The 56,361-nt window shown below is 69.0% G+C and carries 57 protein-coding genes and 1 pseudogene (2 of these 58 only partly in view); 39 read left to right on the top strand and 19 right to left on the bottom strand.

Going from position 1 to position 56,361, the window contains the following annotated elements:
• Together ACWDKQ_RS00660 and ACWDKQ_RS00655 are read right to left on the bottom strand one after the other, a co-directional pair.
• On the bottom strand, positions 1-870 hold the 5' portion of the coding sequence (locus ACWDKQ_RS00660; protein WP_450136646.1) for a methyltransferase domain-containing protein. The gene continues 201 nt to the left of window position 1, outside the view; only the first 870 of its 1,071 coding nucleotides appear in the window; the start codon lies at positions 868-870; its stop codon lies beyond the left edge, outside the window.
• A gap of 85 nt (positions 871-955) precedes the next feature.
• Positions 956-1,420, bottom strand: coding sequence for a hypothetical protein (locus ACWDKQ_RS00655; RefSeq protein WP_450136645.1), 465 nt, complete (start codon positions 1,418-1,420; stop codon positions 956-958).
• Between the two features lie 30 nt (positions 1,421-1,450).
• On the opposite strand from ACWDKQ_RS00655, the gene ACWDKQ_RS00650 reads away from it, so the two are divergent.
• Both ACWDKQ_RS00650 and ACWDKQ_RS00645 read left to right on the top strand, forming a co-directional pair.
• Positions 1,451-2,158 (top strand): DUF5753 domain-containing protein, encoded by a 708-nt coding sequence (locus ACWDKQ_RS00650; RefSeq protein WP_450136644.1) that lies wholly within the window; start codon positions 1,451-1,453, stop codon positions 2,156-2,158.
• Positions 2,155-2,355 carry a DUF397 domain-containing protein gene (locus ACWDKQ_RS00645; protein WP_450136643.1) on the top strand — a complete coding sequence of 67 codons (201 nt, stop codon included), beginning with the start codon at positions 2,155-2,157 and terminating at the stop codon, positions 2,353-2,355. The genes ACWDKQ_RS00650 and ACWDKQ_RS00645 overlap by 4 nt, the downstream gene beginning before the upstream one ends.
• A 57-nt stretch (positions 2,356-2,412) precedes the next feature.
• Here the strand turns inward: ACWDKQ_RS00645 and ACWDKQ_RS00640 are convergent, their stop codons facing one another.
• The gene (locus tag ACWDKQ_RS00640; protein ID WP_450136642.1) at positions 2,413-2,787 is read right to left on the bottom strand and encodes a hypothetical protein; all 375 of its coding nucleotides are present in this window, start codon (positions 2,785-2,787) and stop codon (positions 2,413-2,415) included.
• A gap of 265 nt (positions 2,788-3,052) precedes the next feature.
• Here ACWDKQ_RS00640 and ACWDKQ_RS00635 point away from each other — a divergent pair, with 265 nt between their 5' ends.
• The 8 genes and pseudogenes from ACWDKQ_RS00635 to ACWDKQ_RS00600 all read left to right on the top strand — a co-directional run bounded on the left by ACWDKQ_RS00635 (position 3,053) and on the right by ACWDKQ_RS00600 (position 12,512).
• The gene (locus tag ACWDKQ_RS00635) at positions 3,053-3,904 is read left to right on the top strand and encodes an Fpg/Nei family DNA glycosylase (RefSeq protein ID WP_450136641.1); all 852 of its coding nucleotides are present in this window, start codon (positions 3,053-3,055) and stop codon (positions 3,902-3,904) included.
• A gap of 176 nt (positions 3,905-4,080) precedes the next feature.
• The gene (locus tag ACWDKQ_RS00630) at positions 4,081-5,325 is read left to right on the top strand and encodes a GAF domain-containing sensor histidine kinase (protein ID WP_450136776.1); all 1,245 of its coding nucleotides are present in this window, start codon (positions 4,081-4,083) and stop codon (positions 5,323-5,325) included.
• Between the two features lie 9 nt (positions 5,326-5,334).
• Positions 5,335-6,240 carry a S49 family peptidase gene (locus tag ACWDKQ_RS00625; protein ID WP_450136640.1) on the top strand — a complete coding sequence of 302 codons (906 nt, stop codon included), beginning with the start codon at positions 5,335-5,337 and terminating at the stop codon, positions 6,238-6,240.
• Between the two features lie 709 nt (positions 6,241-6,949).
• A complete protein-coding gene (locus ACWDKQ_RS00620; protein WP_450136639.1) occupies positions 6,950-7,780 on the top strand; it encodes a LytR/AlgR family response regulator transcription factor in 831 nt (276 codons plus the stop codon).
• 16 nt (positions 7,781-7,796) lie between these two features.
• On the top strand, positions 7,797-8,204 hold the full coding sequence (locus ACWDKQ_RS00615; protein WP_450136638.1) for a hypothetical protein: 408 nt from the start codon (positions 7,797-7,799) through the stop codon (positions 8,202-8,204).
• Between the two features lie 49 nt (positions 8,205-8,253).
• The gene (locus ACWDKQ_RS00610) at positions 8,254-9,996 is read left to right on the top strand and encodes a sodium/solute symporter (protein ID WP_450136637.1); all 1,743 of its coding nucleotides are present in this window, start codon (positions 8,254-8,256) and stop codon (positions 9,994-9,996) included.
• 306 nt (positions 9,997-10,302) lie between these two features.
• Positions 10,303-10,647, top strand: a pseudogene (locus ACWDKQ_RS00605) (DUF485 domain-containing protein); the annotation flags it as partial.
• A gap of 341 nt (positions 10,648-10,988) precedes the next feature.
• Positions 10,989-12,512, top strand: a complete 1,524-nt coding sequence (locus ACWDKQ_RS00600) for a solute symporter family protein (RefSeq protein WP_450136775.1) — start codon at positions 10,989-10,991, stop codon at positions 12,510-12,512.
• 80 nt (positions 12,513-12,592) lie between these two features.
• Here the strand turns inward: ACWDKQ_RS00600 and ACWDKQ_RS00595 are convergent, their stop codons facing one another.
• Entirely contained in the window at positions 12,593-12,823 is a 231-nt protein-coding gene (locus ACWDKQ_RS00595) for a hypothetical protein (protein ID WP_450136636.1), read from the bottom strand.
• 303 nt (positions 12,824-13,126) lie between these two features.
• Here ACWDKQ_RS00595 and ACWDKQ_RS00590 point away from each other — a divergent pair, with 303 nt between their 5' ends.
• The 6 genes from ACWDKQ_RS00590 (at position 13,127) to ACWDKQ_RS00565 (ending at position 17,859) form a co-directional block, all read left to right on the top strand.
• On the top strand, positions 13,127-13,486 hold the full coding sequence (locus tag ACWDKQ_RS00590; RefSeq protein ID WP_450136635.1) for a rhodanese-like domain-containing protein: 360 nt from the start codon (positions 13,127-13,129) through the stop codon (positions 13,484-13,486).
• Complete coding sequence (locus ACWDKQ_RS00585) at positions 13,483-14,400, top strand: DUF4328 domain-containing protein (RefSeq protein WP_450136634.1); 918 nt, start codon at positions 13,483-13,485, stop codon at positions 14,398-14,400. Before ACWDKQ_RS00590 ends, ACWDKQ_RS00585 begins: the two co-directional genes overlap by 4 nt.
• A 146-nt stretch (positions 14,401-14,546) precedes the next feature.
• On the top strand, positions 14,547-15,398 hold the full coding sequence (locus ACWDKQ_RS00580) for a glycerophosphodiester phosphodiesterase (RefSeq protein ID WP_450136633.1): 852 nt from the start codon (positions 14,547-14,549) through the stop codon (positions 15,396-15,398).
• 21 nt (positions 15,399-15,419) lie between these two features.
• Positions 15,420-16,370, top strand: coding sequence for a DUF5926 family protein (locus tag ACWDKQ_RS00575; RefSeq protein WP_450136632.1), 951 nt, complete (start codon positions 15,420-15,422; stop codon positions 16,368-16,370).
• 410 nt (positions 16,371-16,780) lie between these two features.
• Positions 16,781-17,359, top strand: a complete 579-nt coding sequence (locus ACWDKQ_RS00570; RefSeq protein ID WP_450136631.1) for a SigE family RNA polymerase sigma factor — start codon at positions 16,781-16,783, stop codon at positions 17,357-17,359.
• On the top strand, positions 17,359-17,859 hold the full coding sequence (locus ACWDKQ_RS00565; protein WP_450136630.1) for a hypothetical protein: 501 nt from the start codon (positions 17,359-17,361) through the stop codon (positions 17,857-17,859). The genes ACWDKQ_RS00570 and ACWDKQ_RS00565 overlap by 1 nt, the downstream gene beginning before the upstream one ends.
• Before the next feature lie 59 nt (positions 17,860-17,918).
• On the opposite strand, the gene ACWDKQ_RS00560 is transcribed toward ACWDKQ_RS00565, so the two are convergent.
• From ACWDKQ_RS00560 to ACWDKQ_RS00550, 3 genes are all read right to left on the bottom strand, one after another.
• Positions 17,919-18,479: a ferritin gene (locus ACWDKQ_RS00560; protein ID WP_450136629.1), complete on the bottom strand. Its 561-nt coding sequence runs from the start codon at positions 18,477-18,479 to the stop codon at positions 17,919-17,921.
• Between the two features lie 314 nt (positions 18,480-18,793).
• Positions 18,794-19,996: an arginine deiminase gene (arcA, locus tag ACWDKQ_RS00555; RefSeq protein ID WP_450136628.1), complete on the bottom strand. Its 1,203-nt coding sequence runs from the start codon at positions 19,994-19,996 to the stop codon at positions 18,794-18,796.
• A gap of 329 nt (positions 19,997-20,325) precedes the next feature.
• Positions 20,326-21,135: a CPBP family intramembrane glutamic endopeptidase gene (locus ACWDKQ_RS00550; protein WP_450136627.1), complete on the bottom strand. Its 810-nt coding sequence runs from the start codon at positions 21,133-21,135 to the stop codon at positions 20,326-20,328.
• 202 nt (positions 21,136-21,337) lie between these two features.
• Here ACWDKQ_RS00550 and ACWDKQ_RS00545 point away from each other — a divergent pair, with 202 nt between their 5' ends.
• Positions 21,338-21,676: a hypothetical protein gene (locus tag ACWDKQ_RS00545; protein ID WP_450136626.1), complete on the top strand. Its 339-nt coding sequence runs from the start codon at positions 21,338-21,340 to the stop codon at positions 21,674-21,676.
• A 116-nt stretch (positions 21,677-21,792) separates the two neighbouring features.
• Here the strand turns inward: ACWDKQ_RS00545 and ACWDKQ_RS00540 are convergent, their stop codons facing one another.
• Positions 21,793-22,572 (bottom strand): DUF2470 domain-containing protein, encoded by a 780-nt coding sequence (locus ACWDKQ_RS00540; RefSeq protein ID WP_450136625.1) that lies wholly within the window; start codon positions 22,570-22,572, stop codon positions 21,793-21,795.
• Positions 22,573-22,885: 313 nt separating this feature from the next.
• Here ACWDKQ_RS00540 and ACWDKQ_RS00535 point away from each other — a divergent pair, with 313 nt between their 5' ends.
• The 7 genes from ACWDKQ_RS00535 to ACWDKQ_RS00505 all read left to right on the top strand — a co-directional run bounded on the left by ACWDKQ_RS00535 (position 22,886) and on the right by ACWDKQ_RS00505 (position 33,751).
• On the top strand, positions 22,886-23,752 hold the full coding sequence (locus tag ACWDKQ_RS00535) for a hypothetical protein (RefSeq protein WP_450136624.1): 867 nt from the start codon (positions 22,886-22,888) through the stop codon (positions 23,750-23,752).
• On the top strand, positions 23,749-24,954 hold the full coding sequence (locus ACWDKQ_RS00530) for a fumarylacetoacetate hydrolase family protein (RefSeq protein ID WP_450136623.1): 1,206 nt from the start codon (positions 23,749-23,751) through the stop codon (positions 24,952-24,954). Before ACWDKQ_RS00535 ends, ACWDKQ_RS00530 begins: the two co-directional genes overlap by 4 nt.
• 40 nt (positions 24,955-24,994) lie before the next feature.
• Positions 24,995-25,651, top strand: coding sequence for an IclR family transcriptional regulator (locus ACWDKQ_RS00525; RefSeq protein WP_450136774.1), 657 nt, complete (start codon positions 24,995-24,997; stop codon positions 25,649-25,651).
• A 308-nt stretch (positions 25,652-25,959) separates the two neighbouring features.
• Positions 25,960-27,462 (top strand): cytochrome ubiquinol oxidase subunit I, encoded by a 1,503-nt coding sequence (locus ACWDKQ_RS00520; RefSeq protein ID WP_450136622.1) that lies wholly within the window; start codon positions 25,960-25,962, stop codon positions 27,460-27,462.
• 15 nt (positions 27,463-27,477) lie between these two features.
• On the top strand, positions 27,478-28,491 hold the full coding sequence (cydB, locus tag ACWDKQ_RS00515) for a cytochrome d ubiquinol oxidase subunit II (protein WP_450136621.1): 1,014 nt from the start codon (positions 27,478-27,480) through the stop codon (positions 28,489-28,491).
• A gap of 40 nt (positions 28,492-28,531) precedes the next feature.
• Positions 28,532-32,188 carry a thiol reductant ABC exporter subunit CydD gene (cydD, locus tag ACWDKQ_RS00510; protein WP_450136620.1) on the top strand — a complete coding sequence of 1,219 codons (3,657 nt, stop codon included), beginning with the start codon at positions 28,532-28,534 and terminating at the stop codon, positions 32,186-32,188.
• A 405-nt stretch (positions 32,189-32,593) separates the two neighbouring features.
• A complete protein-coding gene (locus tag ACWDKQ_RS00505; RefSeq protein WP_450136619.1) occupies positions 32,594-33,751 on the top strand; it encodes a GAF domain-containing protein in 1,158 nt (385 codons plus the stop codon).
• 505 nt (positions 33,752-34,256) lie between these two features.
• On the opposite strand, the gene ACWDKQ_RS00500 is transcribed toward ACWDKQ_RS00505, so the two are convergent.
• Positions 34,257-34,898: a response regulator gene (locus ACWDKQ_RS00500; protein WP_450136773.1), complete on the bottom strand. Its 642-nt coding sequence runs from the start codon at positions 34,896-34,898 to the stop codon at positions 34,257-34,259.
• A 60-nt stretch (positions 34,899-34,958) separates the two neighbouring features.
• The gene (locus ACWDKQ_RS00495; protein WP_450136618.1) at positions 34,959-35,471 is read right to left on the bottom strand and encodes a DoxX family protein; all 513 of its coding nucleotides are present in this window, start codon (positions 35,469-35,471) and stop codon (positions 34,959-34,961) included.
• A 198-nt stretch (positions 35,472-35,669) separates the two neighbouring features.
• Between ACWDKQ_RS00495 and ACWDKQ_RS00490 the strand changes: the two genes are divergently transcribed.
• A complete protein-coding gene (locus ACWDKQ_RS00490; RefSeq protein WP_450136617.1) occupies positions 35,670-36,134 on the top strand; it encodes an Hsp20/alpha crystallin family protein in 465 nt (154 codons plus the stop codon).
• Positions 36,135-36,297: 163 nt separating this feature from the next.
• Positions 36,298-36,489, top strand: a complete 192-nt coding sequence (locus ACWDKQ_RS00485; protein ID WP_450136616.1) for a hypothetical protein — start codon at positions 36,298-36,300, stop codon at positions 36,487-36,489.
• Here ACWDKQ_RS00485 and ACWDKQ_RS00480 read toward each other — a convergent pair.
• Entirely contained in the window at positions 36,467-37,078 is a 612-nt protein-coding gene (locus ACWDKQ_RS00480) for a macro domain-containing protein (RefSeq protein WP_450136772.1), read from the bottom strand. The genes ACWDKQ_RS00485 and ACWDKQ_RS00480 overlap by 23 nt on opposite strands.
• Positions 37,079-37,295: 217 nt before the next feature.
• On the opposite strand from ACWDKQ_RS00480, the gene pheA reads away from it, so the two are divergent.
• Together pheA and ACWDKQ_RS00470 are read left to right on the top strand one after the other, a co-directional pair.
• Positions 37,296-38,219: a prephenate dehydratase gene (gene pheA / locus ACWDKQ_RS00475; protein ID WP_450136615.1), complete on the top strand. Its 924-nt coding sequence runs from the start codon at positions 37,296-37,298 to the stop codon at positions 38,217-38,219.
• Positions 38,216-38,869, top strand: coding sequence for a histidine phosphatase family protein (locus ACWDKQ_RS00470; RefSeq protein ID WP_450136614.1), 654 nt, complete (start codon positions 38,216-38,218; stop codon positions 38,867-38,869). Before pheA ends, ACWDKQ_RS00470 begins: the two co-directional genes overlap by 4 nt.
• 37 nt (positions 38,870-38,906) lie before the next feature.
• On the opposite strand, the gene ACWDKQ_RS00465 is transcribed toward ACWDKQ_RS00470, so the two are convergent.
• Together ACWDKQ_RS00465 and ACWDKQ_RS00460 are read right to left on the bottom strand one after the other, a co-directional pair.
• Positions 38,907-39,257: a metallopeptidase family protein gene (locus tag ACWDKQ_RS00465; RefSeq protein ID WP_450136613.1), complete on the bottom strand. Its 351-nt coding sequence runs from the start codon at positions 39,255-39,257 to the stop codon at positions 38,907-38,909.
• Between the two features lie 28 nt (positions 39,258-39,285).
• Positions 39,286-40,242, bottom strand: a complete 957-nt coding sequence (locus ACWDKQ_RS00460) for a septum formation family protein (RefSeq protein ID WP_450136612.1) — start codon at positions 40,240-40,242, stop codon at positions 39,286-39,288.
• A 177-nt stretch (positions 40,243-40,419) separates the two neighbouring features.
• Here ACWDKQ_RS00460 and ACWDKQ_RS00455 point away from each other — a divergent pair, with 177 nt between their 5' ends.
• From ACWDKQ_RS00455 to serS, 3 genes are all read left to right on the top strand, one after another.
• Positions 40,420-41,103: a hypothetical protein gene (locus ACWDKQ_RS00455; RefSeq protein ID WP_450136611.1), complete on the top strand. Its 684-nt coding sequence runs from the start codon at positions 40,420-40,422 to the stop codon at positions 41,101-41,103.
• 3 nt (positions 41,104-41,106) lie between these two features.
• On the top strand, positions 41,107-42,276 hold the full coding sequence (locus tag ACWDKQ_RS00450) for a glutathionylspermidine synthase family protein (RefSeq protein WP_450136610.1): 1,170 nt from the start codon (positions 41,107-41,109) through the stop codon (positions 42,274-42,276).
• A gap of 73 nt (positions 42,277-42,349) precedes the next feature.
• The gene (gene serS, locus ACWDKQ_RS00445; protein WP_450136609.1) at positions 42,350-43,612 is read left to right on the top strand and encodes a serine--tRNA ligase; all 1,263 of its coding nucleotides are present in this window, start codon (positions 42,350-42,352) and stop codon (positions 43,610-43,612) included.
• A gap of 152 nt (positions 43,613-43,764) precedes the next feature.
• Here serS and ACWDKQ_RS00440 read toward each other — a convergent pair whose 3' ends face one another.
• Positions 43,765-44,400 carry an endonuclease gene (locus tag ACWDKQ_RS00440; RefSeq protein ID WP_450136608.1) on the bottom strand — a complete coding sequence of 212 codons (636 nt, stop codon included), beginning with the start codon at positions 44,398-44,400 and terminating at the stop codon, positions 43,765-43,767.
• Positions 44,401-44,653: 253 nt separating this feature from the next.
• On the opposite strand from ACWDKQ_RS00440, the gene ACWDKQ_RS00435 reads away from it, so the two are divergent.
• Positions 44,654-44,857, top strand: coding sequence for a hypothetical protein (locus ACWDKQ_RS00435; protein WP_450136607.1), 204 nt, complete (start codon positions 44,654-44,656; stop codon positions 44,855-44,857).
• Positions 44,858-44,936: 79 nt separating this feature from the next.
• Here the strand turns inward: ACWDKQ_RS00435 and ACWDKQ_RS00430 are convergent, their stop codons facing one another.
• Entirely contained in the window at positions 44,937-45,809 is an 873-nt protein-coding gene (locus tag ACWDKQ_RS00430; RefSeq protein WP_450136606.1) for an LLM class flavin-dependent oxidoreductase, read from the bottom strand.
• A 124-nt stretch (positions 45,810-45,933) separates the two neighbouring features.
• On the opposite strand from ACWDKQ_RS00430, the gene ACWDKQ_RS00425 reads away from it, so the two are divergent.
• Entirely contained in the window at positions 45,934-46,746 is an 813-nt protein-coding gene (locus ACWDKQ_RS00425; protein WP_450136605.1) for an HAD family hydrolase, read from the top strand.
• A 32-nt stretch (positions 46,747-46,778) separates the two neighbouring features.
• Here ACWDKQ_RS00425 and ACWDKQ_RS00420 read toward each other — a convergent pair whose 3' ends face one another.
• Complete coding sequence (locus tag ACWDKQ_RS00420) at positions 46,779-47,810, bottom strand: peptidoglycan recognition protein family protein (RefSeq protein WP_450136604.1); 1,032 nt, start codon at positions 47,808-47,810, stop codon at positions 46,779-46,781.
• A gap of 387 nt (positions 47,811-48,197) precedes the next feature.
• Positions 48,198-48,779, bottom strand: a complete 582-nt coding sequence (locus ACWDKQ_RS00415) for a glycosyltransferase family 87 protein (RefSeq protein ID WP_450136603.1) — start codon at positions 48,777-48,779, stop codon at positions 48,198-48,200.
• A 211-nt stretch (positions 48,780-48,990) separates the two neighbouring features.
• Here ACWDKQ_RS00415 and glf point away from each other — a divergent pair, with 211 nt between their 5' ends.
• From glf to ACWDKQ_RS00385, 6 genes are all read left to right on the top strand, one after another.
• A complete protein-coding gene (gene glf / locus ACWDKQ_RS00410) occupies positions 48,991-50,181 on the top strand; it encodes a UDP-galactopyranose mutase (RefSeq protein ID WP_450136602.1) in 1,191 nt (396 codons plus the stop codon).
• Between the two features lies 1 nt (position 50,182).
• Positions 50,183-52,144 (top strand): glycosyltransferase, encoded by a 1,962-nt coding sequence (locus ACWDKQ_RS00405; protein WP_450136601.1) that lies wholly within the window; start codon positions 50,183-50,185, stop codon positions 52,142-52,144.
• A gap of 20 nt (positions 52,145-52,164) precedes the next feature.
• Positions 52,165-52,746, top strand: a complete 582-nt coding sequence (locus ACWDKQ_RS00400; protein WP_450136600.1) for a phosphatase PAP2 family protein — start codon at positions 52,165-52,167, stop codon at positions 52,744-52,746.
• A gap of 241 nt (positions 52,747-52,987) precedes the next feature.
• The gene (locus ACWDKQ_RS00395; protein WP_450136771.1) at positions 52,988-53,944 is read left to right on the top strand and encodes a decaprenyl-phosphate phosphoribosyltransferase; all 957 of its coding nucleotides are present in this window, start codon (positions 52,988-52,990) and stop codon (positions 53,942-53,944) included.
• Between the two features lie 131 nt (positions 53,945-54,075).
• Positions 54,076-54,633 carry a Uma2 family endonuclease gene (locus ACWDKQ_RS00390; protein ID WP_450136599.1) on the top strand — a complete coding sequence of 186 codons (558 nt, stop codon included), beginning with the start codon at positions 54,076-54,078 and terminating at the stop codon, positions 54,631-54,633.
• 132 nt (positions 54,634-54,765) lie between these two features.
• Complete coding sequence (locus ACWDKQ_RS00385) at positions 54,766-54,996, top strand: SDR family oxidoreductase (protein WP_450136598.1); 231 nt, start codon at positions 54,766-54,768, stop codon at positions 54,994-54,996.
• Positions 54,997-55,041: 45 nt separating this feature from the next.
• On the opposite strand, the gene ACWDKQ_RS00380 is transcribed toward ACWDKQ_RS00385, so the two are convergent.
• Both ACWDKQ_RS00380 and ACWDKQ_RS00375 read right to left on the bottom strand, forming a co-directional pair.
• Positions 55,042-56,310: an NAD(P)/FAD-dependent oxidoreductase gene (locus ACWDKQ_RS00380; protein ID WP_450136597.1), complete on the bottom strand. Its 1,269-nt coding sequence runs from the start codon at positions 56,308-56,310 to the stop codon at positions 55,042-55,044.
• Positions 56,307-56,361 carry the end of a GtrA family protein gene (locus tag ACWDKQ_RS00375; protein ID WP_450136596.1) on the bottom strand. The gene runs 353 nt beyond the window's last position, so only the last 55 of its 408 coding nucleotides appear in the window; its start codon lies beyond the right edge, outside the window; it ends in the stop codon at positions 56,307-56,309. Before ACWDKQ_RS00375 ends, ACWDKQ_RS00380 begins: the two co-directional genes overlap by 4 nt.

The raw sequence follows: 56,361 nt of genomic DNA, 5'->3' as shown, positions 1-56,361 counted from the left end.
GTGCATGACGACTGCGTGTGATCCGTCCGGTGTGGTGATGGTTCCGGCGGTGGGCTGCCGGGTGTCCGGATCGAACTGCACTCCGAATCGCGCGCCGTCGGGTATCCCGGCGAAGTGCGCGAGGAACCACACCACGCGATTGCTCTGCCACGGGTCAGGCGGCACGTTCGTCATCCTGGTGTGGGCGTCCGCAGTTCGCGGTGCGGACAGCGGTCGGGGCTGCTCGTGCTGGTGACGCATCACCATGAACGCCGCCCACCGATCCGTGAACCGCCCTTCAAGCCGCTCACCGGACCGGCGCAGCAGCACCAGGTTTCCCGCACCGATCCCGGTCTTGATGTCAGTCAGGAGTAGCCCGCCGTCGGTCAGCTGCTCGTACCAGGCACGCGGCACCGCTGGCACCGAGCACGTCGCGATGATCCGATCGAACGGCGCGTGTTCTCGCAGGCCCTCGGCGCCGTCCCGCGTGACGAGCGTCGGGTACAGCCCGATCGAGGCGAGTCGGTTCCGCGCCGATTCGACCAGTTCGGCGTCGAGGTCGACGGAGAACACTCGCTTGTCGCCGAGCCGGTGCGACAGCAACCCGCAGTTGTAGCCGGTGCCGGTACCGACCTCCAACACCTTGTGCCCGTCGCGCACGTCGAGGGTTTCGAGCATCCGCACCATGAGGTCGGGTTTGGTGCTGCTGGAAATGCCCTCGCGGTGCGTGCCCCGATCGGCGAGCGCGGTCACCAGCGTGATCGGCGAGTACACCCGGTCAAGGCCGCTCGGCGAAGTCACGTCAACCGGTCGCCATTCGCCGCGGTTGTCCTGCTCGTAGACCTCGGGCACCAAGCGTGCCGCGGTGTCGCGGCGACCGCCGCGTGCCACGCCGGGTCGCGTAGGTCATTGCGGGCGGCGAGGTCGTCGGCAAGCGCTTGCGCCCGCGGCTTCCACGCGCGATCGAGTTGAGCCGTCATGGTTGTCCCTTCGTCAAGAGATCAGCGAGAACGCCGGTCAGCGGTGCACCCGTGCGCGCTTCGATCCACCCATACTGCCCACCGGGGTTGATCTCCAGAAAGACCCAATCGCCCGACGGAGTGACCACGAAGTCCAGCGCTCCATAGACGAGCCCGAGCGCCCGCATGAGCGCATGAATTCCCGCGACCACTTCGGTGGGCGGGTCGATCAGTTCGTAGGTGAGAGCGTCGTAATCCGAGCGCCAGTCGACGTAGGAGGCCGCGTTTCCCGCGTGGAGCGCTGCCGCCGTGATGTGCTCGCCCATGACGATCACGCGCACCTCAAAGGCTTTCGGCACCCAGCGCTGCACCATGTGCGCGGTGACCTCGATTCCGCGTAAATCCCCAAGGTCGGCAGCGTCGAGGACCCGCGTCCACGACAGCTTGCGGGTGCCCTCCTCCGAGATCGTGTTCGACCCCAACAGCTTGGTGATCGTGCGCCCCTCGAACGGGTGCCATCAACCGAGTCGGTCGCCGCGTACTGCGCCGTGCTCGGCCTGACCACGACCGCGCGCGAACGGTTGATGAGACTCGCGCGTGAAGCGGTCTCGGAACCAGCTAACACGGTGTCGGTCGGCCCGGCTGGCGAGGCCGATCAGCTGGCCGCACTGCTCGAATTCGAGCGGATCGCAACGTCCATCACCGATGTCTCACCGATTCTGATTCCAGGGTTGCTTCAGACCGCCGACTACGCGCGGGCGATCATGAGCGCGGGCATTCCGGTCGGCGAGACAGACAAGCGGGTCATGATGCGACTGGGCCGTCGCGAACTGATCACCCGCCGCCGCGAGCCGGTGCGATTCGCTGCGTTCATGCTCGAAGCCACGTTGCGCCAGTCGATCGGCGGGCCCGCTGTGATGGCCGAGCAGCTGCAATTCCTGCTGGAGATAGCCGAACGCGACAACGTCCAGGTGCGCGTCATCCCCAGTTCCGCGGGGTGGACGCCGGCGCACGCCGGGCCGTTCGTGCTGCTGGAGTTCGCGAAGGCCGCGCCTGTGGTGCACCTTGAGCACCACAGGTCAAGCGCGTTTCTCCGCGATGAGGCGGACGTCACCGCGTTTGTTCAGGCGCGGGATGATATCGAACGGGTGGCGATGAGCCCGCGGGATTCCGCCGAGCTCATTGCCGACGTCCTCAACCGTGAGGAGACGACACCGTGACGGTATCGCAACACCCCGTCGGCTGGCGCAAGGCGAGTTACAGCAGCCAAGAGACGAACTGCGTGGAGGTTGGCCGCGCCGGTGACGGCGCCGCCGTGCGCGACACCAAGAACCGCGCCGCCGGATACTTCACCGCCAACCGCGAGCAGTGGTCGTCGTTCGTCGCCGCGATCAAGGGCGGTAAGTTCGACGCCTGACCCACAACAAAGAAGCGCCCGCCCGGTAGTTCTGGTACTGGGCGGGCGCTTCCGTTTTTACTGGCGGTTACCACCGCCAGTAGTAGCGGCCGTACGCCGTCCATTTGGTCGGGGCGTACTGGAGGACGTGGAAGGCCATGCCCTTGCCTTTGGCGATGAACGGTCGCGGCGCAGCTTCTCCCGCAACACCCCGTCGTAGTGCCCGTTGCCGTCGAGCCACCGCTCGTACTGCTTTAGGCACCGCTGATTGGAGTGGTACGGGTTCGAGCACGGGACGCGCGGAAACCAGAGCTGTTCGTGCCGGAAACGGATCACGGTGCCGGTGGCTTCCGTGATCGTGCCCTCAGCGATCAGGCACACTATCGACGTGGGCACCTGCCACGGCACGTAGTGCTGCCGGTCGCCGTCCGACGGCAGCGGGCGCAGGAGCATCCGTTCGGTCCCCGGGCCACCGCCGGCGGTTCCGGCGCGGGCACCGTCGCGGGAGTGCCGGCAGACATCGGTGACAGCTCGGCCGACTCGCCGCGGGGAACGCTCGTTCCCGCCAGGCACAGCACGATCGCGGCGAAGAACGACAGGCTCACGCAGGCGACCAGGCGCCCGTCATGCGTCGTTGGATGCATTTCTGCCCCGAATCTGCCCCAAAGGTCGGGGCGTTCGGGCAGGTCAGAACGACTTTCGCTGGCACACTGGACCGGTGCCGGAACTTCCCGAGGTGGAGGCGTTGGCCCAGCACCTCCGCGACAACGCTGTGGGCCGCACCGTGGCGCGCATCGATGTGGCGTCGATGAGCGTGTTGAAGACCGCCAGCCCGCCGTGGACGGAGCTGCACGGTCGTGCCGTCACCGGTGCGGTGCGGCACGGCAAATACCTCGACCTCGATTGCGACGGGTTGCACCTGGTGTTCCACCTGGCGCGGGCCGGTTGGTTGCGCTGGTCGGACGACCTGTCGCCGGTGCCGCCGAAGCCAGGCAAGGGGCCGATCGCGCTGCGAGTGCACCTGGGCGGTGCGGGCTTCGACCTGACCGAGGCCGGCACGCAGAAGAAGCTGGCGGCCTGGGTCGTTGATTCGCCCGCGCAGGTGCCGGGGATCGCGAAGCTGGGTCCGGATGCGCTGGGCCTGGATGCGGCCGGGTTGGCCGAGGTCCTCGCGGGGCGCACCGAGCGGATCAAGACGCTGCTCACCGACCAGTCCGCGCTGGCCGGGATTGGCAACGCCTACTCCGACGAAATCCTGCACGCCGCGAAGCTGTCGCCGTTCGCGACGGCGGGCAAGCTCGACGCCGCCACGGTCGAACGGCTGCACAGCAGCGTGCAGGAGATCTTGCGGGATGCCGTGCAGCGATCGCTGAAGCAGGACGCGGCGCGGCTGAAGGCCGAGAAGCGGTCGGGGATGCGGGTGCACGGGCGGGCCGGGTTGCCGTGCCCGGTGTGCGGCGACACGGTCCGGGAGGTGTCCTTCGCGGACCGGTCGATGCAGTATTGCCCGACCTGCCAGACCGGCGGCAAGCCGTTGGCAGATCGCCGGTTGTCGCGGCTGCTGAAGTAGTTGTCCACAGCCTGTGGACGATTGGCCCGGTTATGCACAGCCCATTGCCGCTGGTCGAGTCATCTATTTCCGCTGAATGGAACAGTGAGGTACCGCTTACCGACGGAAACGGCGCACTGAGCGTAGCCGCCTTGATTCCGCGCGTGGCGGCCGTGAAGATTGATGTTGTGCCCGAGATGTTGACTGAGCGGACGGTCCTGACCGCGCTCGCCGCACTCGCCGTGCTCGGCATGTTCGTGCTGCTGTGCCGGGCGCGCAGGGTGAGCACCTCCGTGGAGGACGCCACGCTGGCGGCGTTGCACCGGGTGACCAGTGCGGCACCCCACCTGCGTGCGGGACTGAACCAGGAGTCCGCCGACAGGACAGCGCCGCACCTGCGGGAGCTGCTGGCGTGCGTTGCCGTCGGCATCGTCGACGCCGACGGCACCCTGCTGAGCTGGGACGGCGAGGCCAACTACCACTACGCGGACCTGCGGCCCAAGATCGAGCAGGTGCTGCGCACCGGCAAGCGCGAGTTCCTCGACCACGGCGACGTGATCTGCGACCACCGGCCCTGCCCGATGCGGCATGCCGTGGTGGTGCCGCTGGAGGTCGAGGGCGAGAGCCGCGGTGCGTTGACCGTCATCGCGGGCGGCGACCGGAAGCGGCTGCTGAGCGCGGCCGCCGAGGTCGCCAACCACGTGTCGACCCAGCTGGAACTGGCCGAATTGCAGGAGTCCAGGGAGCGGCTGGCCAAGGCTGAAGTGCGCGCTCTGCGGGCGCAGATATCGCCGCACTTCATCTACAACGCGCTGAACACCATCGGCTCGCTGATCCGCACCGACCCGGAGCACGCGCGGGACCTGCTGCAGGAGTTCGCCGACTTCACCCGCTACTCGTTCCGCACCAGTGGGCTCTACACCACGCTGGCCGACGAGATCCGCAACATCGATCGCTACCTCACGTTGGAGAGCGCCCGCTTCGGCCCGGACCGGCTGAATGTGCAGCTCCGCATTGCTCCGGAGGTGCTGCCGGTGGTGGTGCCGTTCCTGGCGCTGCAACCGCTGGTGGAGAACGCCGTCCGGCACGGCCTGGCGAACAAACCCGGCGGCGGCACCGTGTCGGTGATCGCCGAGGACAACGGCAGCGAGGCGCTGATCAGCGTGGACGACGACGGCATCGGGATGGACCCGGAGTTGCTCGACGCGGAACTGGCCAACGCGCACCTGACCGGCGCACACGTCGGGCTCGGCAACATCAACAACCGGATGCGGGCGACCTTCGGCAACGACTACGGGCTGGTCGTGGAGACCGAGAAGGGCGCGGGCATGAAGGTCATCATGCGGGTGCCGAAGTTCGCGCCGGGCGTCCGGCCGGTGCCGCCGCAGGCGATCGACGAGCCGGAGGTCGGGTTGGCGGCCGGACCGCAGCTGAGCCGGTAACGTCGAGGTATGAACGAGAAGGCGCCGCAGAAGTTCACCGACATGTTGACCGGGAAGTTGTCTTCGAAGCTGCCTGGGAAGCTCGCCGAGCGCGCCGAGCGCGGCCCGGTGGTCGCCGTGGTGAAGCTGCACGGCGTCATCACGCCGTCGCCGTCGCCGATGAGCCGGTCGACGATTTCGCTGCAGACCGTGGAATCCGCGCTGACCCGCGCGTTCGGGCACGACCGGCTCAGCGCCGTGGTGTTGTCGATCAATTCGCCGGGCGGGTCGGCGACCCAGTCGGCGCTGGTGTCCGACCGGATTCGGGGTCTGGCGGAGGAGAAGCAGGTGCCGGTGCTGGCGTTCTGCGAGGACGTCGCGGCCTCCGGCGGCTACTGGCTGGCCTGCGCGGCCGACGAGATCTACGCGCACCCGACGTCGCTGGTCGGTTCCGTCGGCGTGGTCAGCGCCAGCTTTGGGCTCACCGGGTTGTTGGAGAAGCTCGGCGTGGAGCGCCGGGTCCACACCGCTGGCATGCACAAGGTGCGGCTCGACCCGTTCCGCCCCGAGAAGGAAGAGGACGTGCAGTGGTTGCGCGGACTGCAGGACGAGCTGCACGAGCAGTTCCGGGCGTGGGTACGTAAGCGTCGCGGCGACAAGCTGAACGGCTCGGACGACGGCCTGTTCTCCGGCGAGATCTGGACCGGCACGAAGGCCGAGGAGTTCGGTCTGGTCGACGGGTTGGGCACGCTGCGCGACATCGTGAAGCAGAAGTTCCCGGAAGCGCACCTGCTGACGGTGGAGCCGCGCAAGCCGCTGCTGGCCCGGCTGGGCATGGCGTCGTCGGTCGGTTTCGGCCGCAGCGGTGCGGATTCCGTGCTGGCCGCCGTGGAGGCGCTGGAGCACCGCGCCATGTGGAACCGCTTCGGGCTGTGATCCTGTTTCCGCCACTCGCCTTGCTTGGAGGTGCGGGTGGCGGAACCTCAGATGCCTTCTCGACTCCGGGAGCCCCGACGCACGTAGTCCATTGCGCCGCGTCGGGGCTGTCCTCTCGGGAAAAGCTCGGGGTCGGGTGTTCCCGCAAGGCACTGGTGAGAACCTGCGGCGGTGTCGGTTGCGGGGGTAACCATGCTGCTGCACCGCGTCGAAGGCAGGAACCCGCTCTCCGACATCGAGGCAACCCTTGCCCAACACCCTCTGCGGTGATTACGGCGAAGGGCGGTCTTTCGGGAGATGCGGGCGTTACTGCCCGAAATCTGAAGCGGGATCAACGGTCGCGAGTACTTTGCGCTATAGCATCCAAAAGTACTCACGGACCCGGGCGGAACCACCACTGGATCCTGACGAATCCCTTTCGAACGCAGGGTAATCGACGTGGTCGCACTGCGTAGACCTTGTTGCGGAAGCGCTCACACGTTCAGCCCTATTCAATAGGCTGATCAGGCTAAAATCGTTGTTGCTGAGCGGAATTCCGTTCTGTGTGCACCCTGCTGCCCTGTGCTCTCCGTTAGCAACTAGTTTGGTTGGCAGGCGTGACTGACTTCACTTGGCGACTGGCGTGGCCGGGGGCCGCTCCAACGGGTGGGAGCCGATACTCGATCATGGACAACAGTGCGCCGTGGGCGCGGCAGGATATGGCGTTGCAGTGAGTACACGAGAGAATCCAGCGGGGCTCGTCATTCTGGCCGTCGATGACGAGATGGCCGGGCTGGACGAGATGAAGTACCTGCTCGGCAACAACTCGCGGGTCGGGCGGGTGCTGACCGCGTTCGACGCGGCCGAGGCGCTGCGCCTGCTGCGCAGCGAAGACCCCGAGCTGATCAGCCGGCGCGACGATGATGAGTCCATTGTGGACGCGGTATTCGCTGACGTCTCGATGCCCGGGCTGAGCGGGATGGAACTGGCCAGGGTGCTCACCGCCTTCCGCAATCCACCGGCCCTGGTGTTCATCACCGGGCACGAGGAGAACGCGCTGGAGGCATTCGAGGTCGGCGCGCTGGACTACATCATGAAACCGGCCAACGCCGAACGCATCGACCGCGCGCTGCGCACGATCGAGAAGAACAAGGCACAGGCTGCCAAGGGCACGCGCGCGCTGGAGGCCCCGGCGGCCGACGACGACGAGGTCATCCCGGTCGAGCTCGCCGGTACCACCCGGATGATCCCCCGCAAGGACGTGCGCTGGGTCGAGGCGCAGGGCGACTATGCCCGGCTGCACACGGCCGAGGACTCGCACCTGGTGCGGATCCCGTTGGCGCAGCTGGAAGAGCGCTGGGCGGAAGTCGGTTTCCTGCGCATCCACCGGTCGTTCCTGGTGTCGCTACCGCTGGTCACCGAGCTGCGCATGTCGTCGTCGGGGTATTCGGTGGTGCTCGGTGGCGGGCCGTCCAAGGAACTGCCGGTCAGCCGCCGGCACACCCGAGAGCTCAAGGACCGGCTGGTCCGGGCGCCGCGGCAGGGCTGGGGCCAGCAGTGAACCGCGGTTCGCCGGAATGAGCCCGGACCACGGCTTCGACATCCGGGCGCGGCTGGGGGACGCCACACCCCGGCCGCGCCGCAAGCGCGTGGTGCTCGCCGACCGTCGCACCCGGCAAGTCGCGCGCATCATCATGGAGCTGGAGGAGCAGACCAGCGTCGGCGAGGTGCTGGTCCGGCACCTGGTGAAGGTGCAGCTGCGCAGCGCGCTGGTGCTGACCGGGGTGGTGACGTCCGTGCTGCTGGGGCTGCCATTGCTGTTCTGGGCGTTGCCGACGATCGGCGACCTGGAGGTGCTGGGCTTCCGCGTGACGTGGCTGTTGCTCGGCGTGCTGGTCTACCCGTTCCTGGTGCTGATCGGGTACCTGTGCACCCGGAACGCGGAGCGGCACGAGCGGGACTTCATCCACATGGTGGAGCAGTGACCCGCATGATCGACGACGAATTTCCACCTTCCCGGGGCGGCGCGCAGCGATGGTTTCGAGTTCTTGGTCCCTGCTAGGCGTCGTGCTGATCGTCGCGGCAACCCTGGGCATCGGGATCTGGGGTTCCCGGTCGGCGCGCACCACGTCCGACTTCTTCGCCGCGCGGCAACTGGTGCGCGAAGAGCGCAACGCGGTCGCGATCTCGGGTGAGTACCTTTCGGCGGCGTCTTTCCTGGGTGTAGCGGGACTGGTGCTCAAGGACGGCGTGGACGCGCTCTGGTACCCGATCGGCTTCGCGGCCGGGTACCTGGCGTTGATGCTGTTCGTCGCCGCGCCGATGCGCCGCTCCGGTGCGTACACGTTGCCGGATTTCGCCGAGGCCCGGCTGGATTCACTGCGGCTGCGGTCGCTGTGCACCGCGCTGGTGGTGCTGATCGGTTGGCTCTACCTGGTGCCGCAGCTGCAGGGCGCCGGGCTGACCCTGGCGGCGATCGTCGGAGTTCCTTACTGGGCAGGCATTTTCGCGGTCGCGGTGATCGTGCTGCTCATCGTGGCCACCGGGGCGCTGCGGGCCGTCACGCTGGTGCAGGCCTTCCAGTACTGGGTGAAGCTGTTCGCGATCACGGTGCCCGCGTTCGCGCTGTTCGCGGTGTTCCTCAACGGGGCGCCACACCGGGCGCTCGACGAACCAATGCCGCCGGCCTTCCAGCGCGACACGGCAGTGTGCATCGACACCGACGTGCGGTTGCGGGTGAGCCAGCCGGTGTGGCTGGCCGACGGCTCGGGCCCGATCTACCTGCAGCCCGGCGAGTATTCGATGGCGGCGGGCACCGAGCTGCGGTTCCCCGCAGGCGCGGCGGTTCCGGTCGTCTCGGCGGCCGAACCGGACAACGCCAGTTGGCTGCGGCCGCACGGCGACGGGCTTTCCAGGCTGCTCGAAACGTATTCGGTGCTCGTCGCGACTTTCCTGGGCACGATGGGCCTGCCGCACGTGCTGGCCCGCTTCTACACCAATCCGAGCGGGACCGGAGCACGCCGCACCACCCTCTTCGTGCTGGCCATGCTCGGCGCGTTCTACCTGTTCCCGACGATCTTCGGGCTGCTGTCCCGGCTGTACGTGCCGCAGTTGCTAGTCACCGGCGAGACCGATGCGGCGGTTCTGCTGCTGCCGCAGGCGATGCTGGGCAACTGGGTGGGTGGGCTGCTCGCGGCGATCACCGCGGCCGGGGCCTTCGCAGCCTTCCTGTCGACCTCGTCGGGGCTGGTGGTGAGCGTCGCCGGGGTGCTGTCCTCGCGCGAGGTGGTGCGCGGCAGGACGTTCGACTTCCGGCTGGTCGCTGTGGTGGCCTGCCTGGTGCCGACGCTGCTGGCGCTGCCCGCGGACAACCACGACATCGCGCGCAGCGTGGGATTGGCGTTCGCGATGGCGGCTTCGACGTTCTGCCCAGTGCTGATCCTGGGGATCTGGTGGCGCGGGCTCACCGCGGTGGGGGCGGCCAGCGGCATGGTGGCGGGCGGGAGCCTGGTGCTGATCGCGGTGGCCTTCATGCACTTCGCCGAGGACTCGGACAGCTGGTGGGCGGCGCTGGTCAGGCAGCCGGCGCTGGTCACCGTGCCGATCGCGTTCGCGGTGACCTACTTGGTCAGCCGGGCGACCCGGGCGCGGATCCCGGCTGAGGTGGGGCGGGTGATGTTGCGGCTGCACGCGCCCGACCGGCTTGGTTTCCTCGACGGCCGGCTCACCGCGGGCACCGCGAACCCGGAGCCGACCAAGGGCCGCCACCAACGCTGACCGCGATCACCCAACGTGTTCTTTGTGTTTGTTTGAGTGATCTTTGAATCAAATGTATTACCAATTTGTGCTTGAATTTTTTGGACCGGTAAGAATTCAATAGGCCGAACGGATGAAATTGGTGTTCGGGCGCAATTCGATGCGTCCTGATGTACCGAGTCAACTTCACTCGATCGTTAGCTTGCATACTCCCAACGGGCCTTCACAGCAGTGGTGGAACTACGTAGCGTTCCCGCGTTGAACTGATTCAGCAGGCTCCCGTACCGGCGGCACCCGGGGCGGAGCCTCTCTTGTGGGAGGAACGCTGTGAGCGCCACGGACCAAATCGGGTCCGGGTCCGGTATTGACGCCGAAACCTGGGCCGTTGCTCAAAGCAGCCCCGAATTCACCAACCTACGACGCAGACTGCGCAACTTCGTCTTCCCGGTCTCGGCACTGTTCCTGGCCTGGTATCTGGTCTACGTGCTGCTCGCCGACTACGCGCACGGCTTCATGAGCATCGAGCTGGTCGGCAACATCAACGTCGGTCTCGTATTGGGCCTGCTGCAGTTCGTGTCCACCTTCGCCATCACCACCTGGTACGTGCGGTACGCCAACCGGAACCTCGACCCGGTCGCCGAGGAGATCCGGGACCACCTCGAAGGTGGCGCGGGCGAAAATGCCCCGGTCGCAGAACCGGGCCTGCCCGATGCCGGCGACCCGGCCGAGGACGTCGAGGACTCCGGCGACGCCGAGAAGTCTGACGACGCCGATAAATCCGGCGACGCCGATGAATCCGGCGACGCCGATGAGGGCTCGGCCGACGACGGTAAGGACGAAGGCGCTGAAAAGGACGCGGCCGCCGCCGCCGCGGAGAAGGACGACGTCAAGAAGGACGGCGCCGTCGAAGGAGGCCAGAAGTGATCGCCGCACTTTCCCCGCTGGCCCAGAGCAAGACAGCGGACAACAGTCTGCTCAACATCGCCATCTTCGGTCTGTTCGTCGTGGTCACGATGGTCATCGTGTTCCGGGCCAGCCGGAACACCAAGACCGCCTCCGACTACTACGCGGCAGGCCGCGCGTTCACCGGCCCGCAGAACGGGATCGCGATCGCCGGGGACTACCTCTCGGCGGCGTCGTTTCTCGGCATCGCCGGGGCGATCGCGGTCTACGGCTACGACGGCTTCCTGTACTCCATCGGCTTCCTGGTTGCCTGGCTGGTGGCGCTGCTGCTGGTCGCGGAGCTGCTGCGGAACACCGGCAAGTACACGATGGGCGACGTGCTCAGCTTCCGGATGAAGGAACGTCCGGTGCGCACCGCCGCGTCGCTGTCCACCCTGGCCGTGACGTTCTTCTACCTGCTCGCACAGATGGCCGGTGCCGGTGGCCTGGTCGCGCTGCTGCTGGGCATCACCAACAAGGCCGGCCAGGCAGCGGTGATCGTCGTCGTCGGCGCGCTGATGATCCTGTACGTGCTGGTCGGCGGCATGAAGGGCACCACCTGGGTGCAGATCATCAAGGCGGCGCTGCTGATCGCGGGCGCCTTCGTGATGACCATCTGGGTGCTCGGCATGTACGGCTTCAACCTGTCCGGCCTGCTCGGCGCGGCGGCCGACGTGGGCGGCGACAAGCTGCTCAACCCCGGTGCCCAATACGGCAAGACCGAGACCAGCAAGCTGGACTTCGTCTCGCTGGGCATCGCGCTGGTGCTGGGCACCGCGGGTCTGCCGCACGTGCTGATGCGCTTCTACACCGTGCCCACCGCCAAGGAGGCCCGCCGCTCGGTGGTCTGGGCGATCTGGCTGATCGGCCTGTTCTACCTGTTCACACTGGTGCTGGGCTACGGTGCCGGAGCGCTGGTCGGCTCCGAGGTGATCAAGAAGGCGCCGGGCGGGGTGAACTCGGCCGCGCCGCTGCTGGCGCTGGAGATCGGCGGCCCGCTGCTGCTCGGCTTCATCTCCGCGGTCGCGTTCGCGACGATCCTGGCGGTCGTCGCCGGCCTGACCATCACAGCGTCCGCCTCGTTCGCGCACGACATCTACGCGAACGTGATCAAGAAGGGCGCGGCCGAAGACAAGGGCCAGGAGGTCAAGGTCGCCCGGATCACTGCCGTGGTCATCGGCATCGTGTCGATACTGGGCGGCATCGCAGCCAACGGCCAGAACGTGGCGTTCCTGGTGGCGCTGGCGTTCGCGGTCGCGGCCTCGGCGAACCTGCCGACGCTGCTGTACTCGCTGTTCTGGAAGCGGTTCAACACCAACGGTGCCCTGTGGAGCATCTACGGCGGTCTGGCGGTCACGATTGTGCTGATCGTGTTCTCGCCGGCCGTTTCCGGTGCCGAGGACGCGATGTTCCCGTCGCTGGACTTCGCGCTTTTCCCGCTGAAGAACCCGGGTCTGGTGTCGATCCCGGTGTCGTTCCTGCTTGGCTACCTCGGGACGGTGCTAAGCAAGGAGCCGTTCAACAGCGAGAAGTACGCCGAGATGGAGGTCCGGTCGCTGACCGGCGCGGGCGCAGAGAAGGCGATCTCGCACTGATCCGGTAGCTGCGACGAGGCGCCCCGTCCGGCCGAGCAATTCAGGCCCGGGCGGGGCGCCTCGGCGTTCGACGGAGCTGTTCAGGCCGCGATCAGTTCGGCGGCCGATTTGGAGTCGTTGGTGGTGAAGTGCGCTTCCCACATGTCTCCGTCGGCCGGCCTGGGGGCGATCCGGGCCAGGAGGTCCCGCACGCGCGGGTCGCTCATCGGCACGAATCCGGCGAACTGCGGCAACCCGCCGTCGTCGGGAACGGTCGCCAGATGACCCCAGTCGCTGCCGTTCGGCCAGCGGAGAATGGCTCGACGAAACATGTCTTCCTTTCCTAACGGACGGATCCCGAGAAGGGAACTGTATCGAGCCAGCACACTGTGACATGGAAGATCACGAAAACATCGTTTCCTTCGAGATCTCCGACTGAAAGTGTGAACAACCTCGAATCCGTCCGGAGTAATCGCAGGTCAAGGCGGAAAGCAGAGGGCTTCTCCCGCTCGAGTCCACTCCTGGTCGGACCGGCCGCGCGAACCGGGCGGCATAGCGTGCCGGAGCCCGCGCGAGCCGGGTTGTCCGCGCCCCCTCTTACGCGGATACCACGCCTCGCGTGGCAGCATCGGGGTGTGACAACCCCAGTTCCCGGTCATCAGGTTCCCAGCGTTGCGCCGGAGGAGCTGCTCGCCCAGTTGCCGGAGGGCAGCGTGCTGCTCGACGTGCGCGAGGCGGACGAGTGGCAGGCCGGGCACGCTCCCGAGGCCGTGCACATCCCGATGAGCGAGCTCGTGCAGCGGCTCGACGAGATCCCGGAGGCTAACCAGGTCTACGTGATCTGCCGCTCCGGCGGCCGGTCGGCGAAGGTCACCGCGTACCTCAACGCCATCGGCTGGGACGCGATCAACGTCGAGCGCGGCATGAACGGCTGGTCGGCCATCGGTCGGCCGCTGGTCTCCGATGACGCCGACAGCGAGCCGTACGTGCTGTGACGGCCCGACCTACCGGCCCCTCGCCGCGCGTGCAGTGGGTCGCCACCCCGCCGGGCGGCCCGCGGCAGATCCGCGCCCCGCGCCGACCGCGCCGCTACACCGGCCCGCCGGCCTACCCGGCCGTGCCGCGTTGGGGATTCCCGCTGCTCGCATGGCGGTGGCCGCTGGCGCTGCCGCTGCGGCCGCACGCGGATCCGATGGTGCGGGCGGAGTCCGCCGCAGGGACGGCGGTGGTGGCGCTGTGGATCACCACTGCGGTCGCGGCGCTGGCCACCTTCGCCGAGGGCTGGCGGTACGTGCTGCTGCTGATCAGCCGTAGTCAGGCGCTGCCGCGCACGGCGCTGGCGATCTCCGACGCTTTGGTCGGCGCGGCCGGCATGGTCCTCTGGGTGCTTGGCGTGCTCTCCGGCGTTCTCGTCGTCCTGTGGGGACTGCGGGCGCGCGCCGCGGCGGCCGAGCGCATCGGGGTGCACAACGCCCGGCCGGACTGGCAGGTGGTCGTCGGAGTCCTGGTCCCGGGGCTGAACCTGACTGTGCCGGGCTCGGCGCTGGCCGAGCTGGAGCATTCGGTGCTCGTCGCGGAGGGGGCGCGGAAGCGAGGCGCGCGACCGTCCCCGACGCTTCGCGTCCGGCTGTGGTGGGCAGCGTGGGCGGCGACCTTGCTGTTCGGCTGGCTCGCGTTCGCCTGGGGGTTCTTCGACAGCGTCCAGGCCATGGCCGACGGAGTGCTGCTGCACGCGCTCAACAACGTCCTGGTCACGCTCCTGGCGATCCTGACCGCGCGCCTGATTAAGTACCTGATGCGGCTGCTCGCCCCGATGGACCCGACGGAGCTCAAGCCGCTTCGCGTCCGAGCCGTCCGCGCGGCTCCGCCCGCACCCCGAGCCGCGCGCCCCGCAAGCGCGCCGCGCTGATCTTTCTGCTCTGCTGAGCGTCCGGGAGTGGTTCTGGGGGCAATAGCGCTCGCGGCAGCTGAGCGGGCGCAACGGCACCTCATCGCGGGTGCGTAGGCGTTGTGGTGTGTCACAGATGCCGGAAGTGGATCGAAGTCGCCCGCATAATGGGCGCCGTGCGGCAACCGACCCCCGACGTCGTTGCGCACCGAGGGGCCTCTGCGCATCGCGCCGAGCACACCCGCGGTGCTTACGAACTGGCCCTGGAGCAGGGCGCCGATGCACTCGAATGTGATATCCGGGTCAGCCGGGACGGCCGGCTCGTTTGCGTGCACGACCGCCGCATCGACCGGACCTCCAGCGGACGCGGCGTGGTCAGCGAGCTCACCGTCACCGCGATGTCCAAAGTGGACTTCGGCGGCTGGCACCAGGAACCGCCGGAGTCCGCGGACGAGCTGTTGCGCCGCCCGGCCGCAACGCCCGAGCACGGCGTGCTGACCCTCGACGAACTCCTCGGCCTGGTCCGGGACCACTCGCGGCCGGTCCGGCTGTTCATCGAGACCAAGCACCCGGTCCGCTACGGCGGGCTGGTGGAGCACAAGCTCGTCGCGCTGCTGGCCCGCCACGGGCTGGCGACGCCTGCGGACCCGGAGAGCTCGCCAGTGCTGATGATGTCGTTCTCCCAGTCGGCGCTGCGCCGGTTCCGCGAGGCCGCGCCCGGCGTGCCGACCGTCCTGCTGTTCGACCGGTTCCGCAGCTCGTGGCGGCCCGGGGTGCTGCCTCCGTGGGCGGACCTCGCAGGCCCGGACATCCGGCTGGTGCGCGAGGACCCAGGATTTGTCGCGCGCGTCGCCGCGCTCGGCCGCGACACTTACTGCTGGACGGTCGACGACCCCGCCGACGTCGAGCTGTGCCGCCGCGCCGGAGTGCGCTTCGTGGCGACCAACTCGCCCGCGTCCACCCGCTTCCACCTGGCTGAATCGGAGCCCGCGCAGTTCGGTAGCGTCACGGCGAATTGACCGCGAGCGAGGGGATCTGCAGTGTCGAAGCGAACCGCACCCAAGCCTCAGACGGACACCGGGATCAAGCCGCGCCAGCCCTGCCCGTGCGGTTCCGGGAAGCGCTACAAGGCTTGCCACGGTGCCGCAGGTGGTGCCGCCGACGTGATCGTGACCAGGCCTTTCGAGGGTCTGGCCGCAGAGTGCGAGTTGGTGGCCTTGCGCGAGTTCGTGCCGTCGGCGACGGCGAAGCTGCCGCTGCGCGGCGAAGGTGAAATCACCCTCGTGACCGTGCTCCCGATGGCCGCCGCGGCGCTGCGGCGCAACGACGACAAGGCCTTCATCGGGCTCCAGGTGCAGACCCATTCCGGTGATATCAGTCGGGATCTCGCGCGCGCCGTCGAGTGGGTGCAGGCCGCTGAGCTGGGCGAATCGCTGTCGGTGGTGGGCCCGGAGACGGCGGAGGCGGGCACCGTCCCCAACCGCCTGCAGGACCTGCTCGACCCGGCCGCGCCGCTGGACGTCGAGCTGCATAAGGACTTCGCCTGGTGGCTGCCCGGCGATGTGGAGCCGACCGGCGAGGTCGCGCTGTCCCTGGAGCGGGCGAACGCCGCGATCATGCCCACCGAGAGGCTGACCGCCGAAGGTGTGGAATCCGCGTACTGGGTGGACGCGGGCGAGAAGGCGCACCTGCGGTGGGTGCGTCCGGAGCCGGAGGAGCGGCTGCTGGCGGCGCTCGCGCGGCTGTCTGCCCGGGGCGAGCTCACGTTGAGCGAGGGCAGCAAGTACGCGGGGTCCTTCCGCGCGCACGGCCTGCTGGTGCCGGTATGGGACCTCGACCGCGAGAAGCACGCGCGTGAGTGGGACGAGCCCGCCGCGGAGCTCGGGCGTCGGCTGGCGGAGGCCCTAGCGTCGCTGGACTCGGAGCCGCTGGACGCGGCGGAGCGGCGCGCCCGCGACGGCCTCCGCGGCCGCCAAGTCACCATCCGCTGACCAGTGAACCGCAATTTCAATGGAAATCGGAGGCCTGATTTCCTTTGGAATTGCGGAAGTTATCCACAGCCGTCGGCGTGTCGGGGTCTAACACGCCGACGTTCCGCGATTTCTATTGAAATTGCGCCCAGGCCCACTCCTACCGGACATCCGTCCGAGGTTGTCCATAGCGGACCCGGTGGTGGGTCCCGGGCCGTCGGCGAGGCAAGGTGCCGCCTCTCTGACGACCAGCTCGTGGTGGCGAGCCGGCTTGCTCCGGGGAACGACATTCGTAGCCGAGCACGACATCCACACCTCGCGAAACCCGTCCTCGTTGCGCCAATCGAGTGATCAATGGCGGCGTGCGGCAACCCATCGGCGCGTTGCGACGTGTCGCCCTCGGCGATACCTGACGTTGAGGGGGTGGAGGGGTGACCGCGCACCTGCCCGCCGTGTCGACCGCCGCCGAGGCGTCCGGTGTCTACCGCGAGCGGGCGCGTCGGGGGGACATGGCGGCGACAGAAGATGACTTCGCGGAATTCGTCCGGGTGGCACTGCCCGGGCTGATCCGCTACGGCCATGCGCTGACCGGCAACCCGCACGACGCCGCCGACCTGGTGCAGACCGTGCTGGAGAAGGTCGGCGCCCGCTGGGCGAAGGTCAGCCGGAACTGCGCGGACCCCAGTGCCTACGTGCGCAAGTCGATGGCGAACACGCACGTCAGCCGCTGGCGGCGGACGCGCCGCGAAACGCTGCTCGCCGACTTCCCGGACGTCCCCGCCGCCATCCGGCGGGATCGCCTGGAGCACGAGCCGGTGTGGGTCGCGCTGCGATCGCTGCCGCCGAGGCAACGCGCGGTGGTGGTGCTTCGTTACTACGAGGGACTTTCCGAGCTGGAGATCGCTGAGACGCTCGGAGTCAGCTGCGGAACGGTGAAGAGCCAGGCCAGCAAGGCGCTGGCGACGCTGCGCAAGCGGCTCGGGCCGTTGGTGGAAGGAGGTGACGTGTGATGGATCTGGAGGACGAGCTGCAACGGGTCTTCCAGGACGACCAGCTGGACATCCCGGTGCGGACGGGGGCGGAGTGGTCGCTGGTGGCCGCCGCACGTCGCCGTCGGCAGCGCAACGGCACGCTGGCCGCGACGGGCAGCGCGCTGGGCGCGGTGCTACTGGTGGGGGGCGGGATCGCGCTGGTCAGCCACCAGTCGGACGATCCGCTGCGGCCGACCGTGCCGCCCGTGGTGCAGCCGGAGCCGAAACCGAGCTCGACCACGCCGCTGGAACTGTCGCAGCAGCCACCGGCCCCGCCACCGGTGCAGCAGCCGTCGGGCCAGGTGCCGACGGCACCGAGTCCGACAGGCACGCCGACGCGGAAGCCGCTGTCACCGGAGATCCTGCTGACGACCACCTCCGAGCCGGCCCCGACGACCTCCGAGCCGTCGGTCACCAGCTCCCCGAGTCAAACGTCTTCGCAACACCCGGCGACCGAACCCAACACCCCCGGGCAGTAGCCGCCACCCAGCCGGCGGCCTTGCGGCTCATCCGGCGCGGGCTTGCGGGGTGGGGCGGCTCAGAGGGCGCCGCCGGCCGTCCTGGGGGCCGTTGCGTCGACTCCGTCGTCGCTGACCGTTTCGCGGGCCAGGTAGTTCTCGACGTCGAAGAGGTTGCCCTTGGCCCGGTCGACCAAGTTCAGCAGCGTCGACATCGAGGAGACCTCCTCGACCTGCTCCTTCAGGAACCACTGCATGAACTGCTCGCCGAGATAGTCGCCCTCCTCGCGGGCGGTCCTGGCCAGCGTCTCGATCTCGCGGGTGACCTCGCGCTCCTGCTCCAGGGCGAGCGCGACGAGCTCGCGGGTCTCGGTGAAATCGTTGCGAACCTGTTCGATGGCCGGGATGGCCGGCTTGATGTCGTTGTCCATCAGGTACTGGACGATCATCATCGCGTGGTTGCGCTCTTCCAACGCCTGACGGTAGAACTGCGCGGCCAGCCGCGGGAGGTCCTCGTTGTCGAACCAGACCGCGACCGCGAGGTACTGCTGCGAGGCGGTGAATTCATTCCGGACCTGCTCCTGCAGCAGGTGCTCGAACTTGGATTCCTTGTGATGAATCTTCTTCGCGGTGACAGCCATGCCTTCAATATACTCTGGAATCAGTCCAGTTACATTTCAGGTAAACCTAATGACGGTATGGTTGGGCTTGGTTCTTCTCCATTTAGCGAAGGCAATCCTCGGATAATTAAGCCAAGGCAAGCCTATGCGGTTTGTGCTGGTAGTGTGGCTTCGGCTACCGAAAGTGGCGAAGTTTTGAAACTGGCCACCGATCTGAGTGGTTCGTTACGGGCGAAAGGCGTCTTAGTCTTAGGCCGACTTGGTCCGTTAAAGGAGCCCTTCATCCGTCCCCTGGTCAAGTGATCGGCGTGTTTCGCCGCCTGCGAAGTCTGAATTCAGGGATGCAATGGGGCGCGGGTGATGGGGCAGGACATGCAACGGGGGCCACCCCGGCCGGAGCCGAGTTCGGAGCCGCTGACCCGCAGCACCTCGATTCCGGCTTCCTCGAGCCGGGCGTTTGTCTCCGCGTTGCGCTCGTAGGCCACTACGACACCTGGTGCCACCGCGAGCGTGTTGTTTCCGTCCTCCCACTGCTCGCGCTCCGCGGTCACCGGGTCCAGGCCGGTGTCGATCACCCGGAGGTGGTCGATTTCCATCGCCTCCGCCGCGGCGGTCAGGAAGGGTGTCGGGCCGGACACCTTCAGCTCGCCGTCCAGTGGGCGCAAGGTGAAGGCCTCCAGCGAGTGCTGGATCGCCGGGTACATCACCACCGCGTCGCGGTCGACCATCGTGCACACCGTGTCCAGGTGCATTGAGGCGCGGGCCTGCTCGATCGGTACGGCCAGCACGGTGTGCGCCAGATCGTCGGCGAACATCGAGCGGGCCAGCGATTCCGCGCCGGCCGGGGTGGTGCGCTCCCCGACCCCGATGGCCACCACTCCCGGCGCGAGCAGCAGGACGTCGCCGCCCTCGACGGGTGCGGAGTGCGCGCCGTAGGCGCGGGCGGAATGCGAGAACCTCGGGTGGTAGGCGTAGATCAGGTCGGTGAGCGCGGATTCGCGGCGGCGAGCCGGCATCGCGAGGGCCGCGATCGCGACCCGGTCGCGGATCCACACCGAAGAATCGCGGGTGAACAGCAGGTTCGGCAGCGGGTCGATGGCGAAGTCGTGCGCGTGGTGCATCCGGCGGACCAGGGACTGGCCCTCGGCGGCGGGCAGTTCCTCGAACGTCATGCCCGCGATCAGGATTTCAGACAGCGCGGCGTCGCCCACGCTGGACAGGTGCGAGCGCAGTGTGTCGGCGATGTCCTCGCCCAGCTTGAGCTCGTCCACGCACGCGAGCACGGCCGCGGCCCGGGCGCGCGTGTCGTGCAGCGCCTCGTTGAGCAGGTCGCGCAGCAGCAGTACCTCGACGCCCCGGTTGCGGAGCACCTCGGCGAACGCGTCGTGCTCCTCCTGCGCGCGATCGACCCAGGGGATCGCGTCGAACAGGAGTTGGTCGCTATTGCGCGGCGTGAGCCGCTTCAGTTCCGTGCCCGGCCGGTGCAGCAGCACCGCGTGCAGCGGGCCGACCTCGCTCTGGACGTGTGGTTCGGTCACGACTCGCAGCTTAATCGCAACGAATCGAAACGTCCGTCATTGGCGCCGCGCTTCGATCAATCATTAAACAAATTGCGCAGTTCATGGTCGAATCGTTGCGCGCGGTGGCAGACTGGTTCGGCTCAGACCGGTTTGATCTTTTCTGCAGCGGCGAAAGCCGCTTTGGTCCCATGCACGCAGCTTGCACCGCCGCGAGTTCTCAGACGCCGTCTGTCGAGGACCGCCACGAAGACTCGTGGGTCATCGGCAAATCGGGGATTTCGCAGTCCATGCGGCGTCTGAGGTTCCGCTAACCGCACTACGCAAAACGCGTCTGGAAAGAGTTCTTTTCAGGGGAGCCAGCCGACGCGGCCGCGCAGGGCGGCGTAGCCGACGAAGGCCACCACGTCGATCAGCGCGTGCCCGACGATCAACGACCACAGGCGGTTCGTGCGCTGCCAGGCACGCCCGTAGACCAGGCCCATCACGACGTTTCCGGCGAACCCGCCGAAGCCCTGGTACAGGTGGTAGCTGCCGCGCAGCACAGCCGACAGCCACAGCGCCCGGTTCTCCGACCAGCCCAGCTGCCGCAGCCTGGTCAGCAAGTAAGCCACTACCAGGACCTCTTCGGCGAAAGAGTTGCCGAACGCGGCGAGTGTCAGCACCGGCGCCCTCCACCACGCCGCGTCCAAGGTGGAGGGTTGCACGGTCAGGCTGAGGCCGAGGGCGTGCGCGACGAGGTACAGACCCAGGCCGGGGATGCCGATCAGGGCCGCGAGCCCGAGCCCGCCAGCGAGGTCCCGGCCAGGCCGTGACCGGTCCAGGCCGACCCGCCACAGCGCTATCCCGCCGCGCCACAGCAGGAACGCCCCCAGGCCGCCCCAGGCGCACAGCCGCAGTACGTTCGTCAGCTGCGCCAGCATGTCGATCAGTCCGAGCTCGGCCCGCGGGACGTTGATGGCGGCGTGCTGGTCGGCCAGCGGCTCCGGGCGCATCAGGGCGTCTAGCAGGGAGAGCAGGCTTTGCAGGCCGGAGAGCCCGAGCGTTACCGCGAAGACCACGACCAGTTCGATGATGATCGCCTTGCGCTCCGCTCGGTCCGCGATCAACGCGGGCTCGCCGGGCCGGGTCGGGGTCAGCCATGCGCGCAAGGTGCTCACGCGACGAACCGTACCCGGATCGGTGATGCGCGCGGGTGGTTCGAAGGCTGGCAAAACCGGGAAAGCCCGTTCGGAACTGCGCACCACCCCCGCCGCGTCGGATCGACGTCGGTCCGGCGGAGGTGGGCATGGACGTTCGTCTGGGGCTCGGCGGAACCCAATCGCGCGGTGCGAGTGCTGGAGGCGCTGCGCCACTTCGGAGGTGCTCGACGGGGCGCTCGGCTCGGCCGACGTGTTCGGCGTCCGGGACGGCGTTGCGGTGGAGTTGCGGCAGATCGTCCCGAGCGGGTTGCTGGTGCGGTTCGTCGACGGAACCCGACCCGGCCGAGCGTCGATCGTGGCGCACTCGTTCCTGTGGATGCTCACCAGCCGCGGCGCGGTGGAGGAAGCGATGCTGGTCGGGCCTGGCGTCCAGCCGCTGCGCTTCCGCGACGGACGCATCCAACCGTCTGACACCTCAGAGCTGGCGAACACGGCACGGACGACTGAACCGGCGAGGGGTCTGAAGCGAACGGCCTGTTCACGCCGCCTATTGAGGTGAATGCTGCGTTAGCTTCATTCGGGCGGAGCGCGGCAGATGTTGGTGGGATGGGGCGAACGGACCGTTTGTGCCGTTCATTGAGGTGAACAGGCCCTTCGCTTCAGCCCACCCGGCCTTTAGCTCTGGCGTGGTTGGGCGAGGAAGGGGCAGCCGACGAGGCGGCGGAGTTCGGCGCCGAGGTGTTCGGTCGTGCTGACCGGGCGGGAGAACGCCAGCCGCACGTCGTGATCGCCGTCTGCGGACTCCACCCGCAGCCGCAGGCCGCACTTGTCCAGCCCCAGCGGGCGGATGTGCCCGCCGTGCAGCTGCTCCGGCAGGTGCCGGGCCAGCAGTCCGACGACGTCGCGGTGCGAGAGCTCCAGGTGCCGCAGCCACGTGTCTTCCTGCAGGCAGAACGGATCAGGCGCGGCTGCCTTGAATTCCGCCGGGTCCACCGAGCTGGTGCCCTCGGAGTCCGCCAACACCAGCGACGCGGACTCCAGGCGCAACACGCTCGCGCCGTGCCCGGCGTCCAGCAGCCGTGGGTCCGGTCGTCCCGCGGCGACGGAGAGGACCTCGTCGCGGGCCTCCGCGCCGTCGAGCAGCCGCACCCAGCCGGTCAGCCACAGCAATCCGCGCACCGGCTCGCGCAGCCGGACCGGCGTCGGGTCGGTGAGTTCGAGGACGGCAGCGAGTTCTGCGCGCGGGGCTTGCCAGGCAGTTGCGATCAGCGGGTGTTCGTCGGCCAGCAGAACGGTTGCGGCTCCGTCGGAGTGCACGTGGTGCAGCAACGGCGCGATGCGCGCCGAGGCCTCGCTGGCCGGCAGGAGCGCCGCGCGGCCGCCGCGCTTGGCGATGCTCTTGGCCCGTTCCGCGGCGCTCGGCGTCGCAGGCCGGCGGATGGTCGCTTCACCCACTGCCCACCTCCAAATTTAGGCAAGCCTAACTTACCCGGTGCGGTGAAGTCGTCCTGCCGGGTGATGTGCGGCCCGGGACGCCTTGGGCGGGCTTTGTCGCCCGCGAGCTGATCCGCACACCCCTCTTAGTACCAGCTGGAACGTCGCGGTGGGGAGCCAGCCGGAGTAGTGCGCGAAGGGGTGGTGCGAGCGCCGTTGGCGGCCAGGGGATGATGATGTCCAAACCAGGCGAGGGAGGCCTACATGACCCCGCCAGACGTCCGTTTATCGGGCACCTTTGTTCACTGGCCGGTACGGCATTAGCGTGTCAGCCGTGTCAAGCGCTGTTGAGCTTCGCGCGCCCGGTCCGCGCGGCATCCCACCCCTGTTCGCCCGACTGGTTGACGACGCCGCGCTATTCCCGCCGGGGACCGCCGGTGTGCAGCAGGCCGTGGCCGACCATCTGGACGCGCGCGGCGGCGAGTACACGGGCCTACTGGGACCGATGCTGTGCAAGGCGTCCCGACTGGCCGAGTTGATCACCGAGCTGGCGAAGGCGAAGCCAGCTTCGCCGGTGCCGCTTTCGCTGGTGTGCGACACCGGGCTGGGCGGCGTGCCCAAGGCCCTGTCGATCATCGAGGGGCGGCAGGAACTGCTTGCGTTGCGGATGGTCGAGATGCCCGCGCCGTCGGACGTCGACGACATCTGGCTGGAACGGGTCTCGGAGTTCGTGCCCGAGGACATCATCCGGGTCGTCGAGCCGCGTCGCGGCGGTGACGGCTGGCTGGGCGGCATCCGGCGGGTCGCCGAGCACGGTTGTTGGCCCAAGCTGCGCTGCGGCGGGCAGACTGCCGAATCGGTGCCGTCCATCGACGTGGTCAACGACTTCCTCGCGGTCGCCGGCACCCTCGACGTGCCGTTCAAGGCCACCACCGGGCTGCACACCGCGGTGCGCGGCAGCGATCCGGAAACCGGCTTCACCCACCACGGCTTTCTCAACATCCTCGTCGCGACCGCGCGCTCGCTGTCCGGCAAGGACGTGCGGGCGGCGCTGGCCAGCACCGACGGCCCCGCGCTGGCGGAGGAGGCGCGTGCCCTGTCCGACGACGCGGCCAACGCGGTGCGCGACGTCTTCGCGTCCTACGGCTCGTACTCGTTGCAGGACCCGGTCGCCGAACTCGAAGGATTGGGGCTGCTTTGACCTGGATCGAGGACCCCGAGTTCGCCCCGGACAAGCCGTTCGGCCCGCAGACACTGCCCTACGGGGTGCTGGTAACCGGCGGGGGACCGGTCATCGCGGTGCGGGTCGGGCGGCATGCGCTGCCGCTGCGCGGCGTCGCCGGGGCGTTCGGTCCTCGACTCGCCGAGCTCGTCTCCGGCGCCTCGCTCGACCCCCTGCTGGCGGCGGGCCGCGACCGCTGGCACGAGCTGCGCGAACGGCTCACCGAGCTCGTCACGGCCGACCGGGCGCCGGCCGGTGCGGGGCTGGTGCGCACCGATTGGCACACCCTGGTGCTGCCGTTCGCGGTCGCCGACTACGTCGACTTCTTCTCGTCGCGGCACCACGCCGAGAACGTCGGCCGCATCTTCCGCCGCGCCGACGCGCCACTGCCCGAGAACTGGGCGCACCTGCCGATCGCCTACCACGGCCGGGCGGGCACCGTTTACGTCTCTGGCACCGACATCCACCGCCCGCGTGGGCAGCGCAGGGCCGCCGGTGACCTGCAGCCCGCGTTCGGCCCGACCCGGCGGCTGGACTTCGAAGCGGAGGTTGGGTTCGTCTGCGGCGGCGAACCGGCCGCCCAGGTGCCCACCTCGGACTTCGCGGAGCACGTGTTCGGAGTGGCACTGGTCAACGACTGGTCGGCGCGGGACATCCAGGCCTGGGAGTCCAAACCGCTGGGGCCGTTCCTGGCCAAGTCCTTCGCCACGTCGATCGCCGGGTGGATCACCCCGCTGGAAGCGTTCGAGCACGCCCGCGTGCCGACTCCGGCCCCGGAGCACGTGTTGCAGCCCTACCTGGTCGAGGACGATCCGTGGGGGCTGGACCTGCGGCTGGAGGTGCGCTGCAACGAGACGCTGCTGTCGCAGCCGCGATTCGAGCACATGGCCTGGTCGCCCGCGCAGCAACTCGCGCACTTGACCGCGAACGGTGCGCCGGTGCGGCCCGGTGATCTGTTCGCCTCCGGAACAGTGTCAGGCCCGGAGCGCGACCAACGGGGCTGCCTGCTGGAGCTGACCTGGGGCGGGGCGGAACCGATCACATTGCAAGACGGTGAGCAGCGGACCTTCCTCCAGGATGGGGACAGGGTGACACTGAGTGGCAGTGCGCCGGGACCCGACGGCGCGATGATCGGGCTCGGCGAGGTGACCGGCACGGTGCTGGCCGCGGCTCGGAGGTGACGCGATGGCCCAACCCAGCCCCGAGCCGATCCGCGCCCCGATGGGCCTGCCGTGCGAAGTCCAGCCAGCCACCAAGGAGAGCTCGCTGACCCTGGACCGCGGGCTCAGCCTGCTGCAGGCCGTGGCGGACGCGGAAAGCGAAGCGCCCACCATTAGCGACCTGGCGGCGACCGTCGGAGTCAGCCGCGCGGCGGTGTACCGGCTGCTCGGGCCGTTGCAAAGCCGCGGCCTGGTGCGCCGCGAGGGCTCGAAGGTGCGGCTCGGGCTCGGCGTGCTGTGGCTGGCCGGGCGCGTGCTACCGCAGTTGCGCACCGCGTCGCTGCCCGCCTTGCGGGCGTTGGCGGAGAAGGTCGGCGCGACGGTGCACCTGACCGTGGCCGACGGCAGCGAGGCGCAGGTAGTCGCGGTCGTCGAGCCGTCGTGGACCAGCTACCACGTGTCGTACCGGGTGGGCAGTCGACATCCGGTGCATCGCGGGGCGGCCGGTCGCGCCGTGGACCTGCCGCCCGGTGGGCCGCGCTGGATCACCAGCAGCGGCGACCTGCAGCCGGGGGCGTTCGGAGTCGCTTCGCCGGTGCGAGGGGTGCCGGGGTTGCGCGCCAGCGTGGGCGTGGTGGCCCTGCAGCCGTTGGCGCCCGACGAGGTCGGCCCGCTGGTGCTGGAAGCGGCGGAGGCGGTCGCCGAAGCGCTCCGCTGATACCCCGCGCCGCGGAACCCGGGCTCTCGGGTTCTGAGCGCGTTTGCGATGGGTGGCGCGGGGCTCCTGGCCAGTGGGTGAATTCGGCGACCGCCGGCGCAGCGCGGGAGGAACCGGAGCAGGTACGATCCGTTTTTCACAGCTGCGGTCTTTCGCATCACCAATCGCTTGATACATGTAACCGATCCGATGAACGCGATTGCCCAGCGTCACCAGGACCAAGGTCCCGTCCGGGTTAGGACTCTCGACTGGGCGAGATAGGGCCCTTGCCTCTGCGGTTTCTAAGCTCGGGGCGGCAGGGTGGAGCCGTGGATCTGCTCGACATCGCCCGCTGGCAGTTCGGGATCACGACGGTCTATCACTTCCTGATGGTTCCGCTGACGATCGGGCTGGCGATCCTGGTCGCCGGGATGCAGACGGCGTGGTACCGCACCGGCAAGCAGCGCTACCTGAAGATGACCAAGTTCTGGGGCAAGCTGCTGCTTATCAACTTCGCCATGGGCGTGGTCACCGGCATCGTGCAAGAGTTCCAGTTCGGCATGGCCTGGAGCTCCTACTCCCGCTTCGTCGGAGACGTCTTCGGCGCGCCGCTGGCCATGGAGGGGCTGCTCGCGTTCTTCGTCGAGTCGACCTTCCTCGGTCTGTGGATCTTCGGCTGGGAGCGGCTGTCCAAGGGCGTGCACCTGGCCTGTGCCTGGGCGTTCTCGCTGGCAACGGTGCTGTCCGCCTACTTCATCCTGGCCGCCAACTCGTGGATGCAGCACCCGGGGGGCATCGAGCTCGTCGACGGTCGGCCCCGGCTGACCTCGATCTGGGCGGTGCTGGGCAACAACACCGTGCTCGCGGCGTTCCCGCACACCGTGTTCGGTTGCTTTGCGGTCGCCGGCTCGTTTTTGATCGGCATCGCCGCCTGGCAGATCGCCCGGCACCACCGCAAGTCCGACGTCGACGACGAGGACCGCCGCGCCTGGCACGGTTCGATGCGGCTGGGCGCGTGGGTCGCGGTGGTCGCGTTCGCCGGGCTCGCGATCTCCGGGGACGTCCAGGGCAAGCTGATGTTCCAGCAGCAGCCGATGAAGATGGCCTCCGCCGAGGCGCTGTGCCACAGCGAGGCGCCCGCCAGCTTCTCGATCTTCGCCGTCGGCGACGTCACCCGCCCCGACTGCGAGAACGTCAAGAGCATCACCGTGCCCTACATCCTGTCCTACCTGGCGGAAGGCGACTTCCACAGCGAGGTCAAGGGCGTGCAGGCGCTGATCCCGGAGTACCAGGCCAAGTACGGCACGCACTACCCGGACGACCCGCGGCTGGGCTCGTTCGCCGGGCAGCCCATCGACTACGTGCCGAACCTGCCGGTGACCTACTGGGGGTTCCGGTTCATGATCGGCTTCGGCGGGCTGGCGGCGCTCGGCGCGCTGGCCGTTGTTTGGCTGACCCGCAAGCGGAAGTTCCCGCCCGGCAAGTGGTGGGCGCCGCTAGCGGTGCTGAGCATCGCGCTGCCGTTCCTCGGCAACGTCGCCGGTTGGGTGTTCACCGAGATGGGCCGTCAGCCGTTCGTGGTCGTGCCCAACCCCGATCCCTCCGGCGTCGACGGTGTGTGGATGTACACCGCGTCGGCCGTGTCCGCGGGCGTGCACCCCGGCGAAATGCTGACCTCGGTGATCGTGCTGACCGCGCTGTACGGGGTGCTCGCGATCGTGGAGATCTTCCTGATCGTCCGCTATGTCCGCGGCGGCTTCGACGGGGTGATGCCGCCGAAGCCGCCCGAGGGCGAGGAGAGCTCCGGCGAAGCCCTGTCCTTCGCGTACTGAGAGGCTGCACCTGCGATGGATCTGCCCACCTTCTGGTTCTGCGTGATCGTCCTGTTCTGGCTGGGCTACCTGTTCCTGGAGGGCTTCGACTTCGGCGTCGGCATGCTGCTGCCGGTGCTGGGCCGCCGCAACGAACAGCGGCGGGTGCTGATCAACACGATCGGCCCGGTCTGGGACGGCAACGAGGTCTGGTTGATCGTGGCGGGCGGCGCGACGTTCGCCGCCTTCCCGGGCTGGTACGCGTCCCTGTTCAGCACGGCCTACCTGCCGTTCCTGGTGTTGCTGGTCGCGCTGATCGGGCGTGGCGTGGCGTTCGAGTACCGCGGCAAGGTGGACACCGCGCGCTGGCGGCGCACCTGGGACGCGGTGATCGTGCTCGCCTCGTGGATCTCGCCAATGATCGTCGGGCTGGTGCTGTCCGCGAGCGTCTTCGGCCTGCCCCTGAACGAGCACGGGGACCGGGTCGGCGGCTGGTGGACGATCTTCACGCTGCCGAACGTGATCGGCGCGCTCGCGGTGTGCGGGTTCTCACTGCTGCACGGTGCGGTTTTCCTGGCGCTCAAGACGGAGGGCGAGATCCGGGAGCGGGCGCGGCGGTTCGCGCTGCGAGCTGGGGTGCCGCTGCTGCTGCCGGTGATCGCGCTCGTGTTCATCGCGCAGCTCCGGGAGGGCGAGACCTGGACCTGGGTGCCGCTGGTGATCACGCTGGTTGCGGCGCCTGCAGGGCTCGCCAGGTTGTACCGGTGGCGGGACGGCCAGGCGTTCGCCCTGCAGGGCGTGGCGCTGGCCGGCGTGGTAGTGACACTCTTCGGCGCGCTGTGGCCGAATGTGATCCCATCCACTTTGGACCCGGCGTGGTCGTTGTCGATCGCGGAAACCGCGTCCAGCCCGTACACGCTGACGGTGATGACTTGGGTGGCGGCCTTCGGCGCCCCGGCGGTGCTGATCTACCAGGGCTGGACGTACTGGGTGTTCCGCAAGCGCATCGGCACCCAGCACATCCCACCGGCACACGTACCCAGCGCATGACGATTTCCGCAGGTCAGCAGCACATCACAGGGAGTTCGTGATGAGTCCGCTGGGAGCACTGCCCCGGTTGTCCACGGCGGCCCGGCGTGCGCTCGTCGCGGCCGGGCTGCTTTCGGTAGGCAACGCCGTTGCGCTGATCGTGCAGGCCTGGGCGCTGGGCAGCGCGCTCGCAGCGGTGGTGACCCGCGGCGCGGCACCGGACGCGATCGGTCACTACCTGGTCGTGCTGGCCGCAGCGGTGGTGGCGCGGGCCGTGCTGGCCTGGGCGACCGAAACCGTGTCCGCCAGGGCGGCGGCGGGTGCGAAGGAGGAGTTGCGCGGCCTGCTGCTGGATTCGGCGTTGCACCGGGGGCCGGAGTGGATCCAGCAGCGCGGCCCGGCCGAGCTGACCGCGCTCGCCACGAAGGGCCTCGACTCGCTAGACGCGTACTTCACCAAATACCTGCCCGCACTGGTGACCGCCGCGGTGGTGCCGCCGCTGGTGGGGGCCTGGATCCTGTTCTCTGACTGGGTTTCCGCGCTGGTCGTCGTGATCACTGTGCCGCTGATCCCGCTGTTCGCGTGGCTGGTCGGAAAGTACACAGAGCAGCGCACCTCGCGGGCCGCCGACGCGGTGCAGCGCCTGTCCGGCCAGCTGCTGGAGCTGATCCGGGCGCTACCGGTGCTGACGGCGTTCGGGCGGGCGCGGGCGCAAGGCGAGGTAGTCCGCCGGGTCAGCGACACGCACCGCCGCACCACGATCGCGACCCTGCGCATCGCCTTCCTGTCCGCGCTGGTCCTCGAGCTGCTCTCGTCGCTGTCGGTGGCGATGGTGGCGGTCGGCATCGGCCTGCGGCTGGTCTCCGGCGACCTCGACTTGGCGACGGGGCTGCTGGTGCTGGTCCTAGCGCCGGAGTGCTACCTGCCGCTGCGCGCGGCCGGAGCCGCCCACCACGCAAGCGAGGACGGCGTCGAAGCCGTCCGCAGGGTCGACGAGATCGTGAGCGGTCGCACCGCTTCGCGGCAAGAGCAGGGAGATGAAGCGAATGGTCCGTTCGCTCCGGTAGGTGGGGTAAGCGGTCCGTTCGCTCCGGTAGATGAGGCGAGGGGGTCGTTCGCTTCGGAGGGGTTGCGTACGGGCGAACGGCCTGTTGACCTCGTTCATCGGCGTGAGCGGTCCGTTCGCGCCGATAGCGCGTTGCGCGTGTCCGGGCTGCGGGTGCGGCGGCGGAACGGGTTCGCCCCGGACGGGTTGAGCTTCCTCGCGCGGCCCGGCGAGATCGTCCGGTTGGAGGGCTTCGACGGGGTCGGGCCGAGCGGCAGCGGGAAGTCGACGACGATGGCCGTGCTGCTCGGCTTCGCCGCCCCGGGGGAAGGCGCGATTACCTGGGGCGGCGTGGACATCGCCGAGCTCGACGCGGCCGAGTGGCGGCGCCGCCTCGCATGGGTGCCGCAGCACCCGACCTTCACCGGCGGCACCGTCGCCGACGAACTTGCGATCGCCACGGCCGACCAACCTGACCTGACGGCCCACGTCGACGAAGCGCTGTCAGAAGCGGCTGCCACTCACCTCCGCGACCGCCGCATCGACGAACTGTCCACAGGGGAGCGTCAGCGGGTCGCGGTAGCCCGAGCGCTGCTGAGGCTGCACGGCGAAGCGACGATCCTGCTGCTCGACGAACCGACTGCGCACCTGGACGCGGCGACGGCGCACCAGGTCAACGCGGCCATCCGACGCGCCGTCGACGCGGGCGCGACCGCCGTGCTTGCGAGCCACCGCCCGGAGGCGGTCGCGACCGAACCGCAAGCAGCCACCCCAGCCCTCCCGGCCGCTCCGCCCGGCCTGCCGGCGGCGACCGGTCGCATCCGCGACCTGATCACGCCGCGAACGCTCCTCGGCGTCGGCCTCGGAGCGCTGTCGCTGCTCTCCGGCCTCGCGCTGACCGCGACCTCGGCCTGGCTGATCGCCCGCGCTTCGCAGCAGCCGCCGATTCTGACGCTCTCGGTCGCCGTCGTGGGCGTTCGCACCTTTGCGCTGTCGCGCGCGGTGCTGCGCTACGCGGAGCGGCTCGTCACGCATGACGCTGCCTTTCGGCTCTCCGGCCGCCTCCGGCGGCAGCTGTGGGAGGCCCTCGTGCGACTCGGGCCGGTGCGCACCGCCGGACTGCGCCGCGGCGAGGGTGTCGCACGGCTCGTCGACGATGTCGACACCGTCCGAGACCTGGAGCCCCGCGTGATCCTCCCGCCGCTGGTCGCGGCGGTCGTCGCAGTCGCGGCGGTGGTGCTCCAAACACTGGTGCTGCCCGAAGCGGGCTTGGTGCTCGCAGCTGTGCTGCTCGTCGCCTTCGCGGCGAGCCCGCTCGTTGCGCTCGCGGCAGAGCGCCGCGCGACCACTGCCGTGGCCGAAGGGCGGCGCTGCGTCGCGGCTCGCGTGCTCGCGCTGCTCGACGGCTCGGCGGAACTGCTCGCCTTCGGCGCGCACACCGAGCGTCGAGCGGAACTCGCTGCCGCCGACGACCAGCTGGCTGACCGCGCCCGCCGCGCGGCGTTTGGCGCGGGCGCCGCGACGGCGGTGAACACGCTGTTGGTCGGCATCGCGGTGCTTGGCGGAGCCTGGTTCGGTGCGACGGCGGTGGCCGAAGGCCGCCTGGCGCCGGAGCTCGCGCCGCTGCTGGGCCTGGTGCCGCTAGCGGCGGCGGAAGCCGTCGCGTTGCTACCGTCGGCGGCGCAGCAGTGGCAGTCGCTGCGCGCAGCGCAAGCGCGCTTGGCGCCACTGCTCGCCGCAGGGTCTGGCAAGCCGCAGGCGAGTCGTGGCCGTGCGGTGGAAGCGGTTAGGCGGGGCGCGGAGGCGGAGCTTTGGTCTGCGGGTCGTGCTGGTGTGGTGGCGCGCGAGGTGGCTTCGGGGAGCGGCGAGGCGGAGCCCTCGACTGCGGGCCATAGCGGTGAGTCGAGGAGCGAAGCGGCGACCGCCGGTGGCGGGGAGCTTCGCGGGGCTCCGAACAGCGGCGTCCAATTCGTTCGTGTGCGTGGAGATTCCCGCGATTCCGAGCAGTGCGGTGAGGCCGGACCTCATTCCGGTGGCGTCGAGCTGGCCGGTGTCGATGTCCGGTGGCCGGGGTCGGCGGAGTTGGCCTTGCGGGGCGTGGATCTGCGCGTGCCGTATGGGGCGCACGTCGCGGTCGTCGGGCCCTCGGGAGGTGGGAAGTCGACGTTCTTGGCGCTGCTGCTGGGGTTTCTGGGTTCCGAACGCGGCGAGGCGCGGGTGCCGCAGCGGGTGGCGTGGTGCCCGCAGGAGCCGCAGTTGGTTTCGACGACCATCCGGGAGAACCTGCGGCTCGCCGCGCCGCACGCGAGCGACCAGGAGTTCGGCGAGGCGCTCCGGCTGGCGGGACTGCCAGGCTGGGACGAGCGGTTGGACGAGCTGGTCGGTAGCGGCGGAGCGGCCCTGTCCGGCGGTGAGGCGCAGCGCCTCGCACTGGCACGAGCCCTGCTGTTCGCGGATGCGGACCTGATGCTGCTCGACGAGCCGACCGCGCACCTGGACGTGCCGACGGCGGAGGAGCTGCTCGTCCGCCTCCGCCGCAAGCTGCGGGGACGCACGTTCGTCCACGTGACGCACCGCTGGTCGGAGACCGAGCACGCCGACATCGTCCTGCGAGTCGAGGGCGGCGAAATCACGGTCGTCCGCAACAACCAACGCGAGGAAGCGCTCTCGTGAACGCCGTCCGCGTGCCGTCGCCCCTCCTTGACCAGCAGCCCCGAGGCGCACCGTTGCTGCTGCGAAAGCAGGAATCCTGGGCAAGGCACGGGCTGGGATGCGGCAGTCCAAGGCATGCGATGCGCCGGATCGCACAACGCCATGCAGCGCGGCCAAGGCACGACGGGCCATGCTGTCGTGGGCAGAACCCTTCGTCCGATCGGCCTTGGCCTTGGCCTCGCAGAGATCAGCGCCGTGATCGGTCGCGCGGGCCGGACACTCCGCCGGGACCGCGAGGTGCGACATTTCGCGCGATATCGCCGCGATCAGCGTGGTGGCTGCCAGCCGGAGGTGGCGGGATGCGCTGTGAGCTGCGTCGTTCGGAGCCGACTTCGCGGCTGCGGGAGCTATAGCCTCGTGCATGTCATGGATTCCACCCTCGCCAGGCGCATGCTGGCGGCGTCCACCGAGATCACCCGGGCTGCGCTGTCAGCGGAGGATCCGGACGCCGTCCTCCCGTTGGTCGTCCGCCGCGCCGCCGAACTGGCGGAGGCTGACCTAGGCGTCGTCACGGTGCGCGCGGACGACGGCCGCCTGACCGTCGAAGCCGCGTACGGCGCGCCAACCGCGATCGGCCCGCTCGCCGACCCGGTCGGCACCGTCCTGTCGTCGCGTTCGGCTGCGGCGCGGGTCGCGCGCAGCGGCGTGCCGGTCGTCGTTGACGACCTGATCGACGACCCGCTGACGGCCCCGTACGTCCCAGCCTCGCTGCGGGTATACGGCCCGTTCGCCGTCGCGCCCTTCGGTACCCGTGAGCGGCGGCTCGGCGCGCTGGCCGTCTACCGGCGCCGCGGTGCCAGCACCTTCACCAGGGTCGCCGTGGACGTGCTGACCTCGTTCGCGGCCCAAGCCGGTCTCGCGCTGGTGCTCGCGGAGGGCTCCACGGCGCGCCAGCGCATCGCCGTCTACCAGGAGCGGGAGCGCATCGCGCGCGACCTGCACGACGTGATCGTGCAGCGGCTCTACGCCACCGGCGTGCAGTTGGAGGTTCTTCAGCGGCGGCTGTCGGGCCGGCTCGACATCGCCGATGCGGCCCGGCTGTCCGAGACGATGGAGCAGATCGACCAGGCGATCGCTGAGGTCCGGGCCACCGCCCGCACGCTGCGCTCCGCGGACCCGGAAAATCCCGCGCACGCGCCGTTGCTCGACGACTCGATGCGCTCCGAGGTGCAGATCGCCGGGGAGCTGATGGGGCGCCCGCCGCGGCTGGAGATCGACGGGGACTTCAGCGACGTGCCGGTGCCGGTGGCCGACCACGCCCGCGCCGCGCTCCGCGAAGCGCTGTCCAACGTGGTCCGGCACGCCGGGGCACAGACCGTGCTGGTGCGGGTGCGGCGCTCGGATTCGGGGATGCTGCTGCAGGTCGTGGATGACGGCTGCGGAATTCCGCGCGACGTGAGCAAACGCGGCCTCCGCAATCTCGAAGAGCGCGCGGTCGCGGCGGGCGGCCGCTGCGTGATCACGTCCTCCCCGGACAGCGGCACCACGGTCACCTGGGAAGTCCCGCTCTCCAGCAGCACCTGAACCAACGCTTGATCTGAATCCGTCGTGCACCCGGGAGTGCTTTTCGGTGCTGTGGAGGGCTTTTTGGAGGTGGTCGTGACCCTGCTGGTTAATTCCGCGAGGGGCTGGTTTCACCGCGGGAGTGCTCCGGTTCTGCCTCGCAACCGGTGTGTGGTGGACGGCCTGTTCGCTTCGGTAGACGACACGAGCGGTCCGTTCGCTTCACGCCCGCACCTTCCCAAACAGCCCCCAACACCGCGCCGAAATTAACCAGCAGGGTCGGTCGTTGAGGGTGCGGTAGGTCGGGATCTAGTCTTTGAATACGCCGAAGCCCCGTTGCCCACCTTCGCAGCTTGCACCGCTGTGGGTTCTCAGGAGATGCCCACCCCGGTCGCGGTTGTTGGCAAGGCCAGTCCCTGGCGTGGTGAATTGGCATTAATGAGTCAGAGGCTCCCCTGAGGCCGGGCGGCGTCTGAGGTATTGCTACCCGCACCGCCACGCAGGGCGAGTCTGGAAACCGTCTTGCTCAGCTCTGGCTTTGGCGGCGGGCGACCCAGGCGGCGGCTTGGGTGCGGCGCTCCATGCCGAGCTTGGCCAGCACCGAGGTCACGTAGTTCTTGACCGTCTTCTCCGCCAGGAACAGTCGCTCGGCGATCTGCCGGTTCGTCAGCCCCTCGCCGATCAGCTCCAGCACTTTGCGCTCCCGCTCGGTCAGGGCGGCGAGCTCGTCCGGCTCGGGACTGGTGGACTGGCGCAACCTCGCCAGGACCCGGCCGGTGGTGATCGGATCCAGCAGCGAACGGCCGGCCGCGACTTCGCGCACCGCGTTGACCAGGTCATGCCCGCGCACCTGCTTCAGCAGGTAGCCGGACGCACCGGCGTTGATCGCGCCGACCAGCGCCTGCTCATCGTCGAAGGCCGTGACCACCAGGCAGTACGGTGGCCGCGGCAGCTCGCGCAGCCTGCGGCACAGCTCCAGCCCGTCGCCGTCGGGCAGCCGCATGTCGATGACCGCGACATCGGGTTCGGTCGCCTGCGCGCGCACCAGCGCCTCGCCGACGCCGCCGGCCTCCGCGACGATCACCACGTCTTCCTCGGTGTCCAGCAGGTCGCGGAGCCCGCGCCGGACCACCTCATGATCATCGACTAGCAGCACCCTCACTGGCACGAGCACTACGCTACGTACGTGCTCGGCGGCGGGTGCGCTGAGGGTCGCCTGACGACCGGGTTACTTCCGGGCCTTCGCCGCGCCCTTGACCGCGTGGACGCTGTGGTGGGTGTGCGCGGCGACCTTGCGCGCGCGGCGCTTGGCCCGGTAGCCGACGGATGGCTTGCCGCGCGTGTCGACCGCGGTGATCAGCAACCCGCCGAGCAGCCCGATGTTCTTGAGGAAGTGAGTCTGCTGGTTGGCCCGCTCCTGGGGGTTGTCGATCTCCCAGAACGCGTGCGCCGCCAGCGTGGTCGGCACGGTGCTGCCGGCGAGCAGCAGCGCGGCCAGCCGCGGGAATTTCCCGAGCGCCAGCAGGGCTCCGGCCCCGAGCTTCACCATGCCGTCGATGCGCACCAGCGTTTCCGGATCGGTCGGGAACTGTTCCGGCAGCGAGTCCTTGAGCGGTGCCGCGGTCTTCTCCAGCAGCGGGGCGGCAGCCTTGGCGTGGGTCGGCGCATCGCGCAACGCCCCGATCCCGCCGTAGATGTAGGTCGCGGCGAGCATCGGCCGGGCCAAACGGCGAATGAGCATCTGGGGACCTCCTCGGTGGTCGGCCGGTGTGCCTGACGGTACTCATTTCGACCTCGGCGCGCTTGATCACCTGTGTCTGAGTCCGGGTGACTCAACTTTTATCCGTCTATGGGGAACAAGAATCATTCAACTCCAGTTGGAAGGGGTGAATGGCCTGGAGCGCAGGGCTCGGGCTTAGCACCCGGGAGGGATTGCACGATGACTCTGGTTCGCCGGTCCACGTGGGACCCGTTCAACAGCCTGGTCCGGCAGTTCGACCGCGACCTCGACTTCTTCGCCCGCCGGTTCTTCGCCGCCCCGAACGGGGCCGGTTTCGTGCCCGCCGCCGACGTCGAGCGCGACGGTTCGGACGTCGTGATCAAGCTGGATCTGCCCGGCGTGGACATCGCCGAGGACGTCAACGTCGAGGTCGCGGAAGGCCGGTTGGTCATCAGCGGTCAGCGCAACAGCGACGAGGCCCGCCAGGTGGACAACGCCGTGCTGCGGGAGGTCCGCAGGGGCTCCTTCCGTCGCGAGTTCGACCTGCCCGAAGGAGTTGGAGCCGACCAGGTCGAGGCCGACTACGACCGAGGCGTGCTCCGCGTGCGCGTGCGCGACATCAACAAGCCGGCCGCCGGCCCGGCCAAGATCGAAATCCGCAGCAGCGCCCCGGAGGAGAACTGACAGACCGGGTGGGGCCCGCCGAGTGCGGGCCTCACCCGGGCAATTCGGCATAATCGGCCGTGCCGAAAACTTCGCTGCAGGACACGGCTGCGGCTCGCCGGGTCCACGCCCGATGCGTCGGCGGCACCGAACAGTCCTGCCCGGCAGTGACGTGACGGACTGGTTGACCACGTTCGGTCTCGCGAAGCTGATGTCGTTGCCGCGCGAATACGCCCGGTTCAAACAGGCCGACCCCGGGCTCGCGGGCGCATGGCTGACCCACGTCCACCGAAAAGCTGATCTTGGCGGCAGCGCCCGGCTACACCACGCCTCGGCCGCTGGGCTGACCGGACTCAGAGCTGGTCGACGCGGGTGAAGACCTCGTCCCACGCCGCCGCGACCTGGCGTGCGCACAGTTCCGGGGCGGCCCCACCGACGCCGGTGCCCAGGCCGGGCATCGCGACAGTCCGGACCACTTGGTGGACCGGGGTGCCGTTCTCCAGGACACCGCTGGCCCAGAGCCGCAGCACGGCTCGCGCCGCGAGGTAGGGGTGGACCGTGTCGGTGGGAAGCTGCTCGCCGGGTTCCCGCATCGTGGGAGCGCTGATCAGCCAGATCGGGTTCGGCGCTCCGGTGGGCACCAGCAGCGCTTCGCCGACCGGCAGCTCGCCGCCGTGGTACGCCAGCACCGCGCTGCGGACCTGCTCCTCCACCTCGGGAAAGGCGCGGGCGTACACCGCGTCGATCCCGCCCCGCATCCAGCCGTAGGAGTTCGCCGGGCTCACCACCGCGTCGACCCGCAGGTCGAGCACCGAACCCCGGTGAAGGGTGAGGCCGGCCCGGCTGTCGGCGATCTCTTGCCAAGCGGCGGCCAGCGGCTCATCCAACGCGCACAGGACAAGCTGCAGCTCCGGCTCCGCTCCATCCGCGCAGCGCCCCGAATCTGCGGTCACGCCCCACAGCATCGCAGGAATGTGTGACGCGGTGGCATTGGGTAGGTCACACATTCGCCGATTCGTCGCAGCGCGGACCCGCGGCTCGGAACCTGGTCGGCGCGCCCCGCCGTCGAATGGCCGCCCACACCCGTGCGCCCGGATGCGCGGCAGTCCGCCTTCCGGCTGCCGGGGTTGCGCCGTCGACACCGCCACGCGCAAAGGACAAGTCCCCTCTTAGTCTGGGCGGGTGCCACAAATCGCGTACCTTGGCCCGCCGGGCACCTTCACCGAACAGGCCACCCGGCAGCTGACCGGGGATTTCGATGCCGAACTCGTGCCGTACGACACCGTGCCGTTGGCGCTTGCCGCAGTGCGCTCCTGTGCGGTGCTGGCCGCCGGAGTGCCGATGGAGAACTCTGTCGAAGGCTCGGTGTCCGCCACACTGGACGCGTTGACCATCGGCGAACCACTGGTCGCGGTGCAGGAAGCCGTGCTGCCGGTGCAGTTCGACCTTCTGAGTCGGCCCGGGATCGCGATGTCCGAGATCAGCACCGTCGCGAGCCACCCGCACGCCCTCGCCCAGGTCCGCGGTTGGTTGGCCGAGAACCTGCCGGGCGCCAGCGTCCGCGCGACCAGTTCCACCGCCGCGGGGGCCGCCGAGGTGGCGGCCGGGGAGTTCGACGCCGCGATCTCCGCGCCGGTGGCCATCGAACACTACCCGTCGCTGGTACGGCTGGCCTGCGGCATCGCCGACGTGCGCGATGCGGTCACCCGCTTCCTGCTGGTCCGCCGTCCCGGCGCGCTGCCGGACCCGACCGGCGCGGACCGGACCTCGGTGTGCGCGGTGATCAGCGACGAGGTCGGCACGCTGGCCGCGATGCTGGCCGAGTTGTCGCTGCGCGGCATCAACCTCAGCCGCATCGAATCCCGGCCGCTGCGGGAGCGGTTCGGCGAGTACCGGTTCTTCCTCGACTTCGATGGGCACGTCGCGGACGCGCGGATCGGCGACGCGTTGACCGCGCTGCGCCGCCGCTGCAGCACCGTGCGGTTCCTCGGGTCCTACCCGAAGGCGGACCGCTCGCCGGCCAGCGTGCGCCCATCCGCCTCGGAGCAGGCGTTCCAGGTTTCGGCGAAGTGGCTCGAAGACATCCGCGCGGGACGGTTGGCATGATCGATTTCGGGTTCGAGCTGGCGGCGCCCACCGGACTGCGCCTGATTCTGGCCCGCCACGGGCAGACCCCGGCCAACGTGCGGCAGGAGCTCGACACCTTGCCGCCCGGCCCCGGCCTGACCGAGCTGGGCGAGCAGCAAGCGGCGCGGTTGGCAGATCGGCTGGCCGAGGAGAAGATCATCTCGATCCATGCGAGCCGGGCCCTGCGCGCGCAGCAGACGGCGCAGCCGTTGGCGCAGCGGCACCGGCTGCCGGTCGAGATCGTCGAAGGAACGCACGAGATCTACGTCGGGGAGCTGGAGGGGCGCGGCGACTCGGAGGCGCTGCGGATCTTCGACGAGGTCTACGAGAGCTGGCATGAGGGGCGGATCGACATCCCGATGCCCGACGGGGAAACTGGCCGCGAGGCGCTGACCCGGTTCGTCGGGGGTGCGCGCAGTGCTATCGACGGCGTGGGTGCCGGCGCGGTGGCGCTGGTCAGCCACGGCGCGATGCTGAGGCTCGCGGCGTGCGCCATCGCCGCTAACGTCGACGGAGCCCATGCCAACGCGAGGCATCTGCCGAACACGGGCATGATCGTCCTCGAAGCCGACCCGGACGTCCGCACGGGCTGGCGCTGCCTCTCCTGGGACGGCCTCGACACCCCCTGATCTGCGGTCTCGCCTCACCACTGGTGTCGGTTCCGATTCAGCCCCAGCCCAGGGCGTGGAGCTTTTCGTCGTCTATGCCGAAGTGGTGGGCGATTTCGTGCACCACCGTCACCGCGACTTCGTCGACCACTTCTTCCTCGTCCGCGCACATGTCCAGCAGCGGCTGGCGGTAGATCGTGATCCGGTCCGGGAGCACCCCGCTGTAGGTGCTGTCGCGCTCGGTCAGCGCGATGCCCTCGTACAGCCCCAGCAGCAACGGGTCCGCGGGGTTGGTGTCCTCCACCAGCACCACGACGTTGTTCATCGCGGCCGCGAACTCCGCGGGCAGCAGATCGAGGGCGTCGGCCACGAGTTCCTCGAACCGGACGCGCGTCATCTCCACCGGCATGCACCCGTTCTACCGCAACCGGCAGGCGTCAGCGGGGCTCCGTCGCGGGCAGGCCCGGCTCGTTCGGGGCCGTGTCCTTCGGCGCCGGCTCCTTGGCGACCTGCACCTCGCCCTTGACGCTGCCGGTCACCGGCGCGAGTCCGCTGCCGTCCGGCAGCTGTGCGCTGACCTTGCAGTTGACCTGCCGCGAACCGGCGTCCCAGCTCTCCGGCGCGAGCGTGTCCCAGTAGGGGACCAGACCCTTGTCCTTGGCGACCGTCGGCCCGCCCGCGAACTTGTCGGTCAGATCCGCGCACCTGGTAGCCAGGAAGCCGTCCTGGTCCTGCTCCGGCGGGTAGCCGCCGGGGAACTGCTCGCCGAGGTCGACCTGGCCGGTGATCTCCACCGAGTGCGGCCGGGCGCAGTCCACCGGGTCCCACACCGCCGTGCCGTTGATGCCCAGGCAGCGGCCGACCGGGTAGACGTTGGACTGGTCCATCTCGGCCGCGCTGCCGGTGATCGGGTAGAGCTTGCCGGACGGTCCGGGCTGCTGGATGCCGCAGTGCAGCGTCCGGTCGCCGTCGGCCCAGCCATCCTCGCTCGGGGTGAACGCCCCCACGCTGAACCGGCCGTGCGGGTCGAACTGGTTGGACAGGAAGCCCTTCGACACGTCGGTGCAGCGCTGCTGCTTGATCTGCTGCCACTGCTCGGTGTTGGGGAACGGGGCGTTGTCGCCGAACTCGCCGCGCAGCTCCGAGCTGCCGGTGACCTGGAAGAGGTGGGGCTCGGCACAGGTGACGTTCCTGATATCGCCGGCGTCGGGGTCGTTCCAGTTCAGGCAGTCGCCCGCCTTGGCATCGAACACCGCCTCCGGTGCCGGGGCCGAACCGATCTGGCCGGAGCCGCCGACCCCGGAGCCGCCGACCCCGGGATCACCGCCGGTTCGCCAGTTCAGCACCGTGCTGACCACGAGGATCAGCAGGGCGCCGACGGCAGCCGAGATCATCACGATCCGAGTGCTGCGCTTGTTCCGGCGGGGACTGGGAGGGGATTTGCGCGCTGCCATCGAACACATGATGCCTCGACGCGGCCCGATTTGCGCGATGCCCTCGGGCGGGTTCGGAACCGATTCGTTGCCGGGCACGTCGCCTCAATAGGTAATGTTGCGTTCGGGAGTGGGGCTATGACGGAAGATGGCAAGCCAGTGGCAGACGATGAGCAGCCGCAGGGGGACGCGGGGACCCCGGCGCAACCGCTGCCGCCCCAGCCGTCGGAGGAGGCGGGGCGCGGCCGGATCCGCTACCAGGATCCCGAGCACACGACTCCGCGCGAGCCGACGCTGGCGGAGCAGCGCGCCCGCATCGCCGCCGAGAAGCGCCGCGAAGACGAGCACCGGGCCGGGCTGGAGGCCGCGGCGGCCAAGACGAAGAAGCGGCGCCGCCTGATGATCGGTGGCGGCGCGACGGTCGGCGTCGTGGCGCTGGTGGCCGCGTTGTACACCGCGTCGGAAGTCAGCAACGAGGCCAACGCCAGCCAGGAGTACTGCGCCACGGACCAGTCGGGCCAGCCCGGCAACCGCGACCAGGACCAGTACTGCGACGAGAACTACGTGACCTCCCACGGCGGCTACCACAGCGGCGGCATGTTCTTCATGCCGATCTTCCTGCCTAACGGGGGCTTCGGCGGCTACAACTCCTACCGCTACGCGTACACGCCGTCCGGCGTGTCGGCGCCGCCGATCGGCTCGCCGGCGTCCGGGTCGAGTTTCACCAAGCCGTCCGGTTCGACGATCAAGAACACCAGCGGCAAGACCATCCAGCGGGGTGGGTTCGGCATCAGCAGCAAGAGCGGCAGTAGCGGGAGCTGACGAGTGCGGCGCAGGACCACGGCACGACGACCGGACTGGCAGGCCAAGGTCGAGGAGCTCGGGCTCGTCTTCGGCACGCCCGCGCGCGCGGCGGACGGCACGGCGCGGCCTTACTGGGACGAGGGCGTGCACTACGAGTTCAGCCTCGACGAGGTGTTGTCGCTGGAGGCGGACGTCGAGCTGTTGCACTCGATGTGCCTGGACGCCGTCGATCACGTCATCATCACGGAGCGCTACAAGGACTTCGGCATCCCGGAGTGGATCTGGCCGCGCATCGCCGAGTCCTGGAAGCGCCACGACCCGCACCTCTACGGCCGGTTCGACCTGCGCTACGACGGCACTGGCCCGGCGAAGCTGCTGGAGTACAACGCTGACACCCCGACCTCTTTGCTGGAGGCGGCGGTCGTGCAGTGGCACTGGCTGACCGAGTGCCACGAGGGCGACGACCAGTGGAACTCCATCCACGAGAAGCTCGTCGAGCGCTGGGGCGAGATCACCGAGCAGCTGGCCACTAACGAGGTGCACTTCACCTGGTCGTCCGCGGACGTCACCGGCGAGGACAACATCACTGCGGCCTACCTGCAGGAGACCGCGGCTGAGGCCGGGCTGGACACCGTCGGCCTGCCGATCGAGGAGATCGGCTGGGACAACTTGTTGGAGCGCTTCGTCGACCTGGAAGAAGCGCCGATGAACTCGGTCGTCAAGATCTACCCCTGGGAGTGGATGGTCGACGACGACTTCGGCAAGCACGCCGTCAAGGCGCTGCCGGCCACCCAGTGGGTCGAGCCGCTGTGGAAGATGCTGCTGTCCAACAAGGCGCTGCTGGCGATCCTGTGGGAAATGCACCCGGGCCACCCCAACCTGTTGCCGACGTTCCTGGACCAGCCCGGCCTGCTCACCGAGTACGTGCGCAAACCCCGCCTCGGGCGCGAGGGCAACAACATCGCGGTCGTCGCGCCCGGCTGGGAGACCGAGACCGGCGGGGTGTACGGCGAGGAGGGCTACGTCTACCAGGCCTTCGACCCGCTGCCGGAGTTCGACGGGATGCGCCCGGCCCTCGGGGCATGGGTGGTCGGCGACTCGTCGGCGGGCCTCGGCATCCGCGAGACGGCGGGCCTGATCACCGACGACGGCGCGGCCTTCGTGCCGCACCGCATCCCCGCGAGCTCCTGACCCCATACCCCAATCGCCGCAGGACGCACCCTGCGGGCGGGTCGGTCGCGGTGGGCGGCTACGCTGACCAGCTGTGATCGACCTGAAGACGCTACGCGATGATCCGGAAGCGGTGCGCGCTTCGCAGCGCGCGCGAGGAGAGGACGCGTCCCTGGTGGACGCGCTGCTGTCCGCCGACGAGCGTCGCAGGTCCGCGGTGTCCCGGGCGGACAAACTGCGCGCGGAGCAAAAGCAGCTCGGCAAGCAGGTCGGCAAGGCCAAGGGCGAGCAGCGCGAGGCCCTGCTGACCCGGGCCAAGGAGCTCGCCGCGCAGGTCAAGGAGGCCGAGGCGGAGCAGTCGGCGGCCGACGAGGAGCTGCTGCGGTCGCAGAAGGCCGTGTCCAACGTCGTCGAGCCCGACGTGCCGCCGGGCGGCGAGGACGACTACGCCGTGCTCAAGCACGTCGGGGTGCCGCGCGAGTTCGACTTCGAGATCAAGGACCACGTCGAGCTGGGCACCGCCATCGGCGCCTTCGACATGGAGCGCGGCGCGAAGGTCGCTGGCGCCCGCTTCTACTTCCTGACCGGCATCGGCGCGCAGCTGGAGCTGGCGCTGCTGAACATGGCCGCCGCGCAGGCCGCCGCCGCCGGTTTCACCCTGGTCGTGCCGCCGGTGCTGGTTCGCCCGGAGATCATGGAGGGCACCGGGTTCCTCGGCGCGCACGCCACCGAGGTGTACCGGTTGGAGGAGGACGACCTGTACCTGGTCGGCACCTCCGAGGTCCCGCTGGCCGGCTACCACGCGGGCGAGATCGTGGACTTCCCCACCGGGCCGCTGCGCTACGCGGGCTGGTCGACGTGCTTCCGCCGCGAGGCCGGTTCCTACGGCCGGGACACCCGCGGCATCATCCGGGTGCACCAGTTCAACAAGCTGGAGATGTTCGTCTACTGCCGGGAGGATGAGGCCCGCGACGAGCACCAGCGGCTGCTGAACTGGGAAGAGGAGATGCTCGCCAAGATCGAGGTGCCCTACCGGGTGATCGACACGGCGGCCGGGGACCTCGGCGCGAGCGCGGCCCGCAAGTTCGACTGCGAGGCATGGATACCGAGCCAGCAGACCTACCGCGAACTGACCTCGACGTCGAACTGCACCACGTTCCAGGCGCGGCGGCTGAACACCCGCTACCGCGACGAGGACGGTCGCCCGCAGATCGCCGCCACGCTCAACGGCACGTTGGCCACCACCCGCTGGATCGTCGCGATCCTGGAGAACCACCAGCAGCCGGACGGCTCGGTGCGGGTGCCCGAGGCGCTGCGCCCGTTCCTCGGTGGCCGCGAGGTCCTCAAGCCCAAGTGATCGCCCAGGCCGGGGCTGTTTCCATGCTCGTTTCGCGTGCTGGTGCGGGTGGCGCGGTGCCAGTTTCGCAGGTTGGCTCCAGCGGTTTCGCCGCTCAACGAAGGATCCCGCCGATGGCACCGCGACGTGCTAATGGGGCCTGACCAATGGTTTCAGGCCGCCTTGGTGATCTCTGCAGCGAGGGCGCGGTCGAGGGTCGCCCGGACCAGCGCGGCCGCCAGGCGGGCGAGCTCGTGCCCATCGACGAGGCGCGCGAGCCGGTCCGGATCGGTGGGCAGACCGAGCTTCTCCGCGCCCGCCAACGCCTTCGTGTCGAAGAACGGCCGCAGCTCGGGCCACACCAGCTGCACCTCGCGGCAGAAGATGTCCGCGCCCACCGGCCCGAGCCGGGGAAGTTCGGTGAGTTTCTCCTGCAGCAGGTCGATGTCCCCGTCGGCCTTCGTGCGCATCCGCCGGAGATCCCCGTGGTACCGGTCGATCAGCAGCTGTGCGCCCTTGCCGAGCGCCGTGGACGTGCTCTCGTCGTACCGCGCGTAGTGCCCGCGGTCGAGCGCGTCGACCCGCTGCTGCCAGGTCGCATCGCACATCTTCTGCGGCGTCCCGAACTCGGCCAGTTCGCGCGCGGCCGATACCGCCAGCTCCGCCTTGATCCGGGTGGACATCAGCACCGACAGCACCAGCAACCGGTACAGCGGGGCGGGTTTATTCGCCAACGAAATCCCGGCCTGGGCGGCATAGGTGGTGCCCGCCTCGTCCAGCAGGAATTGCACGACGTTCTTCACCGACATCGCCACCACCTCCTGCCGGAAAGGCCTACCCGGCTGCTTCCGGGGGCACACCTGCGGTCGGGGCGGCCCTCGCGCTGCCCGGTCTCGGCGATCGGATCGATCCGGTGTTGCGGCTGGCTCGCGCGCTAGATCACGTCAATCTCGCCGGGCATGCGCCAGCTGGCCCTCGAGCACCTGGTGAACGTGGAGCGCGGAGAGACCAGGCCGTCTTTGGACGTGCTGGCCCAGCTGGCGGCCGCGCTGGAGGTCGGGTGTGTCCGAGCTGTTCACCGACGACAAGCCAGACCCGGCCGTGATGGTGTTGCGCGGCAACGACAGGCCGACGGTCGACACCGACGGCTTGGCGCTTCCTGCGGCTGGCCGGCCGCAGGAGAGCCGGGTGTGCCGCTGGGTGCTTGCGAGCAACCTGCGATCACGCGCGCGGTCGTTGCGACAGCGGCGAACGGCACAACGGTGAATCGGCGAGTACGTCCCCATGCAGTGTTCTGCGTGCTCTTCGCGATGCGGCGGCGCGTGTTCGGGTTGTCACGCTGCGATCACAGTTCGGGCAGGACCTCCGAGGCGATCTCCTCGACAGTGGACTCCTTGCCCGCGTACGGTTCGTCGGCGCGCGGCCAATGCGTGATGACGTCGGTGAAACCGAGCTCCGCGGCCCGGCCGACCACGTCCCGGAAGTAGTCCACACTGGACATCGAGTAGGCCGGTGCGGCGTCCACCTGCAGGTACTTGTCGACCTTCGCCGGGTCGCGGCCCTGTTCGGCTAGCACTTCGGCGAACCGCAGCGACAGCTCGGCGACCGAACGCCACCAGGTCTCAACATCGTCGGCAGGCCGGCCGGTGGTTACCCAGCCCTGGCCGTACTCCGCTGCCAACCGCATCGACCGCGGCCCGTTGGCGGCGATCACGAACGGCATCCGGGGCAGCTGCGCGCAGCCGGGCGCCCGGTGCGCTTGGACGGCCGTGTAGTACTCGCCGGAGTAGTCGGTGCAGTCGTGGGTGAGGATCTGGTCGAGCAACTCGACGAACTCGGTGAACCGATCGACGCGCTGCCCGGCGGTGAGTTCGGCGCGGCCCAGCACGTGCGCGTCGAAACCGACGCCGCCCGCGCCGATGCCGAGCGTGATGCGGCCGTCGGCGATGTCGTCCAGCGCGGTCAGCTCGCGCGCGAAGTGGGCGGGGTGCCGGAAGTTCGGCGACGCGACCAGGGTGCCCAGCCGGATCGTCGAGGTGAGCGTGGCGGCCGCGGCCAACGTCGGGACCGCATCGAACCACGGCTTGTCCACCAGGGACCGCCAACCGAGGTGGTCGTAGGTCCAGGCGTGGGCGAAGCCGTACTCCTCGGCCATCCGCCACAGCGGCTCGGCAGCCCACCAACGGTGTTCGGGTAAAATAACGATCCCAACTCGCACGCCGTTGACCGTACTGGTCGAGCCCCGCCGTTATCGACCCGATCAGGCGATGCGGAACGTGGTGCGGATCGCGTAGGAGGGCAGGGCCTCCCGCGCGACGACCGGGACCGGGCAGGATGACTGGGTGCACAAACCAGGCCTGGTGGCATCGGACGTGGACGGAACCCTGCTCGACCCGATGGAGCGGGTGAGCCCGCGAACCGCGCGGACGGTGCAGCGGGTGGTGGCGTCGGGCACGCCGTTCGTGCTGGTCACCGGGCGTCCGCCGCGCTGGATGCCGATGGTCGTCGATGGGCTGGGCGTGTCCGGGGTGGCGGTTTGCGCGAACGGTGCGGTGCTCTACGACGCGTCCGCCGACCGGGTGCTGCACAGCCACGTGATCGACCCGGTGCTGCTGCACGACGTGGCCCGCGAGCTGCGGCGCGAGCTGCCGGGCTGCGCCTTCGCGGTGGAGCGGACCACTGACGGGGCGCGGGACCGGCTCCACGAGCAGTTCCTCGCCGAGTCCAATTTCCGCCGGGTGTGGCCGAATTCGGACATCCGGGTGGCTGGCGCGGACGAGCTGACCGGCAAGCCCGCGGTCAAGCTGCTGGTCCTGCACGAGCACCTGACCAGCGCGGAAATGGCGGCGGCGGCCGGCGAAGTGCTCGGCTCGCAGCTCCAGCTGACCTACTCCACGACGGCCGGGCTGATCGAGCTGTCCGCGGCGGGCGTCGACAAGGCGACCGGCCTGGCCGCGGTGGCTGCGGAGTTGGGTGTCGACCAGGCAGACGTGATCGCCTTCGGTGACATGCCCAACGACGTCCCGATGCTGAAGTGGGCGGGCCACGGCGTGGCGATGCGCAACGCCCACCCTGAGGCCCTGGCGGTGGCCGACGAGGTCACGACCACCAACGCCGAAGACGGCGTGGCGCACGTCCTCGACCGCTGGTGGTGACCGCAGTTTCAATTGAAACTGCGGTCAACCGGTCATGGCCGGTGGTCGCGTTGCATGGCTGTTGCGCGGGCCCGGATCTTGTCGAGCTGCTCGTAACCGCGCTGCCCCGGGCAGATCGTCTTGCTCACGTCGCGGTGGCCGAAGATCGTCGGTAGCGCAACCGCCGCGCCGGGCGGGAAGTGCGAGTTGTTCGCGGGCCCGGCGATCAGCTCGGTGCGGCCGTCCGCGGGAACCCTGGCGGTGTTCAGCTTCCACGCGCTGATCGCCGCAACCGACTCGATGGTGGCGCCGGAAGGCGCGATGCGGTCGTAGTCGCCCATCATCGACACGCCGAACGTTCCGCCGTTGAAGCCCCGCGCGTGGCCGCCGATGACGTCGTCGCGCAGCCCGCCAGCGCGGCCCTCGAAGATCGTGCCGCACTTGTCGACCAGGGCGTGGTAGCCGATGTCGCCCCACTTCAGCTCGACGGCGTGGTAGCGGTAGATCGCCCGCACGATGTCGGCCGACCGGCCGCAGTCGTAGTCGTTGGTCCCGGCGGTGTGGTGCACCACGACCGCCTTGGTCTCGGTGCGCTCCGGCGGCCAGGTCATCTGGCTTTCGTCGGCGCCCCACTGCGCGCGGCCGACGACCGGCGGCTGCCCCGGGGCGCCCGACCGGGGTGGCGCGGCGGGTGCGGAGCCCGGGTTGATCGCGACGAGTTCCAGCTCGCCGGTCACGTCTGCGCCGGCCCGGCTGGCCCGCACCTCGGCGGTGTCGGCGCGCCCGGTCCACAGCGGTTCGCTGCCCTGCGCCGCGTCGATCGCTTCGAGCTCCGACCACGGGCTCCAGCCGGCGGCGCTCCGGGTGCGCACCTCGGCGCGGTCCGGCGCGGGTCCGTGCCAGGTGATGCCGACCAGGTCGAAAACCCCGCCGGGATGCACTTCCCGCGTTGCGTCGCGGTTCATCGGCGCGTCGCGCAACGCGACTCGGGTGCCGGTCGTCTCGGGAATCTCCGCCGCGCTCGCATCGGGCAGTGCGGTCGCGGTGAGCAAGAGGGCGATCGGGACGCTGAACCGGAGACGCATTGGCGATACCTCGTTTCCGCGACGGCGATCGGGGCGGCCTACGTGAGGCGAGTATCCGGTGGGCCCGGATGCTCCGCTGGTCAACTGCTCTGTCCGAGTGACCGCGACCCGGCGTCCCCTGTGGACACCGGTGTGTCGGCCCGCGACACACCGGAGGATGTGTACAACTTCTACGATTTCAGATGGAAATCGTCGGTCCGATTTCAATGGAAGTTGCGCAGCGTCTGGACACCGGAAGCGGATGCAGGCGACCGACGCCGCGATCAGGAAGCCGATGCCGATCAGCGTGTACGCGTTGCCGACGAGCTACTGCGAGAACGTCCAGGCCAGCTCGCGGTCCTCGGTCCTCGGTGTTCGGCGGGTACCACTGCGGGCCAGCGAGGACCGTCAGCGCGCACAACCCGACGGTAAGCAGCACGCCGTACCAGCGGTGCCGCAAAGACATCGCGAACAGCAGCGCAAGCGTCGGCCCGGCGCAGACCCAGTGGTGCGTGCGACCAGAAGATCGGCGACACCAGCAGCACCAGCCCAGGTGGACAGCATCTTGTCCAGCCACCAGTCCGCCGAGTCCTTCGCGCGGCGACCAGCCCGATCAGCACGGTGGCGGCGAACGTCAGGCCCGTCACGGCCATCCGCGCGGTAGTCCCGGCGCGGCAGGAACAGCAGCAGGAACCCGAGCGGCGTCAGCTTGATCGCCGCCGCGATGCCCACCAGCAACCCGCGAGGCCACCTGGTGCGCGGCAGCAGGAAGTCGGCTGCGACCAGCGCCATCAGCACCAGGTTGATCTGCCCGTAGTTGATCGTCTCGCGGGCCGGCTCGATCAGCGTGAACCACGGCATCAGCACCGCGGTGGCCACCACCCCCCCGGCGCGCGGCGCGAGGTAGTTCGACGAGCGAGCCAACGAGTAGGCAGTGGCGAGGATCGCGATGTGCGACAGCACCGCCACCAGCACGACCGCGCCGTCCACCGACTCGCCGACCGTGTCGCCTGACGGGTAATAACAATTGCAAATAGCTGCGGACGGTACTCGCGGAATCACCGGTTGTATGAACAACGGCCTGATCAAGTGCGGGGAGGCTGCTGGGCGAGGCGATATCGACACGCCACGTAGCTATGCGTAGCGGCGAACGTCAACGCGGTTTCGGGCCGGTGGTTTGCCCCCGCTACCCTCGACGGCTGTGAGCTTCGCAGGCTATGACCTGATCGTTGTTGGTTCCGGATTCTTCGGCCTCACGATCGCAGAGCGCGCCGCCACCCAGCTGGACAAGCGGGTGCTGGTGCTGGACCGACGTGACCACATCGGGGGCAACGCCTACTCGGAGGCGGAGCCCGAGACAGGTATCGAGGTGCACCGCTACGGCGCCCACCTCTTCCACACCTCGAACAAACGGGTCTGGGACTACGTGAACCAGTTCACCGAGTTCACCGACTACCAACACCGGGTGTTCACCAAGTACGAGGGTCAGATTTACTCGTTCCCGATGAACTTGGGCCTGTTGTGCCAGTTCTTCGGACGCTCCTTCACCCCGGACGAGGCCAAGGCGCTGGTCGCCGAGCAGGCGTCCGAGATCAACACCGCGGACGCGCAGAACCTGGAGGAGAAGGCCATCTCGCTGATCGGCCGCCCGCTGTACGAGGCGTTCGTGCGCGGGTACACGGCCAAGCAGTGGCAGACCGACCCCAAGGAACTGCCCGCGGCCATCATCAGCCGGCTGCCGGTCCGCTACAACTTCAACAACCGGTACTTCAACGACAGCTTCGAGGGCCTGCCGGTCGACGGCTACACGGCCTGGCTGAAGAAGATGGCCGAGCACTCGAACATCGAGGTCCGGCTGAGCACCGACTTCTTCGACGTGCGCGGCGAGCTGCCCACTGGCGTCCCGGTCGTCTACACCGGTCCGCTGGACCGTTACTTCGACTTCGTCGAGGGCGAGCTGGGCTGGCGCACGCTGGACTTCGAGACCGAGGTCGTGGCCACCGGCGACTTCCAGGGCACGTCGGTGATGAACTACGCCGACGAGGAGGTCCGGTACACCCGGATCCACGAGTTCCGGCACTTCCACCCGGAGCGGGACTACTACCCGAAGGACAAGACGGTCATCGTCCGCGAGTACTCGCGGTCCGCCGACAGCGGCGATGAACCGTACTACCCGATCAACACCCCGGAGGACCGGCAGAAGCTGGAGGCCTACCGCGAGCTGGCCAAGAAGGAGGCCAACGAGCGCAAGGTCCTCTTCGGCGGAAGGCTCGGTACCTACAAGTACCTGGACATGCACATGGCCATCGGTTCGGCGCTGAGCATGTTCGACAACAAGATCGCCCCTTACTTCACCGAGGGTCGTTCGCTGGACGGCTCGCTGGAGGACTGACGTGACCGACCGGACCCCCCGAGAGGACCGTGCTGCTGCCGCGGGTGAGAGCAAGCTCAGCGACGTGACGTCGGTGCGCTCCGGAACCGCTGATGTGGCGCCCGAGCAGGTGCTGCAGCGCGTTGTGTTCCCGCGCAGCGAGGACCCGCTGGACGTGCGCCCGCTGTACATCGACGAGCCCACGGCGCTGGACAGCTCCGCGACGGTCGTGTCGCGGCGCCGCCTGCTGGTGCCTTCGCACCGGAAGATCTCCCTGGCTTCCTACTTCAACGCCTTCCCGGCCAGCTATTGGAAGCGTTGGACCAAGGTCGACGAGGTCGTGCTGCGGCTGAAGGTGAAGGGGGCCGGTCGGCTCGACGTCTACCGCTCGAAGGCCAACGGCGACAGCGTCCACCTGGAGGGCACCCCGGTGGCCAGCGACGACTGGAAGTCGCTGGAGTTCCGGGTGTCGCTGACGCCGTTCGAGGACGGCGGGTGGATCTGGTTCGACCTGTTCACCAACGACGCCCCGCTGGAGATCAATGAGGCGGCGTGGACCACCGACGTCCCGCTGCCCAAGCAGAAGGTACTGATCGGCACCACCACGATCCGGCCCGCCGACTGCGTGCTCGCGCTGCAGACGCTGGGCGAGGACCCGCAGGTGATGGACGTCGTCGAGCGCGTCGTGGTGGCAGACCAAGGCCCGCAGAAGATCCGCGACACCGAGGGCTTCGACGAGGCCGCCCGGCGGATCGGCGACAAGCTGCACGTGATCGAGCAGGACAACCTCGGCGGCTCCGGCGGCTTCACCCGGGTCATGTACGAGGGCGTCCACAACTCGGACGCCGCGCAGGTCATGGTCATCGACGACGACATCGCACTGGAGCCGGACGGCGTGCTGCGGGCGAACGCGTTCGCCCGCGCCGCCTCGAACCCGGTGATCGTCGGCGGCCAGATGCTGAACCTGCAGGCCCGCTCGCGGCTGCACACCATGGGTGAGGTCGTCGACCTCGCCCAGGGCATCTGGCGGGCCGCGCCGGGCGCGGTCACCGACCACGACTTCGCGAAGAAGCCGCTGCGCAAGACCACCAAGCTGCACCAGCGCATCCACTCCACCTACAACGGCTGGTGGATGTGCCTGTTCCCGCGCGAGGTCATCGAACGCACCGGGTTGCCGCTGCCGCTGTTCATCAAGCACGACGACTCGGAGTACTCGCTGCGCGCGGGCGGGCACGGGTTCCCGACGGTGACGCTGCCGGGTGCGGCGATCTGGCACATGCCGTGGACCGACAAGAACGACGCCACCGACTGGACTTCGTACTTCCACACCCGCAACCGGCTGATCCTGGCCGCGTTGCACAGCCCGGATGAAGTCAAGACCAACATCATCAAGCAGGGCCTCAAGCTCACGCTCCGGCACCTGCTGTCGATGGAGTACTCGACGGTCGCGGTGCAGCAGAAGGCGATCGAGGACTTCATGGCGGGCCCGGAGGGGCTGTTCGACAGCCTCCGCTCGGCGCTGCCGGAGGTCCGGGAGCTGCGCAAGGACTACGACGACGCCAAGACGCTGCCGTCGGCCCGCGAGTTCCCGCCGCCTTCGGCGAACCCGATCATGGCCGAGGGCCTGCTCAAGCCGCCGGTGAACCCGGCGGTGATCGCGGCCCGCGCGTCGAAGGCGCTGCTGCACAACCTCAAAGAACCGACGAAGTCGGCCAGCGACCGGCCCCAGCTGAACGTGCCCGCCGCCAGCGCGCGCTGGTTCCTGCTGGGCAACCTGGACAGCGCGACCGTGTCGAACGCCGACGGCAGCGGGGTGGCGTTCCGGCGCCGTGACCCGGAGGAGTTCCGTCGGCTCGGTATGCGCGCGCTGGCGAACTACAAGCGGCTGGCGCGGGAGTGGGGGCGGCTGCGGTCCGCCTACCGCGCCGCGCTGCCCGAGCTGACCAGTGCGGAGTCCTGGAAACAGGTCTTCGACCAGAAGTGACCCCGACACCCGGAGACGATGTGGCAGAGCTGACCACGGCGACCGCCCCCGAAGAACCGGCCGCCGCACCCACCGACGAGGCACCGGCAGCGGTCACCCCCGAGACCGTCGTACTGCGCAAGGTGCAGGGCGCGCTGGCGAAGCCGGCGGTGGTCAAGACCGCCCAGGCGATGTCGCTGTTCGGTGAGCACGCCGGCGGCTGGCTGGCCATTGGTGCGGTCGGCGCGCTGGTGGACCGCAAGCGCCGCGGCGAGTGGCTGACCGCCGCCGCCGGGGTCGCCGCCGCGCACGCGGCGTCGATCGCGGTCAAGCGCGTGGTCCGGCGCCGCCGTCCCGCCGACCCCGAGGTCCAGGTGCTGGTGGGCACGCCGAGCAAGTTGAGCTTCCCGTCGTCGCACGCGACGTCCACGACGGCCGCCGCGGTGCTCTACGGCGGGTTGACGGGCAAGAAGCTGACCCCGGTGCTGGTGCCGCCGATGATGGTCAGCCGACTTGTCCTGGGGGTTCATTATCCGAGCGATGTGGTCGCCGGTTCGGCGCTCGGCGGTGCCGTGGCGTGGGGCGTGCGGCGATTCATGAGACGGCGGAGGAACCGTGGCTGACAAGAACGAAACCGAGGTCGACACCGGGAAGCCCGATGCCCCGGCCGAGGCCGACGCGGAAGGCAGCAACGGTGCCCAGGTCGGCGACGCGGTGCTGACCGGCACCGACAAGTCCGACGAGCCCGGCGATGAGGCGAAGTCCGGCGACGAGGCGAAGTCGGACAAGACCGCGCAGGAGAAGCGGGTCGAGGTCGAGGCGGACGCGGAAGGCACCATCGGCGCCGAGTTCGGCGACGAGGCGCTGGAGGCGCCGTCGGCCAAGTCCGACGACATCAAGGACAAGTCCTCGGATGCCTACCACGCGAAGGTGACCGCCAAGGCTGGCACCACGGCGGGCCTGGTCTCCGGCCTGATCAAGGAGCTGCGCCCCAAGCAGTGGGTGAAGAACGTCCTGGTCCTGGCCGTGCCGTTCGCGGCGGGCGAGATCCTGAACCCGGGCATCCTGGGACACGCGATGATCGCGTTCATCGTGTTCTCGATGGCGGCGTCCGGCATCTACTTCGTCAACGACGCGATCGACGTCGAGGCCGACCGCCAGCACCCGACGAAGCGGAACCGCCCGATCGCCGCCGGTCTGATCCCGGTGCCGATCGCGTACGCGGTGTGCATGCTGCTGCTGGGCGGCTCGCTGGTGATCTCGGCCCTGACCAGCACGCCGCTGCTGATCGTGATGGCGGTCTACATCCTGGTGCAGCTGGGCTACTGCTTCGGGCTGAAGCACCAGCCGGTGATCGACCTGTGCATCGTGGCGTCCGGCTTCCTGCTGCGCGCCATCGCCGGTGGTGCCGCCGCGAACCTGGTCATCACGCAGTGGTTCTACCTGATCGTGGCGTTCGGCTCGTTGTTCATGGTGGCGGGCAAGCGCTACGCAGAGGTCAAGCTGGCGATGGAGACCGGCGCGAAGATCCGCAAGTCGTTGAAGGCGTACTCGCCGTCCTACCTGCGGTTCGTGTGGGCGATCGCGGCGGCCATCACGATCATGTGCTACGCGCTGTGGGCGTACGACATCCGGGAGTTCGAGTCGTCCCGCTGGGGCCTGGTCTCGATCATCCCGATGGTGGTGGCGATCCTGCGGTACGCGGTGGACATCGACAAGGGCGTGGCGGGCGAGCCGGAGGAAGTGGTCCTCAAGGACAAGGTCCTGATGGTCCTCGGCGTGATCCTTGCCGGCTGCCTGTTCCTGGCGTTCTACCTGTAGGACCGGACCAACGGCGTCCCCGACCGGACCAGGCCGGGGGCGCCGTTGCATTTACGCTGCACAGCGTCACCGTTGGGGGAGTAGGGCACAATTGGTCGCGTACTGGTACCTCGCCTGAGGAGGAGGGCGCGATGAGCGCTGTGGCGTGGCCGGACCACCTGCTGTCCCTGGAAGACTGGGCCGAGCTTCCCGAGGACAACAGCCACCGCGTTGAACTCGTCGAAGGGACCCTCCACGTGAGTCCTCGGCCGGTGTCCTTCCACCAGTTGGCACTGATGGAACTCGGCTACCAATTGCGAGCGCAGCTCCCCAAGTCCTTCGTAGCGCTGGCTGAGGTTGAAGTCGTGCTGTTTGAGCACTTGGCCACCGTGCGAATTCCTGATCTGATCGTCGTCCCCGTCGAATTGGCGAAGGAGAACCCCGCACGGTACCGGGCCTCGGACCTGGTCTTGGCGGTTGAGGTGGTTTCGCCTGGCTCGGGAAGGACCGACAGAGTCCTCAAGTTCGCCGAGTACGCGGAGGCCGGTATTCCCAACTACTGGATCGTCGATCTTGAAAAGCCGACCGGCCTGGCCGCGTACGAGCTCAAGGACGGGCGGTATCTCCTGGCTGCCGAAAGCGCGACGACCATGCACCTGGAGACGCCGTTCCAGCTGAGCGTTGATCCTGCGGCGTTGTTGCCGCGGTGAGGTACGGGGTGCTCATTCGCCGATCATTCGGAGGCCTTCATCGTTCGGGGTGACATCCGGACGAAGTTCACGGAGAACGAGCTGCGAGCGGACAACCGGGTGATCCCGTAGGTCGCTAAGCAAGCAAACCCGGTGAAAACCTTGGCGCCCTTCGTCGTCGAAGACGGCAAACCCTGCCGTCGTGGAGAACGGACGCGAGATGCTCGCCTCCTTCGGCGGGGCGCACCCGATCGGCCGCATCGGACGCCCGAGGAAGTCGCCGAGACCGTCGCATTCCTCGTCTCCGACGCCGCGAGCTTCATCACCGGCGCGCGGTCCGCCGCCCCCCGTCACCCGGGCTGGCGCCGATTCGCAAGAAATTAGCGGGCACCCGGGTGAGGGTCGATCTCTCGCGAAATCGGACCGGGTTCACTCCAGGGCGAGGCTGAGGCGGTTGGTCACTTCGTGGGCCATCGCTATGGCGTAGGACTGGCCCCTGTCCTGCGGGTAGATCTGGGACATCGTCGCCAGGGTCACGCCGGGCATCGGCGTGTGGTGGCCGGGGATCAGGGACCGGTACTGCGGAGTCACGATCGGTTGGGCGAAGCCCGCCTTGGAGAAGTGCCAGTCGAGGATCCAGGACCGGTCGAAGTCCGGGTTCAGCTTGCGCAGCCAGGGGATGTAGCGCTCCAGCAGTTCGGCCGGATCGGTAGTGAACCGCCAGTCCTCGCGCGGAACGTAGTTGCCGACGTAGACGATGTGCCGCCCGCCGTACTCCCTGCGGTCGACCATGTTGGTGTGCTCGACGACCGCCAGGAACGGGAACGCCGGATCGTTGATGTTCAGCCAGTAGTGCGGGATGACGCTGCGGTCGCACTCCAGGACGAAGCAGGTCGCGCCGAGGTACTGGTTCTGCCACAGCACGTGGTCCGATGCGATCCCGGCGGCCTTCGCGAAAACCGGTTGCGGCACGGTCACGATCAGCCGGTCGAACTCGTAGCTGCTGCCGTCCCCGGCGCCAACCAGCACCGTCGCGCCGGGCTGGCGGATCGACTCGACCGGCTTGCCGAACTCCACCTTCCCGCCGCGCTCGGTCACCGCGTCCAGCAGCGCCCGGTACACCTGCTCGAAACCACCGTGCACGTAACCGAGTTCAAAGGTCCGGTAGTGGATCCGCGCCCACAGCCAGGCCATCGAGATCTGCTCGGCGTGGGCGCCGAACTTGCCGGTCAGCAGCGGCTCCCAGATCGTCTCGGTGACGCGCGGTCCGGCCCAACGGCGCATCCAGTCCAGCGCCCGCACCGAGTTGAACCGCTGTCCATTTCGGACGAACTTCAGCACCGCCGCCGACGCCCCGAAGCGGAACCGGTCCAGCAGCGAGAACTTCGGGAACCGCAGCATCTCCTGCGGCGTGCCGAAGTCGTGCAGCTCCCCGTCGATGTACACGCCGGTGCTGGGCTTGTGGAACCGCAGCAGGTGCCCGAGGCCGAGCTCCTCGACCAGCTCGGTCATCGCCCGGTCGGTGCGGAAGCTGTGGTGGTAGAAGCGCTCCAGCGGCGTCCCGCCGACCTCGATCGACGCCGCCAGCCCGCCCAGTTCCGCGGACGCCTCCAGCACCGTCACGTCGTGCCCGGCCTTCACCGCGTCGAAAGCCGCGGTCAAACCGGTCGCGCCCGCTCCGACGACGCCGACTCTCATCCGAAGCTCCACTTCTTGTTGATCGAGTACTGGAAGATCAGCACCACCGGG

Source organism: Saccharopolyspora sp. NPDC000995 (assembly GCF_053599315.1).
Note: the sequence above shows the minus strand (reverse complement) of the source record. Positions and strands in the feature narration are given on the sequence as shown.

Excerpts from the sequence above, each read along its gene's own strand:
- ACWDKQ_RS00640 (WP_450136642.1), bottom strand. The coding sequence starts at position 2,787 with ATGCTCCTGCGCCCGCTGCCGTCGGACGGCGACCGGCAGCACTACGTG.
- ACWDKQ_RS00615 (WP_450136638.1), top strand. The coding sequence starts at position 7,797 with ATGAGCCCGGACCACGGCTTCGACATCCGGGCGCGGCTGGGGGACGCC.
- ACWDKQ_RS00490 (WP_450136617.1), top strand. The coding sequence starts at position 35,670 with ATGACTCTGGTTCGCCGGTCCACGTGGGACCCGTTCAACAGCCTGGTC.
- ACWDKQ_RS00455 (WP_450136611.1), top strand. The coding sequence starts at position 40,420 with ATGACGGAAGATGGCAAGCCAGTGGCAGACGATGAGCAGCCGCAGGGG.
- ACWDKQ_RS00505 (WP_450136619.1), top strand. The coding sequence starts at position 32,594 with ATGGATTCCACCCTCGCCAGGCGCATGCTGGCGGCGTCCACCGAGATC.
- ACWDKQ_RS00460 (WP_450136612.1), bottom strand. The coding sequence starts at position 40,242 with ATGATCTCGGCTGCCGTCGGCGCCCTGCTGATCCTCGTGGTCAGCACG.
- ACWDKQ_RS00595 (WP_450136636.1), bottom strand. The coding sequence starts at position 12,823 with ATGTTTCGTCGAGCCATTCTCCGCTGGCCGAACGGCAGCGACTGGGGT.
- ACWDKQ_RS00625 (WP_450136640.1), top strand. The coding sequence starts at position 5,335 with ATGAACGAGAAGGCGCCGCAGAAGTTCACCGACATGTTGACCGGGAAG.
- ACWDKQ_RS00565 (WP_450136630.1), top strand. The coding sequence starts at position 17,359 with ATGGATCTGGAGGACGAGCTGCAACGGGTCTTCCAGGACGACCAGCTG.
- ACWDKQ_RS00495 (WP_450136618.1), bottom strand. The coding sequence starts at position 35,471 with ATGCTCATTCGCCGTTTGGCCCGGCCGATGCTCGCCGCGACCTACATC.
- ACWDKQ_RS00440 (WP_450136608.1), bottom strand. The coding sequence starts at position 44,400 with ATGTCGGTGAAGAACGTCGTGCAATTCCTGCTGGACGAGGCGGGCACC.
- ACWDKQ_RS00480 (WP_450136772.1), bottom strand. The coding sequence starts at position 37,078 with ATGCTGTGGGGCGTGACCGCAGATTCGGGGCGCTGCGCGGATGGAGCG.
- cydB (WP_450136621.1), top strand. The coding sequence starts at position 27,478 with ATGGATCTGCCCACCTTCTGGTTCTGCGTGATCGTCCTGTTCTGGCTG.
- ACWDKQ_RS00560 (WP_450136629.1), bottom strand. The coding sequence starts at position 18,479 with ATGGCTGTCACCGCGAAGAAGATTCATCACAAGGAATCCAAGTTCGAG.
- cydD (WP_450136620.1), top strand. The coding sequence starts at position 28,532 with ATGAGTCCGCTGGGAGCACTGCCCCGGTTGTCCACGGCGGCCCGGCGT.
- ACWDKQ_RS00630 (WP_450136776.1), top strand. The coding sequence starts at position 4,081 with ATGTTGACTGAGCGGACGGTCCTGACCGCGCTCGCCGCACTCGCCGTG.
- ACWDKQ_RS00390 (WP_450136599.1), top strand. The coding sequence starts at position 54,076 with ATGAGCGCTGTGGCGTGGCCGGACCACCTGCTGTCCCTGGAAGACTGG.
- ACWDKQ_RS00525 (WP_450136774.1), top strand. The coding sequence starts at position 24,995 with ATGGGCCTGCCGTGCGAAGTCCAGCCAGCCACCAAGGAGAGCTCGCTG.
- ACWDKQ_RS00420 (WP_450136604.1), bottom strand. The coding sequence starts at position 47,810 with ATGCGTCTCCGGTTCAGCGTCCCGATCGCCCTCTTGCTCACCGCGACC.
- ACWDKQ_RS00600 (WP_450136775.1), top strand. The coding sequence starts at position 10,989 with ATGGTCATCGTGTTCCGGGCCAGCCGGAACACCAAGACCGCCTCCGAC.
- ACWDKQ_RS00465 (WP_450136613.1), bottom strand. The coding sequence starts at position 39,257 with ATGCCGGTGGAGATGACGCGCGTCCGGTTCGAGGAACTCGTGGCCGAC.
- ACWDKQ_RS00470 (WP_450136614.1), top strand. The coding sequence starts at position 38,216 with ATGATCGATTTCGGGTTCGAGCTGGCGGCGCCCACCGGACTGCGCCTG.
- ACWDKQ_RS00610 (WP_450136637.1), top strand. The coding sequence starts at position 8,254 with ATGGTTTCGAGTTCTTGGTCCCTGCTAGGCGTCGTGCTGATCGTCGCG.
- ACWDKQ_RS00380 (WP_450136597.1), bottom strand. The coding sequence starts at position 56,310 with ATGAGAGTCGGCGTCGTCGGAGCGGGCGCGACCGGTTTGACCGCGGCT.
- ACWDKQ_RS00580 (WP_450136633.1), top strand. The coding sequence starts at position 14,547 with ATGGGCGCCGTGCGGCAACCGACCCCCGACGTCGTTGCGCACCGAGGG.